The sequence below is a fragment of the Candidatus Eisenbacteria bacterium genome, assembly GCA_020847735.1.
Classification (GTDB): domain Bacteria; phylum Eisenbacteria; class RBG-16-71-46; order RBG-16-71-46; family RBG-16-71-46; genus CAIXRL01.
Genome location: JADLBL010000026.1, coordinates 56,742 through 99,082 on the forward strand (window position 1 = coordinate 56,742; position 42,341 = coordinate 99,082).

Genomic DNA, 42,341 nt, shown 5'->3' on the forward strand with positions numbered 1-42,341 from the left:
AGACCCCGCCCGTCGCCTTCGCGGCACCGCTCACGGCAGCGCCCGCATGCGCTCGATCGCCTCGTGGCACCGGGCGAGCGTCGGGACCAGCGCCCAGCGCACGAAACCCTCCCCGCCCGCGCCGAGATAGGAACCCGGTGTGACGACGATGCCGCGCGCGAGCAACGATTCGCAAAAGGCCTCGTCGTCGCCCCCCGGCACGCGCATCCACAGGTAGAAGGTGGCCTCGCTCGCTTCCGTCCGCCAGCCGCGGCGCGCGAACTCGGAGACGAACAGCTCGCGCTTGGCCGCGTACTTCGCGCGCTGCTCGCCGGTGTGCGCGTCGTCGTTCCACGCCGCGATCGCCGCGTCCTGGATGAAGTCGGGGGTGGCCGCGCCGACGTTGGGGCGGAACCGGCGCAGCGCGTCCATCGCCCGCGGATCGCCGGCGAGGAAGCCGGAGCGATAGCCGGTCATCGCGCTGCGCTTGCTGAGCGTGTACAGGGCGAGGACGTTCTCGAATCCATGCTCGAGCAGCGTGGGCGGCGGGCCGGCTTCGAAGTAGAGGTCCCCGTAGGCCTCGTCGCTCGCCACCCAGAAGCCGTGCCGGCGCGCGAGTGTGACGATCGCCGCGCCCTCTTCGCGCGTGAGCACGGAGCCGGTCGGGTTGTGCGGCGAGTTGAGCCACAGCAGGGCCGTGCGCCGCCAGACCTCGGCGGGTACGTTCGCGGGATTGAACCTCCAGCCGTCCTGCGAGCGCAGCGGCGTGAAGTGCACCTCCGCCCCCGCGAACCGCGCGCCCGCTTCGTAGACCGGATACGCCGGCGTCGGGATCACCACGGTGCGCTTCGCGGCGGCGGGGTCCACGAACGCGAACGCAAGATTGAAGACCGCCTCCTTGAGCCCGTTCGCCGGCAGCACGTGGACTTCCGGGTCCGCGCTCACGCCGTAGCGCCGCGCGAGCCACCGGGCGCAGGCGGCGCGCAGATCCGGCCGTCCGGTCGTCGCCGGATAGCTGGAGACGGCCGGCACGTGCGCGATCATCGCCTCGCGGATGAACGACGGCGTCTCCTCGCGAGGGTCGCCCATGCCGAAGTTGATGGTCGTCAGATTCGCCGGCTGAAGCTCGCGGCGCCGGCGTTCGAGCTTCACGAACGGGTACTCCCCGCCACCGGTCAGCAGCGGGTGCAGCGGGGCGGGGGTGGCGGCGGTCCTCGCGGGCGCGGCGCTCATCTAGTCCTCCCGGGCCAGGAACCGGGCGAGCGTGTCGAACGCCACGCCGAGGTTCGCGATGGGGCAATGCTCGTCGGCACGGTGGCAGAGCTCCGCCAGGCCGGGGCCGTAGTTGAAGGCGGGAATGCCCGCGGCGGAAAAGCGTGCGACGTCGGTCCAGCCCTGCTTGCCCGCGACCTTCGCGCCGGCGCGGCGCACGAACTCGCTCACGACCGGCTGGTCGAGCGCGACGCGGCCGGGCGCCGCCGCATCCACGACCTCGAAACCGAAGGTCTCGGGTACGAGCCGGCGAAGGGCCGCGGTCGCCTGCTCGATCGTCGTGTCGGGCGTGAAGCGGTGGTTCAGGTTCACGACCATCTCGTCGGGAACCACGTTGCGCGCGCGGCCCGCCCGCACGGTCGTCACCTGCAGCGTCCGGCGGTACTCGAGGCCCTGGATCTCGACCGGGGTCACCGGGTAGCGCACGATTTCGGACAGCCACGCCGCGCCCTCACCCACCGCGTTGCGGCCGAGCCAGGGTCGCGCCGAATGCGCCGAGACGCCCGGCACGCGCACCTCGACGTTCAGGATGCCGTTGCATCCCATTTCGACGTTGAGGTCGGTCGGCTCGAGGACGATCGCGGCCGCCGCGTCCTTCAGCCACGGGTTCTCGGGCAGCATCCGGCCGAGCCCGTTGCCCGTCGCCGGGCCTTCCTCGGCGTCGTAGAAGACGCACGCGAGATCGAAGCGCAGCGCCTCCGGGTCGAGCGACTCGACCAGCGCCTGCATCACCGCGACGCCCGCCTTCATGTCGCTCGTTCCGAGCCCGTACAGCCGGTCCCCCTCCCTCCGCGAGCGTTCGTTGCCCTGCGGCGGCACGGTGTCGAGGTGGCCGACCAGCGTGACGAGCGGCCGGCCGCGCGCCGGCGCGCGCCACAGAACGCCGTTGCCCGAGCGCGTGACCTCGCCGGTGCCGCGCTCGCGCAGGCGGTTTTCGACGAACGCCGCGATCGCGGCCTCGTTTCCGGTGACGCTCGGGATGTCCACGAGCGCGGCGAGCTTCTCGGCGATTGCATCGGCGGTCATCACGGGCGGCACGCGGGCAACTCCTCGTCGGGAAGGGAAAGGATCGCGGGCAAGGTAGCACCGCCCGCGCGGCGCGCGCGAGCGCGGCCGCCCGGGGCGTTTCGCCCACGTCAAGTGAGGGGCGAAACGCTTGCGCGCCGTGCGGCCGCTCGGCCACACTTGCGGGCCATGACTCCGCCCCCGGCGTTCCGGACCTCTTCCTCACCGCGCGCACGCGTGATCGCGCTGCTGGGCGCGGCGCTGCTGATCGCGTTCGCGCTCGAGCCGCCGGTGCGCGCCTCCTCCGCGACCGCTTCGGGCCCGGTCCCGTCGCCGCGCCCGTCCGCTCCCGCCGACGCGCTCGCGCGCCCGTCGGCCGCCGCCGCGCCGCTCATCGTGCTCTCCACCTCCGACGTCAAGGGCAAGAGCAGCCCGTGCGGATGCCACACGCCCAAGGGCGGGCTCGCCCGCCGCGCCGCGCTCGCCGACAGCGTGCGCGCCACGAACCCCAACCTGATCGTGGTGGATACGGGCGGCTACTTCCCCGAGGAAGCCGACTACGAAGCGGCCGCCGTGTTCATGCTGGAGTCCATGATGAGCCTGGGCACGGACGCCGCGGGCGTCGGCGAGAGCGACCTGCGCTACGGCCTCGGCTTCCTGCGCGCCGGTCTCGCGCGCACGAAGCTCCCCGTCACGTGCGCGAACCTGCTCGACGCCACGACCGGCAGGCCGGTGTTCCCGCCGTTCCTGCTGAAGACCGTCGGGCGCGCGAAGGTCGGCTTCTTCGCGCTGCTCGCCCCCTCGGCCGACCTCGGGCCCTCGCGCGATTCCCTGCGTGTCGCCGATCCGCTGGAGTCGGCGTATCGCACGGTCGCGGCGCTGCGGGAGCGGGGCGCCACGGTCGTGGTGCTGCTCTCGGATCTCGGCAAGATCGACTCCGAGGAAGTGGCCAACTCGATTCCCGGCATCACCCTCGTCATCGCGGGACACAAGATTCCGCTCTTTCCCGAGGGCCGGCGCGTGGGCGGCGCGGTCGTCGTCTACGGCGGCGAGCAGAGCCAGTACGCCGGCCTCGCGACGATCCCCCTCGATGCCGCGGGTCGCGCGACGGCGGTCGGGGCCGAAACCGTGATGCTCGGCCCCGAGCGGCGCGAGGAGCCGGCGATGCTGTCGCGCGTGCGCACCTTCGAGACCGCCTTCAACGAGGAGCTGAAGCAGCGCGAGCGCCAGGAGGCGTTGCGCGCGGTCGCGGGCGAGGGCGGCGACGACGACGAACCGCGCGACCGCTACCTCGGCGCCGAAGTCTGCGGGCGCTGTCACGGCGCCGAACTGGCGCAATGGAAGACGACCGCGCATGCGCGCGCGTGGGCCACGCTGGTCGAACAGCACGCCGAAGCCCGCACGGACTGCGTGCGTTGCCACGTGCTCGGCTTCCGCCAGCCGGGCGGGTTCCAGACCGACGACGACGCGCCCCGCCTGGCGAACGTGCAGTGCGAGAGCTGCCACGGCATGGGCACGCAGCACGACGCCACGCGTCCGGCCGCGAAACTCACCGAGGCGACCTGCCGGCGCTGCCACGACGACACGAGCAGTCCGGCGTTCACGTTCGACGTCTACCAGCCGCACATCCTCCATCGGGCTCCCGCGAACCTGCCGCCGCTGCCGCCGAAGCCCAAGATGGCGATGCACTGAGGCCGTGACGCGCACCATGCCCGCCGTCGCCGGATCGCGCACCGCATTGCGGCTCGTGGGCCGCGACGCGCTCTCCCTGCTCCACCGCCTCTCGACGAACGCCCTGCTCGACCTGCCTCAGGGGGAGGCGCGCGCGACGCTGTTCTGCGACTTCCGGGGCCGGCTGCTGCACCGCGTGCACGTCGTGCACGCGCCCGGGGGCGCACTCTGGCTGGCGCGTGGCGACGCCGGCGGCGAGGCGCTCGCGGCGTTCCTGGACGGCTTCGTCTTCCGCGAGGACGTCGCGATCGAGGACCGCGAAGCGGATTTCGACTGGCGGCTCGCGGGCGTCGAGTGGGGCGGGCCGCTGGAGGAACACCGGCGCATCGCGCTCGGCCTGCCGCGGCACGGCGCGGAGATCACCGCGGACTTCAATCCCTACGAGGTGAACCTCGCGCACGAAGTGCACCTCGCGAAAGGCTGCTACACCGGCCAGGAGGCGCTGCAGCGGCTGGTCACCTACGGCAGCGTCCGCCGCCGCCTGGTCCGCTTCGCCGGCGAGGGCGCCGCTCCCGCGGCTCCGCAGGGATTGCGGGCGGAAGGCGGTGGAAACGGCGGCCCTGCGGGCGTGCTCACCAGTGCCGCGCCATTGCCGGAGGGCGGATGGACGGCGCTCGCGGTGGTGCGCCACGAGGCCGCCGGCCCGCTGCGTCTCGCGGACGGCCGGCTCCTCGAAACGCCGGTCGAGTTCGGGTCACGGCGCCCGATCGGGCGACCGTAGGCGCTTCGAATCCGTGTGAGGTCATGTCCACAAGCTGTTGTTCCTGCGTCCTCTGACGCCGGCGCTCAGGCCGCGTCATCGCCCGCGTCGTCGCCTGGATCCCCGCCGCCGCCTTCGCCGCCGGCGTCGCCCGCGGGAGCGCCGTCGTCCACCACCAGCGCCTCCGTGGTGAGCATGAGCCCCGCGACGCTCACCGCCGACTGCAGCGCGCAGCGCGTGACCTTGGCGGGGTCCACGATGCCCTGCTCGATCAGGTCCCCCCACCGACCCGAGCGCGCGTTGTAACCGTAGGCGCCCTCGCCGGCGCGCAGGCGCTCGAGGAACTCGGCGCCGTTCTCGCCCGCGTTCTCGCCGATCTGCCGCGCCGGCGCTTCGAGCCCGGCGAGCAGCACGTCGCGCCCGGAGTTGCGCGCCGCTCCCAGGTCCAGGCGGCGCACCGCGCGCGCGGCGTGCAGCAGCGCCACGCCGCCTCCCGGCACCACGCCCTCCTCGACCGCCGAGCGCGTGGCCGCCAGCGCGTCCTCGAGTTGCGCGCGACGCGTGGCGCGCTCGACGTCGGTCACCGCGCCGGCGCGGATCACGGCGACACCGCCGCCGAGGCGGACCAGGCGCGCGCGCAGGCGAGCACGCTCGCCCTCGTGCCGGCAGGCCGCCAGTTCGCGGTCCAGCGCCAGAACGCGCCCGGCGAGATCCGCGCTGCGGCCTCCGCCCTGCAGGAGCGTGAGCTGCTCGAGCGACGCGGTCGCGTGCCGCGCCCGTCCGAACCAGCCCGGCTCGAAGTGCGCGGCGGCGCGTCCCATTTCCGGGCCCACGACCGTTCCGCCGGTGAGGAGCGCGACGTCCTCCAGCGCCTCCCGCCGGTGCGCCGCGATGCCCGGCAGCTTGACGCCCACGGTCGGCACGCGGCCCCGCAGCCGGTTGACCACCATCACCGCCAGCGCCTCGTCCGACAGCTCGCCGCACAGCAGCAGCAACGGCCGCGACAGGCGGGCGGCGTGCTCGAGCGCGGGAACGACGTCGCCCGCCTGCTCGAGCGCCCCGTCGAACAGCGCGACCAGCGGATGTTCGAGCGAGGCCTCCATCGTTTCGGTGTCGGTGATGAAGTAGGGCGACGCCAGGCCGCCCTCGAGGCGCGCCCCCTCGACCACGTCGAGCGTCGTGTCGGTGCCGCGGCCGTCCTCGACGGTCACGACGCCGGCGCGGCCGACCCGCTCGAGCGCGTGCGCGATCAGCTCGCCGAGCACGCGGTCGCCGGCGGCGATGCGCGCGACGCGCTCGAGGTCGTGGTGCCCGCCGACCGGCCGCGCGATCGCCCGCAGCGCCCGCAGCGCTTCCTGGGCGGCGAGGTCGAGCCCGCGGTTCAGCGCCACCGGATTGCAGCCGGCGTGGACGGCACGCATGCCCGCTCCGATCATCGCGTGCGCGAGCACGGTCGCGGTCGAGGTGCCGTCGCCCGCCGCCTGCCCCGCCTGCTGCGCCGCTTCACGCAGCATCTGGACGCCGATGTTCTCGAACGGATCGGGCAGCTCGACTTCCTGCGCCACCGCCAGACCGTCGCGGGTGATCGTCGGGCCGGCATGCCGGTGCGTGAGCACGACGCTGCGGCCGCGCGGACCGAGCGTGATGCGCACGGCGCTCGCGAGCTGGTCCACGCCGCGCCACAGCGCGTCGCGAGCGGCGTCGTCGAACCGGACGCGCTTGGGCATGGGCGTCCCTCCCGTCCGGCGGCCTCCATGGCCGCACGGCTGCCTCCCGGGTATCGGCCGCCTCGAACCCGCGCGCGAGGCCGCTCTCGCGCCTACCAGTAGGTGAGCCCCGCCTCGCGAGCGGCGGCTCGCAGCCGTTCGCTCACCACCGGCCGGCGCCGGGCCTCCGCCAGCCAGCGCGCCATTGCGAGCGAATCGCCCAGGCTGGCGCGACTCACGGCCGCGTTGTAGGCGGGCTCGGCGTCCCGCGGGAGGGCCGTGGCGACCTTCTCGAACTCCCGCGCCGCCTCCTTCCACGCCCCCGCGTCGGCGAACGTGCGCGCGAGCGCCATGTGGTCGGCGCCCCAGAGCGGGTTCGCGGCCATCGCGGCGGCGGCGTTCTCGGGACCGGGCACCAGTTCGGTCCAGCCCGCTCCCTCCCGCCACTTGAAGAAGCGATCCTTCCCGGGGGCGCCCTCGGGCGCGGGCCGCCAGGCGCTGAAGAATCCGGCGCGCAGCGTCGGATCGCCGTACCAGGTCCGCAGCGCCGGTCCGTCCCCCTGCAGGAAACCGATGTTGTTCGGCAGCGACACGAACCAGAAGCGCGTGTGCGGCTCCGGGTGCGGCGCGATCGCGAGCAACCGGCCTCGCAGCGTGCCGAGCAGCGCGCCGGCCCGACGCTGGTAGGACGCGTCCCCCCAGTCGGCCGAGGGCGTCGCGTCGCGCGCCGAGGCGGCGAAGCTGAAGACGGCGATCGCGGCCACCGCGAGCGCGTCCGGCCGCACCAGCGTCGCGATCGCGAGCCACGCTCCGAGGGCGCCGAACAGTCCGTAGTAGGCATGCCAGCCGAGGCCGGGCAGCAGCAACGGCAGCCAGCCGCACGCGCACCACGCGAGGCCGAACGGCAGCGCCCCGCGGCGTGCGGCTTCGCGGCGGTCGGCGAACACGGCGGCCGCGAGAACCAGGCCGGAAAGCAGCAGCGCCGCGGGCAGCGCGCCCAGCAGCGCCGCGCCCCAGCCGCCCTCGGGCGCGAGCCGCGCATCCGCGCTCGTCAGCGCGAGCGCGCTGCGGCCGAGCGCCAGCGGTCCCGAGAGCTGGAGCGACGCGGGCACCGGCCCGATCTCGACATGCCGCAGCCAGCGGCCGCCCAGGTGCGGGTGGGCGAGCGCCCACGGCACGGCGATGAGCGCCGCCGGCAGGGCGCGCGCGAACGCCACCACCGGGTCGCGGCGCGCGATCCACGCGTCCCAGGCGACGAACAGCAGCGGCAGCGGAGCCGCCGTCTCCTTGCTGGCGAGCGCCAGCGCGTAGGCCGCGAACGCCGGCGCGCGGCGTCCCCGGCGCCACGCGGCGAGTGCCGCGAGCGACCAGACGATCATCCACAGGTCCTGCGAGCCGGCCGACCACAGCAGCGGCAGCGCCCACGCCGACATGGCGGCCGCCGCCGCGAGCGCGAACGCGGCGCGGGCACGGCCGAGCAGCGAACGCGCGAGATCGTGGAAGAGCGCGAGCGCGAGGAACGCCAACAGCAGGTTCGCGAGGTGAAACAGTGGCTCGCTCGGACCGCCCAGGCGCTGCAGGAGCCAGTAGTGCCACTCCCGCGACCACGGCCGCCACCAATGGAAGAACAGCCGGTCGAACCCCCACAACGACGCGAACGGGCGGTGCGCGGTCGCGTCGAGGAACACGTAGTCGTCGTTGAGGAACGGCAAGCGGAACGCGTCGCGGTATCGCCACGCGAGCGCGAGCGCGGCCACCAGCGCCGCGAGCGGGGTCTCGAGCGCCGGACCGCCCGCCGCGGGCGGAGCCGGACGGGAGCCGGGCGCGCCGCGCGATCGCCTCGCGGAGCGCCCGCCGCGAATCACCGCTTCCACTCCGCGAGATAGAGGTTGGTCTCGCCCGGCACGCTGCCGCCGCGGTTCGAACAGAAGACGAGCCAGCGGCCGTCGGGGCTGAACATCGGGAAGCCGTCGAAGTCCGGGTCGCGCGTGACCGGCACGGGCTCGCCGCCCTTCGCGGCGTCCACCAGGTAGAGGTCGAAGTTGCGGCCCCGCGGGTTTTCCCAGTTCGAGGAGTAGAGGATCTGGCGGTCGTCGGGTGTGAAGTAGGGAGCGAACGAGGCGCCCGGCTTGTCGGTGAGCTGGCGCTGCCCGCTGCCGTCGGCGTTCATCACCCAGATGTCCATCTGGCTCGGCTTGACGAGGTCGATCTCGAGCAGGCGGCGGAACTGGTTCACCGACGCCGTGTCCGTCGCGCGGTCCGTGCGCCAGACGATGCGCCGGCCGTCGTGCGAGAAGAACGCGCCGCCGTCGTAGCCGACGCGGTCGGTGAGCCGCTGCAGTCCGCCGCCGTCCAGCCGCATCTTGTAGAGGTCCACGTCGCCGTCGCGCTTGGACGTGAACACCAGCCAGCGGCCGTCCGTGGACACGGTGCCTTCGGCGTCGTAGCCGGGGTGCTGCACGAGCGGCTTCAGGTCGCTGCCGTCGGGCTTCACCGACCAGATGTCGTAGCTCGGATAGATCGCCCAGATGTAGCCGTGGCTCATGTCCGGGTTCGGCGGGCAGTCGTCGCCCGAAGCGTGCGTGCTCGCGAACAGGATGCGCCGGTCGTGATCGTAGAAGTAGCCGCAGGTCGTGCGGCCCTTGCCGTTGCTGATCCGGCTCACCGTTCCGCTGGCGAGGTCGTACACGAATTGCTGGTCGCAGCGCGCGTCGCCGACCATGGCCTGGAACGTCAGCTTCGTGCCGTCGGCGCTCCAGTAGGCCTCGGCGTTCTGGCCTCCGAAGGTGAGCTGCCACAGGTGCGCGAAGCGCGTCTCGCCGGGGCGGATCAGCGAGTCCCGCGCGACGGCCGTCGGCGGCACGGGCCGGAACGCCGGCTTCTTCGCCGCGCCGGTCGCGCCGAACGTCGCCGCCGCGAGGACCGCGGCGGTCAGCAGGTGGAGCGGGGATCCTTTCCTCGAGTTCTTCCGTTCGTGCTTCACGCAAGCTCCTCCCACAGCAGCCTCATGCCTTTCAGGGTCAACGTCTCGTCCACCAGGTCCACCGTTTCGCACTCGGGAGCGAGCACCGTGGCGAGTCCGCCGGTGGCGACCACCTTCGGCCGCCCGCCGAGTTCGGCGCGCACGCGCCTCACCAGTGAGTCCACCAGACCCGCGTTGCCCCACAGCACGCCGATCCGCAGGCACTCCTCCGTCGTCCGGCCGAGCGCGCGTTCGGGCCGCCGCAGGTCCACGCGCGCCAGGCGCGCGGCGCGGCGGAACAACTCCTCGGAGGCCGTGACCACTCCCGGCGCGATCACCCCGCCCACGTACGCCCCCGCTTTCGAGACGCAGTCGAGCGTCGTCGCGGTGCCGAGGTCCACGACGATCGCCGGCGTCCCGTACAGCGCCCGAACCGCGTAGGCGTTGGCGATCCGGTCGGCTCCGACCGAGGCCGGATCGGGAACCTGCACGGGCAGTTTCGTCGCCTCCGCCGTCACCTCGACGGGCGGCCTGCCGGTGACCGCGCGCAGCGCCTCGCGCCACGGCACGGTCAGCGCGGGCACGACCGAGCACACGATCGAACCCCAGCCGGCCGCCGGCGTCTTGAGCAGCGCCTCGAGCACGTAGCGCAGTTCGTCGGCGGTGTGCCGGCCGCTCGTCAGGCGCCAGAAGCCCGCGAGTTCCCGGCCGACGAAGCGCCCGACCGTGGTCTCGCTGTTGCCCACGTCCACCGCGAGCAGCGACGCCCGCGCCGCTGCACGGCTCGCGGGCCTCGCCGCGCGGCCGCGACGCACCTTCATGGATGGCCTCCTTGCCCGAGATCGCCGAGCACCGCGGCCTCGGATTCCGCCTTGCGGCGGGCGACGAAGAACGACAAGCCGACGCTCACGAAATAAAGACCCGCCATCGGCAGCCCCATCACCAGCTGGGCGCTGACGATGTCCCCCGGCGTGATCGCCGCGGTGACCACGAAGATGACCACGATCGCGACGCGCCACTGCCGCAGCAGGAACATCGGCGTCACCAGGCCGATCCCGGTGAGCAGCATGGTCACCATGGGCAGCTGCGCCAGCAGTCCGCAGGCCACGACCATGTTGTAGAAGAACTCCAGGAGAAGCGAGAGCCGGATCTGCGTGACCATGCCGTCGGTGAGGAACGATCTCAGCACGTCGATCACGAGCGGCACGACGTACAGGTACGCGGCGGCGGCGCCGAGTCCGAACAGCAGGCACGAACCGGCCGCGAGCGGAACCACCCACTTACGCTCCTGCCGCAGCAGCCCCGGCACCACGAACGACCAGAGCCGCCAGGCCACGATCGGCAGGGCGAGCGCCACGCCGATCAGCGCCGACAGCTTGAGCCGCTCGTTGAAGGCCTCGAACGGCGACATCACGACCGTGCTCCCGACGGTCCGGTGGATGAGATCGGAGAGCAGGCGCGGAGCGAGCCACCAGCCCCCGAGCGCGCCGGCGAGCACCGCGGCGAGGCTCTGCTGCAGCACCTTGCGCAGCTCCTCGAGATGCGCGAGGAACGGCATGTCGCCGCTCACGCGCGGATCGTGCCACTCGTCGTCGGGCCTGAACTCGCGCTCGCGCCGCGGATCGAGATGGGGGTTGTCCGTCATCGCGGGCGCTCCGCCGCCGGGCCCGCCGGCTCGACGTCGCCCGCCACGACGACCGCCTCGACGCCGCTTTCGAGCCGCAGCACCAGCGCTCCGTCGCAGTCGAGGCGCTGCGCCACGCCGGTGATCGCGCCGCCGGGCGCGTTCACCGTGACCGTCTCGCCCCAGAACGCCGCCCGTTCGCTCCAGGCGTCGAGCACCTCCGAACGGTCGCCTTCCTGAAGCGTCGTCCACAACGGTTCGAACTCGTCCGCGACGCGCGCCGCGACGGCCTCGACGGAAGCGTCCGAGCCTTCGAGCGCGAAGGACGTGGCCGTGCCGCGCAGTTCGGGCGGGAAGTCCCCGGCGCGCTGCCGCACGTTGACGCCGACGCCCACCACGACCACCTCGCCGCCCGCGGGCGCGCGCCGCAGCTCGCACAGCACCCCGGCCAGCTTGCGTCCGCGCGCGAGCACGTCGTTCGGCCACTTGATCGCGGCCCGTACGCCCAGCGCGCCGGCCGCGCGCGCCACCGCCAGGCCGGCGGCGAGCGGGACGACGGCGGCCTGGCGTGCGTCGCAGCCCGGATGAAGCGCGAACGACATCGCCAGGCCGAGTCCCGGCGCGTGCGTCCACGCGCGGCCGGCGCGGCCGCGGCCGCGCGCCTGCGCGTCGGCCACCACCGTCACGCCGTCGGGCACCCCCGCGCACACGGCGTCGAAGGCGTCGTCGTTGGTCGAGCCCGTCTCGGCGCGCACGAGCAGCGTCCGGGCCAGCCGCCGGGTGGCGAGGGCGGCCGAGAACGCCGCCCGGTCGAAGCGGGCGTCAGCCAACTTCCTCGATCTCCAGGCTCAGGTTGAGCGCCGGCGCCGAGTGCGTGAGCGCGCCGACGCTGAGCCAGTCGGCGCCCGTCTCCGCGTACGCACGCACGGTCTCGAGCGTGAGACCGCCGCTCACCTCGACCTCGGGCCAGCGGCGCGCGCCCGGGCGTACGCGCGGGTGATCGGGCGGGTGCGCCCGGAACCAGGCGTCCACCGCCTCGACCGCACGGCGCACCGCCGCGGGCGACTGGTTGTCCACCAGGATGCGATCCACTTCGGGCCGGAGGGCCTCCTGGAGCTGCTCCATGGACTCGACCTCGACCTCGAGCAGCAGATCACGGCGCGTCCGCTGGATGAGTTCGATCGCCGCGGTCAGGCCGCGCGCGGCGCGAATGTGGTTGTCCTTGACGAGGTACATGTCCCACAGCGCCAGCCGGTGGTTCTCGCCGCCGCCACAGCGGACCGCGTACTTCTCGAGAAAGCGCAGACCGGGCGTGGTCTTGCGTGTGTCGAGGATCTTGGCGCCCGTGCCCGAGATCGCCTCCACGTAGCGGCGGGTGAGCGTGGCGACGCCGCACATGCGCATCATGAAGTTGAGCGCCGTGCGCTCGGCGGTCATGATCCCGGCGGCCGAGCCGGAGACCTGCGCGAGCGCGACCCCGGCCTGGACCGATTGCCCGTCGCGGGTGGTCGCCTTGAACTTGAGGCTCGGGTCCACCTCGCGAAACGTCATCTGCGCGATCTCGAGCCCCGAGACGACGCCCGGCTCCTTCGCGACGATGGCGGCCCGCGCGCCGACGTTGGGCGGGACCGAGTTGAGGGTCGTGACGTCCCCGGTGCCGACGTCCTCGGACAGGGCGAACTTGACGAGCGGCAGGAACGATTCGAGCACGGTCGGGCGCACTCCGGACGGGGACGGTCCGCCCCGGGAGCGGGACGGGCGTTTCGGCCGGCAGCATAGCCGCAGGCCCCGGGACGCGCATCCCGGCGGGCGGCATCGAAGCGACGCGCGACCTCGCGGGCGCGCGCCCGGCGCGGGGTCAGACGCGGAGCAGTCCGCGCCATCCACGCGCGGCGTAGTAGGACTCCGCGCCGTTGTGGTACGTGAAGACCCGGCCGAAGCGCCGGTCGCAGAACAGCGCCCCGCCGAGCGTACGCACCCCGGCCGGCGTTCGAATCCAGCTCGAGGTCTTGCGATCGAACTCGCCCAGCTCCTGCAGGCCGCGATAGTCCTCCTCGCCGAGCAGCTCGACTCCGATCGCCGCGGCCGCCTCCACCGCGCTTCCCTTCGGCTTGTGCTCCTTGCGGGCGTCGAGCGCGTCGCGGTCGTAGCACAGGCTGCGGCGTCCCGCCGGGCTCTCGGGCGAACAGTCGCAGAACAGGAGCCGGCCCGCGGCCGTGCCGATGACGTCCGGCTCTCCCCCGCTCGACTCCATGGCGGCCAGCGCGTCCAGCGCCGCGGCGTTCGCCTCGAGCGCCGCCAGCACCTTGTTCCAGGCGACCTCCGGGTGCCGGCCAGCGTTGCGCCCGAAGCGCTCCGCGAGCGTCGCCAGCAACGGCTGCCGATTCGGCTTCGACATCGTGTCCCTCCCGGGTGATGCGGGCGCCGCGGTCCAGGCGCTCGCGTGTCGGGTTCGTGCGACTCTCTCGCGGACCGCTCGGGGGTGGAAGGGCGCCCCTACTGCTCGGGTCCGCCGAAGCGATGTGCGCGGCGCCGCGGCTGCCGCACCGGACGGGCCGCGCGCTCGGGGCGCGGCGCGCCCGAGGCGACCGCCAGCGTGTCGCGAATCTCGTCCATGCGGTCCCGCAGGCTCGCGGCACGCTCGAACTCGAGCGCCTTCGCCGCGTCGAGCATCTCGCCCTCGAGTCTCGCGAGAAGCTGCTCGGGTCCTTCGGCGAGAGCGTCCGCGACGGTCGCCTTCTCGCGCGAGTCGCCCCTGCCGATCTGGTCCGCCACCGAGGTCGCCTGCAGGATCTCCTCCACGCTCTTGAGGATCGTGCGCGGCGTGATGCCGTGCTCGCGGTTGTAGGCGAGCTGCTTCTCGCGCCGCCGGTTCATCTCGGCGATCGCGCGTCCCATCGAATCGGTGACGTGGTCGGCGTAGAAGATCACCCGGCCGCCTGCGTTGCGCGCCGCGCGGCCGGCCGTCTGGATCAGCGATCGCTCGCTGCGCAGGAAACCCTCCTTGTCGGCGTCGAGGATCGCGACGAGCGAGACCTCGGGCAGGTCGAGTCCCTCGCGCAGCAGGTTGATGCCGACGAGCACGTCGAAATCCGCGAGCCGCAGGCCGCGCAGGATCTCGACCCGCTCGAGCGCGTCGATGTCGCTGTGCAGGTAGCGAACCCGCACGTCCATCTCGCCGAGGTAGTCGGTGAGATCCTCGGCCATGCGCTTGGTGAGCGTCGTCACGAGCACCCGCTCCCGCCGGGCGACGCGTTCGCGCACCTCGGCGAGCAGGTCGTCCACCTGCCCTTCCACCGGCTTGATCACCAGCTCCGGGTCCACGAGCCCCGTCGGGCGGATGATCTGTTCGACGAACACGCCTTCGCTCTTCGTCAGTTCGTAGTCGCCGGGCGTCGCCGAGACGTAGATCGCGGGCCCGACCTGCTCCTCGAACTCGGAAAAACGCAGCGGCCGGTTGTCGAGCGCGCTCGGCAGGCGGAAACCGAAGTTCACGAGCGTGGTCTTGCGCGAGCGGTCGCCCTCGTACATCGCCCCGATCTGCGGAATCGTGACGTGGGACTCGTCCACGACGAGCAGGAAGTCCGGCTCGCCCCGGGCGTTGCGGGGAAAGAAATCGAGCAGGCAGCCGGGCCGCTCCCCCGGCGCGCGTCCCGCGAGGTGACGGGAGTAGTTCTCGACGCCCGGGCAGGTGCCGACGCTGGCCAGCAGCTCGAGGTCGTACTCGGTGCGCTGCTGCAGGCGCTGCGCCTCGAGCAGCCTGCCCTCGGCGCGCAGCCGCGCGAGCTGTTCGCGCAACTCGGAGCGGATGGAGCCGAGCGCCGCGCGCAGGCGATCCTCGGGGGTCACGAAGTGCTTGGCCGGGTAGAGCGCCAGCCGGTCCATCGAGCGGACGCTCCTCCCGGTCAGCGGGTCCACGGCGCGGATGCGGGTGACGAGGTCGTCCTCGAGCTCGATGCGGATCGCGTGGTCCTCGTACGCCGGGTGCACCTCGACGACGTCGCCGCGAACGCGGAACGTGCCGCGCCGCGGTTCGACGTCGTTGCGCGTGTACTGGATGGCGACCAGCTGTTCGAGCAGCTCGCGCCGCCGCAGCGGTTCGCCCGCGGCCAGGTTCACGCGCATGCCCTTCCAGTCGTCGGGCGTGCCGAGACCGTAGATGCTCGAGACGCTGGCGACGATCACCACGTCGTCCCGCTCGAGCAGCATCGAGGTCGCCTGCAGCCGCAGGCGGTCGATGTCGTCGTTGATGCTCGCGTCCTTGGCGATGTACGTGTTCGTCGCCGGGACGTAGGCCTCGGGCTGGTAGTAGTCGTAGTACGAGATGAAGTAGCCGACGGCGTTCGCGGGAAAGAACTGCTTGAACTCGCCGTAGAGCTGGGCCGCGAGCGTCTTGTTGTGCGAGAGGACGAGCGCCGGCCGGCCGTAGCGCGCGATGACATTGGCGATCGTGAAGGTCTTGCCCGAGCCGGTCACCCCCAGCAGGGTCTGGTGGCGGTGCCCGGCCCGCAGGCCGGCGACGAGCTCCTCGATGGCCTGGGGCTGGTCGCCGCCCGGCGGGTAGGGCGCGGTGAGCTGGAAGGGCATGGCCCCCGGACTCTACGCGCGACGCGGAGCCGGGTCGAGGCGACCCGGCTCCGCGTCGGGACGTGGACGACTGCGGCCGCGCCCCCGACTACCAGCGCTGGCGCGCCGTGTAGGTGAGCACGACCTCCCTGCCGGGGGCGACGTCGAGCTGCCAGCGCAGCGTGTTCGCGTCCTTGCGCTCCGAGGGCGCCGATTGCGCGGTCACCGTCACGTCACCGCCCGCCGACTCCTCGACCGCGATGCGCACCGGCGTCGTCTTGCGATTGCGCAACCGGATCTCGACCGAGTACTCGCGCTCGCGGTCGCTCAGCCGCCGGTCCGCCGTGGTCCTGCGCTCGGCGGCCAGATCGAACGCGTAGCCCACCGGCAGCGTTACCTTTTCGTCCACGGCCTCGTGGCCGATGGACGCCTCGCCGGTGAACTGCAGGTCGCCGGCGTCGTCCGCCTGGAAGCAGCGCACGCGCCCGGCGGGCAGGGGCGCCCCGACCCCCTCCTTCGCGGAGTTCCGCAGCTCGAGCTGGATCGCCACGCCGCGCGCGTCACCGCCGCGGTAGAGGTAGACGGGCGTCAGTCTCACCGCCCGCGGCTCGATCATCACCAGGCTCTGCGATTCGCGGTCGCGCAGCGTCGTCGTTCCCGGCAGCGTGTACAGGTGGTAGTCCGCGAACGCGGCTTCGCTCAGCACCGCCTCGCCGCCCGCGTCCGCGGACAGCGCCATCGCGCGCATCATCTTCGGTTGCGGAGCGATGGGCGGGGCACTCGCGCGGGCGGGCTCGCCGGCGATCAGCTTGAGTTTCGCGTCCTCGAACGACCGGCCCGTCGTGTTCTCGACCAGGACGCGCGCCGACCAGATGCCGCTCGTCTCGCCGGTGCGCACGAGCTGGTGCTCGCAGGACCACGAGAGCCCCCCGGTCAGGTAGCTGAGCTCCGAAGCGACCGGGCCCCGGGCGCCTTCGAGCACGGCCTCGATCGCCGGACGCAGCGACAGCGATGCCGGCGGCTTCGTCAGCCGCACCTCCTCGACCGCGGAGCGGGCGAGCGTCGAGACGGCGCCGTCGTCGCCCCGCAGGACCAGCCAGTTTCCGTCCGCGGCGACGAGCACGCCTTCGGACATGCGGTCACCGCGCGAGACGACGCGCACCCGCTGGCCGACCGCCTTCTCGACGAACGCGTCGCCGCTCGCCGTGTCCCAGCGGTACGCGAGCCGGGTCACGCGGCCCGACTCCGGCGCGAGCCGCAGCGAGGAGAAGTCGAGACGGCTGGAGATGTCCGCGAGTCGGACGGTGTCGCGCCCGGTGCGGCCCTGCAGCAACCGCGCCTCGCGCACGAAGCCGAGGTCGTTCGAGTAGACGGTGACCGAAGGGCCCGCCGCGCGTGCGGCGGGTGGAAGCGCCACGAGCAGAAGGAGCGGAAAGAGTCGGCGAAGCATGGATTCCTCCGGGCGGGTTGGGGGGCGTCGCGTCGGGATCGCGCGGGAACATACGCGAAAGCGTCCGTCGCATTCCGCGGGCCACGGGTCGGGCGGGACGCGGACTTCGGCCGTCACACGAGCTGCGAGGCGTAAGTCCTTACCTCGAAACGGGCCGCGATCGCGGCGATCGTCCGATCGAGCAGCGCGAGCTTGTACTCGAGTGGACGCTCCATGCCCGGATGACGGCCCAGTCGCGGGTCCACCCGGTCCTCGCTGAGCCCGAGCGCGTCCACCGCGTGCAGGACGTACGAGAGCGGCTCGCCGCGGCGGGCGAAACCCTCGATCGCCGACTCGAAGCTCCGCTCCGAAGCCAGCCAGCGCATGGTGTGATAGACGGGCAGCCGCAGCGTGGGCGTCATCGCGACCGGGAACTCGCGGATCGCCGCGCCGCCGGCGCGCCAGTCGTAGGGCCGGCGCCTCCAGGTGAACGGCCACGGCCGCATCGCCAGGACGCGCAGCGGGTCCGCGCTCTTCAGCGCCAGCACGGCGCGCGCCGGCAGCAGCAGCAGGCTCGGGTAGGCCGAGGCGTCGTAGCGGTATCCCGCCGCCGCCAGGCGCGGCACGACGCGCGCGTGCATGTCGAAATTGGGCGCGCGGAAACCCACGACCCCGACGCCCGACGCCTCCGACAGCGCGCGCCGCGAGTCCTCGAGCTCGGCCCGCTGCCGCGCGGGCGCCAGCCCCGCGAATCCGATCGGGTGCGACCAGGTGTGGCTCGCGATCTCGTGTCCGGCCCGGGCCAGGGCGTGCAGCTCGCCGGCATGCGCTTCGGCATCGCGACCGACGCAGAAGAACGTGGCCTGCAACCCGTGGCGGGCGAAAGCCTGCGCGAGCCGCGGCAACGCCGCCAGGTAGACGAGCGGATCGGGAGGCAGGCCGGGGTACCCGTAACCGATCAGGTGCAGGTCCACCGGGTCCACGTCGATGCTGAGGGTCGCGACCGGGCGCGTCACTTCGCGGGCGCCCCTCCCGCCGGCCCGACCGGCAGGTAGAGGTACGTCAGCGAGTGCTGGTTGCCGGTGAGCGGGACGAGGGCCTTCGAGATGTCCCCCAGCGAGTCCACGAGCGCGTACCCGGGCGCGATCCTCCGCCACAGCGGGCCCGAATGTTCGAGCGGCACGTCGGTGACGATCGCCGGCCGGCCGGGGCCGGCGGCGAGCGGAGCGAACATGCGCTCCAGGTACGTCGGGTCGCGCTTGAGCAGCGAGTTGCCGTGCGAACGCAGGATGTCGTCGAGCGCGATGAACTGAAGCGAGCCGCGCCCTCCCGCCTCGAGGTCGTACCAGCCGTGGTACGGCAGGATCGCGCCGTTCGGCAGCGAGCGCAGCCTGCGGATGAGCTGGTCGTGCGCCTGCCGGGCGTGCGGACGCGGAATGTGCAGGCGGATCGGGTAGACGAGCGGCACGAACTGCCCCGCCAGAACCGCGAGCACCGCGGCGGCCGCGACGCCGCGCGCGGCCGTGGCGGACTCGAACGCCCGAAGCAGGCGATCGAGCGCGAGCGGCCCGAGGATCGCGAGCGCGACCACCGTGGGCGTGAAGACGTGCAGGTAGGCGTTCCGGTCCAGCGTCGCGAGCAGCCCCGTGCCGACGGCGGCGAAACCCGTCCAGTACCAGAGCGCCCGGCGCGGGTCCGTGTTCTCGTCGCGCACCGCGAGCGACAGGAGCGCGGGCGCGCTCGAGCATGCGAGCGCGCCGAACAGCCCGCCTCCCAGGTAGCGCTCGATGCGGGCCGGATTCACCTCCGACCAGCCGCTCGGCACGGACCAGGTGAAGTAGCGGAACCATTCGCCGAGCCAGGCGGCGAGCAGCAGGTAGCCGCCCAGGCAGCCGGTGACGATCGCGGCCGCGAACGGCAGGAAGCGCCTCCGCTCGTGGAAGAACAGGTAGGCCAGAGCGCCGAACGAGAACAGGACGCTGTGCTGCTTGGTGAAGAAGCCGAGCGTCAGCAGCCCGGCCGCGCCGACCGCCCCGGCCGCGCCCCGCGAGTAACGCAGCACCGCCAGCCCGCCGAAGCTCAGCAGCAGCATCATCGAGTCGGGCCGCCCGACGTCGTAGCACGCCCCCGTGAGCCCGAACGCCATCGCGTACACCCCGGCGGCCGCCAGCGCGAAAACCGGCCGGCGGGTTTCGCGCAGGACGACGATCGCGATCAGGGCGGCGAGCAGCAGCGAGGAGCTGAAGGAGACGATCCGCATCGCGAAGAACCCGGGGCCGGTCAGCCGCATGACCAGGCCGCTCACCGTCGTGAACAGGGGCATGTAGGCGAGCGGGATGAACTGCAGCGACGGCGCGACGTAGATCGGCTGCCCGTGGGCGATGCGCGCCACGTGGTCGAGCATCACGCCCTCGATGAAGTCCACCTCGACGGGGTAGCCGACGCGGTGCGCACCCAGCCACACGTAGGCGCCGATCGCGAACAGCGCGAGCGCGCAGACGACCAATTCGAGCAGCCGGCGCAGGGACATGGGCGGTATTCCTCCGGGGCGAACACGACGCGGCGGGTCGCGCGCGGCGACCGGCCGACGGCGCAGCATACGCGAACCGCCTTGCGCGGACGGAACCCCGGTCACTAGATTGGCGAGGAAGGTGGCCGATCCGGCCCCGGGGCCCGGAGTCCTGCCTGAAGCCGTCGTCGCGCGATGCCGATACCGCGGGTGTCGGCAGGGCTCCGCGGCGTTCTTGATGCGTTTCCTGCTCCGGGAAGCGAACTCCTTTCACGTCTCACCCTGGCACGGAAGCCCTCATGGCCCTGCATGCGGCAGTCATCGGCGGCGGTATCACGGGACTGGCGACGGCCCTCGGTCTCACGGCGCGCGGCCTGAAGGTCACGTTGTTCGAAGGCGACCCCGACCTGGGGGGCCTGGGCGTTTCGTTCCCCTGGCGCGACACGCACCTCGAGCGCTTCTACCACTGCCTCCTTCCCGACGACGATTTTCTGCTCCCCGTCGTCACCGAGGCGGGTCTGGGCGGCGATCTGCTCTGGCGCGAGACGCTCATGGGCTTCATGTACCAGAAGCGGGTCTGGCCGCTGAACACGCCGCGCGACCTGCTCTCCTTCGGTCCGCTGACCGTGGTCGAGCGGCTTCGGATGGGGCTGATGAGTCTGCGCGCACGTTTCGGCGGACCGGGTCACCATCTCGACGGCATCACCGCCGAGGACTGGGTGCGCGAGATGGTCGGGGACCGCTGCTTCGAGGTGCTGTGGAAGCCGCTGCTCGCCGCCAAGATCGGCGACCACTACGCGGCGCTGCCGGCGCTCTGGCTGTCCAGCCGCATGAACCGCGAGAAGACCAGGGGGCCGGAGCGCAAGGGCTGCCTGCGGCACGGCTACCGCTCGCTCGTGGACGCGATCGCGCGCACGCTCGAGGGCCGCGGCGCCTCGATCCGCACCAGCACCCGGGTCGCGGCGATCGCCGAGGACGGGCCGCGCATGGCGGTTCAGATCGAGGGCTCCGGCCGCGAGACGTTCGACTTCGTGGTCTGCACCTCGCCGCTCGGACAGTTCCAGCGGATGACGCGCGGCCTGCCGGTGCCCGATTCGGTCGCCGGGCTCCAGCTGGACTACCAGGGCGTGGTGAGCGCGATCTTCCTGACCGGGAAGCCGCTCACCGACTACTACTGGATGCCGTGGGTGGACAGCGGCGCGACGGCCCAGGGCGTGATCGAGATGTCCAACCTGGTGCCGCTCGAGCGCACGCACGGGCTGCACGTGAACTACCTCGTCAACTACACGCATCGCGACAGCGATCTGTTCCGCCTGCCCGACGAGGATCTCCTCGCCCGCTACCGCTCGGATCTCGCCACGCTCTTTCCGGAGGCCGCGGCGAGCGTCCGGGAGACGCACGTCTTCCGGGCGCCGTTCGTCGAGCCGATCTGGACGACCGGCTACGCGCGCCGGGTGCCGCCGACGAGCGTCCTCCCCGGGCGGCTCTACCTCGCGTGCACCGCGCAGGTCTATCCGCTGGTCAACTCCTGGAACTCCTGCTGCGGAGTCGTGAACGGGATGCTGCCGAGGTTGTTCGAGGAAGTCGGCGCGCACGCGGCGGCGAGGGCGAACGCATGATCTGGGTCGTCTTCCCGGCATGGAACGAGGAAAAGGTGATCCGCCCGACGCTGCTGGCGCTCTGGCAGGCGTACCGCGGTCGCGATGACGCGTACACCGCCGTCCTGGTGGACGACGGCTCCACCGACGCGACGGTGGCCGAGGCCCGCGCGGCGGTCGAGCAGAGCGGCGGCGAACTCGCGCTGCAGGTGCTCTCGCACGAGCGCAATCGCGGGCTCGGAGCCGGGCTGCGCACGGGCATCTACTGGGTGCTCGACCGGGCGGCGGACGACGACCTGCTGGTCACGCTCGATGCCGACAACACGCACCCGCCGGCGCTCATTCCCGAACTCGTGCAAAGGGTGAGAAACGGGGCGGATCTTGCGATCGCTTCACGTTATCGGTCCGGCGCCGAGGTCCATGGCGTCCCCGGCTATCGGCGCGCCCTGAGCGACGTGGCGAGCGTGCTGTTCCAGAGCCTCTACCCGATTCCCGGTGTTCGCGACTACACCTGCTGCTTTCGCGCCTACCGTATTCCGCTGCTGCGCCGCGCCCGCGCCGTCTACGGCGACCAGCTCTGCACCGCTCGCGGCTTCGAAGCGGTCATGGACCTGCTGTTGCGCCTCGGCCCCCTGGGCATGAAGGTCAGCGAGATGGGGTTCGTGCTCGATTACGGCGAGCGGGTCGGCCAGAGCAAGATGAAGGTGCTGCGCACCATCCGCTCGACGCTCGTGCTGCTCCTGCGCCGGCGCTGGGAGCTCATGACCCGGTACACGCCGCGCCGGCTCGCCGAGCTCGAGGCGTCCGCCGCGGTGAAGGCGCCGCGTTGAAGGTCGCGATCGTCGTCGGGACGCGTCCGGAGATCATCAAGATGGCGCCGCTCGTGCGTGCCTGCTCGGAGCGCGGCGTACCCTACAGGCTGCTGCACACCGGGCAGCACTACTCCTACGAGATGGACGGCGTATTCTTCGAGGAACTGGGCCTGCCCGCGCCGCACGCGAACCTCGAGGTGGGCTCGGGGACGCCGGCCTATCAGATCGGCGCCATCCTCGGCGGCATGGCGACCGCGATCGAGCGCGAACGGCCCGACTGGGTGCTCGTCGAAGGCGACACGAACTCGGTGCTGGCGGCCGCGCTCGCCGGACAGAAGCTGGGCGTGCGTGTCGGTCACGTCGAGGCCGGGCTGAGATCCTACGATCGGGGCATGCCGGAGGAGATCAACCGCATCCTCACCGACCACCTCTCGGACCACCTGTACGCGCCGACCGCACACGCGCGACGGACGCTTCTCGGCGAGGGCATCGGCGAGGCGCGCATCCGCGTGACCGGGAACACGGTGGTGGACGAACTGCTGCTGCAGCGGCCGCGCGCCGAGGCCAGGGGCGCCGCCGCGCGCTTCGGCGTCACGCCGAAGCGCTACGCGGTCGCGACCGTCCATCGCGCCGAGAACACCGATCAGGAGGCGCGGCTGCGAGGCATCGTCCGCGGACTGTCGGAGGCGGCCCGGTCCACCGGCCTCGAAATCCTGTGCGCGGTCCACCCGCGGACCACCCCGCGCCTCGCGGCGCTCGGCCTCGACTGGGGTCCGGGCGTGCGGGCGCTGCCGCCGCTTCCCTATCTCGATTTTCTCGGGCTGCACGCGCAGGCCGCGTTGACGCTGACCGATTCCGGAGGCCTGCAGGAGGAGGCCTGCTGCCTGGGCGTCCCGTGCGTGACGCTGCGCGACAACACGGAACGGCCCGAGTCGGTGGAAGCCGGCGCCAACGTGCTGGTCGGCGCGGACGCGGAGGCGATCGTCTCCGGTGCGCGCCGGATGCTGGCCAGCCCCGGCGGATGGGCCAACCCGTTCGGCGATGGCCGCGCGGCGCATCACATCCTGGACGCGCTGCTGGGGGCCGGGTGAGCGGCGCACGCGACCGGACCCGGTCCGGCGGGCGGCTCGCGCAACTCGGGCCGATCGCGGCGCTCGCGGTCGCGGCCGTGCTGAGACTGCACCGCCTCGGCGCCCGTCCGGTCTGGACCGACGAGGGCTCCACGTGGACGGCGGCGACGCTGCCGATCACCGAGTTGCTGCACCGCTGCGTGACGCGCGACGCCAGCCCGCCGCTCTTCTACCTCGTGACCTCGCTGGCCCTGCGGGGCGCGGACGACGAGTGGCACCTGCGGATCTTCCCCGCGCTCGCCTCGCTGGTCCTCGTCTGGCTCACCTATCGCCTCGCCCGGCTGGGGCTCGGTCGGGGATGGTCCACGCTCGCCGCGTTGCTGACCGCGCTCTCGCCGCATCAGCTCCAGTACGCGCAGGAATCCCGCACCTACGTGCCGGTCGCGGCCTGCATGGTCGGGGCGATGTACGTCTACGCGCGCCTGCAGCAGCGCCCGGGACCGCAGCGCTGGCTGCCGCTCGTCCTGCTGACCGCCGCCGGACTGTGGATGCAGACCATCGCGGCGCTGGGCGTCGCCGCGCAGGGACTGATCGCCGTCCTCACCCCCACCGGCCGCCGGCGTTTCTGGCCGTGGGCCGGGGCGATGGCCGTCGCCGGCGTGCTCTACCTGCCGTGGCTGATCTACAGCCGCACGATGGCGGAACACCTCGGACAGTCGCACTGGTACATCCCCGAGGCTTCGCCGCACGCCGTCTTCAACGTGCTGCGTTCGGTCCTCGTCTCGCCCTTTCCGCTCGTCACCGCGCCGCGCGGCTCGTTGTACCCGGGCCTTGGCGAGTACCTGCCGCACGTGCTCGCCTACGTTCTGCTCGCGGTGCCCTCGGTGCTCGCGCTGGTGCTGACGCTGCCGCTGGTGCGCGAGCGGAGCGCGCCGGGTTTCGTTTCGCGGTTCTGCTGGCTGGCCTGGGCGGCGCCGGTCGCGATCGTGGTCGCCGTTTCGGTCCGACAGTCGCTCCTGCTGCCACGATACTTCGTCTTCCTCGGGCCCTTCCTGTCGGTGCTGCTCGCGCTGGGAGTCTCCCGGGTGCGGCCCGCGGCGGGCCGGGTGGTGCTCGCCGCCTGGCTGATCGCCCTCACGTTCCTCGGGTTGTTCCGATACGACCGCGATTTCACCAAGGAGCCGTGGCGTCAGGTCGCCGAGCACATCCGCGGCACGTCGCCTCCCGGCCGAACGGCCGTGCTGGTCCCCTTCGACGCCGACCCGCTCCTTTACTACCTGCGGGACGGACGCTCGGGAATCCTGCCGATCGAGGTGCACCATCCGCAGCGCCCGTTCTCGGCCGGATTCACGCCGAAGCAGCTGGTGGAGGCGGCCGGGGCCGCACGGCTTCGCAGCCGCGATTACGACGACGTGTGGGTGATCGTCCGCAGCGCCGGCAACGCCGACCGGCGGGAGCTCGCCGACCGCACGCTCGCCATCGCGGCCGAGGGCCGCGCCCGGGTGGAGGATCGCGCGTGGACCTCGTACAACGCTCCGCTGTACGTCGAACGCTTCGTCCGGCGGGCGCGGAACGACTCGACACCCTGAAGCGTCCGTCCGCGGCGCCGTGCGGGCGGCGGGCCGGGACGGCGGGCACAGCGTGTATGCTCGGCCGGCGATGCGGCAGCGGGCACGACGGGACCAGGCCGGGAACCGGGGACGAAATGCTGCGAGGACTGGGAAGGTGGCTGAACAGCCTGGGCGCGGGTGGTGAATCCGCGGGAGAGGTTCCGGTCGAGGTGGCGGCGGCCGCGCTGCTGCTGGAATCCGCGGCGGCGGACGACGAGCTGCACGCCTTCGAGCAGGCGGCGATCGCGCAGGTCCTCGCCGGCCACTTCTCGCTCGATGCCGCCGGCGTCGAGGCGGTGATCGCCCGCGCCGAACAGGCGCGCCGAGAAGCCATCGATCTGCACGGCTTCACCACCGTGCTCGTGCGGAATCACGACGAACGCCGCCGTCTGGCGCTGGTCGAGGCGCTGTGGCGCGTCGTCCTCGCCGACGGACAGCTCACCGCCCACGAAGGCATCCTCGCGCGCAAGCTCGGCAACCTGCTCGACCTGCGGCCCGAGGACGTTTCGATCGCCATCCGCCGCGCCCGCGGCGAGCGCCTGCCCTGGCCGGGAGCCTGAACGAAACGAGGCGCAGGTGCGGGATCGCTCAGCGCCCGCGAGGTGCGCCCCCGGGCAGACGGCCGAAATCCACGTCACCGCTCGCCGCGAGCACGAGCAGCGCGGCGTAGCCGGCGATGTTTTCGCGCAGCAGCGCCGGGTCCACCTTGTCGAAGGTGTCGTTGGCCGAATGATGCAGGTCGAAGTAGGGCCGCGCGTCGGTGCTCAACTCGAATGCGGGCACCCCGCGCGAGCTGAGCGGCCCGGTGTCGGCGCCGCCACGCGTGCCGTTGCCCACGTACTCGGTGCAGATCGGCGCGAGCACCGACAGGATCGGCTCGACCAACGCTTCGCGGCCCGGGCCGAAACCGGTCGCGAGCCCCCAGACGTCGAACGCGCCCAGGTCCGACTCCATCGCCGCCACGTGCCGGTCCATCTCCGCGGCGTGGCGCTCGGCGTAGCCGCGTCCGCCCGAGAGGCCGAACTCCTCGTTCGCGAACAGCACGACCCGAATCGTGTGCCGGAGCGCTCCCTGCGCGGCGGCGAGCTTCGCGGCCGCGATCATCGTCGCGACGCCCGCACCGTCGTCGTGGGCGCCCTGCGCGAGGTCCCACGAGTCGAGGTGCCCGCCCGCCACGACGATGCCGGGCGCCGGACCTCGTCCCGGGATTTCGCCGATCACGTTCGCGGAGCGCTCCTCGGGGAGCGAGCGCGAGGTGTTGCTCATGCGCATCCGCACCGGACGGCCGCTCGCCAGCTGGCGGTCGAGAAGGTCGGCGTCGGGCGCCGAGAGCGCGAGCGCGGCGATGCGCGTCCCGGTCGAGTCGTAGCGCATCGCGCCGGCATGGGGTTCGCGGTTCGAATCGGTGCCCACCGAACGGATCACGACGCCGACCGCGCCCAGCTTCGCCGCCTCGGCGGCGCCGCGCCCGCGCACCGCCACGGCGACGCCGTAGCCCGCGCCGGTGCGCACGCGCTCCATGCGCCCGCGGAAGAACACGATCTTGCCGCGCACCCGGGCCTCGCCGAGCGATTTGAGGTCGTCGAGCGACTGGGCGGCGACGACCTCGGCCTCGACGCCGCTCGCCGGCGTCGCGACGCTGCCGCCCAGCGCGACGGCGACCATCGGTTGCGGCCACGGCGCGGTGATCTCGACGCGGCACTCGCCGCGCTCCCAGTGCGGGACGGTGACCGACTCGGCGCGGACGTTCGCGAAGCCGAGGCGCTCGAGCGTCGCCAGCGCCCACGCGACCGCCCGGCGGTCACCCGCCGAGCCCGCGGGCCGCGGGCCGACCTCGGTGCACAGCGCACGCAGCACGTCGTAGCCCACGTCGTCGCGCAGCCCCGCATCGCGTGCGGCCCGCGCGCGGGCAAGCGTCGCGGGCGAGAAGGTTTCGGCCGCGAACGCCGCGCAGGCGCAGGCGGAGAGCACGAGCATTCCAGCCGCGGCAGCGAGTCCGAGTCGCACGGTAACTCCCGGGTCTGGGGTGGCGCCGGCGCGGGTTCAACCGCCGCGGCCGGCGGAGCGGCGCAAACGCGACGTCGCATCCTGGGTTTCGACCGAGAACGCCCCGCGGCCGCGCGGCGTTCTCAGACGGAACCTAGCAGCTTCCCGGGTCCGCTGCCCCCTCTAGCGAAACTCGACCGGAACCGGCTCCGACATGCCGAGGATCCGGCCGCCGTTGAGTGCGTCAATCTCGACCAGCAGCGGAATGCCCGGCGCGACGCCGGGGGGCAGCGCGTCCCGCGCGATCAACAGCTCGTTCGCGCGCACGTCGCGCACGCGCCCGACTTCGCGCAGATCGGCCGAGAGGAACACGACGTCGTACGACTCGGCGCCCGCGACCGCCGGCCACGACAGCCGCCAGCCGGCCGGGGTCACGCTCACCGAGGCCGCGCTCGTCGGCGCCGATGCGCCGCGCTCCAGCCGATCGGCGGGCCCGCGCGTCGTCAGCCACAGCGAGGCCGCCACGATCGCCAGCGCCGCGAAGGCTCCGGCGAATCGGACCGCGGGGGGCGCGAACAGCCGCGCAAGCCAGCCGGCGCCATCCCGTCCCGCCGTCGCCCGCGTGGGCAGGATCCGCTGCGGGGTATCCCCGGTCAGGGACTCGATCACCGCGTCGAGCCGCACCCGCGCGGGCCCGGCCCCCGCCTCGGCCGGCAGCGCGTCACCCTCGCGCTCGAACTCCGCGATCGCCAGCAGCGCCGCGCGGCATCTCGGGCAGGTCTCGGCGTGCGCCCGCTCGGGCGAGCCCTCGGGCAGGTCGCGGACGCGCGCCAGCTCCTCGATGGGGACGCAGCGTGGATCCATCACGGCTCCTCCTCACCGCGGCCGCCCTGCTCGAGCGCCGCCTTCAGCTTCCGGCGCGCGGTCTGCAGCAGCGTACGCGCGCCGGATTGCTCCTTCAGTTCGAGCACCCGGGTGATGTCCTCGACCGGCATGCCCTCCCAGGCCTTCAACCACAGCGCCGTCTGCTCGAGGGGCGACAACGTCTCGCGCATGGCCGACAGGACCCGGTCCTCCCACTCTCGTCGCTCGAACGCCTCCTCCGGCCCGACCGAAGGCTCCGCGAGCAGAAACAGCTCCACTTCATCCGCCTGCTTCGGTCGCGACCGCCTCAGAGCGGCCAGGCAGCGGTTGCGAACGATCGCGTAGATCCACGACGTGACCGCAGCCCGGGGCTCGAATCGGGGCAGCGCCCGGTGCACCAGCACGAGACACTCCTGAGCGAGATCCTCGGCCAGTTCGCGTTCGCCCACCATCCGCCAGCACCAGGCGTGGACCCGGGAGCGCCAGCGCGTCAGCAGCTCCCGCTCCGCCTGGCGTGCCTCCGGGGTTCCCGGACGCGCCTGGAAGAGTTGGACGAGCTCGAGGTCCGTCCGCGGCTCGTTCATGACATGGAACGCGGGGGGGCGGCGGATGTCACAGGGCGTCGCGGGCGCGTGGATGGCGGAGGCATGGGTGCGGATGCTACCGAAAAAGCCGTGTCGGCTCCCAGGTCCGCGCCGGGCGCGGAAAGAGCGGCCCGGAAAAGCGGTCCCGAAGCGCTCAGCGCCGGCGGGCGGGCACCACGCGAGTCTCGGGATCGCCGGAGAGCACGAAACCGGCCCAGAAGTGGGGAGCGGACGTCGCGGGCGTGCTCCGCACGGCCAATTGCGCCTCGCGCAGCGCTTCGGCGGCGTTCCGGCCCTGCTCGAGCCCGAGGTAGAAGCGGCGCGTGAACGCGACCGTGGCCCGGTCGTCCACCGGCCACATCGTCGCGATCACGGTCGGAACGCCGGCGGAGTGGAACGCGCGCGCGAGCCCGGTGACGCTTTCGTTCATGAAGCCTCCGTCCAGCGTCGTGCGGCAGGACGCCAGCACGGCCAGGCGGGCGCTCGCACGATGCGCCGCGATGGCGCGCGCGGTCAGCCAGGCCCGCGCGTCGTCGCCGCGGCCGAGCAGGAACGCGCTGCCCCATGGATCGCTGGAACTGGAGCGGGCGTGCGACGCGACGTGGAGGATGTCGCCGCGCGAGAGCCACGGCACAACGGCCGCGAGCGGCCGGTCGCCGTCGTGCACGATTCCACCGCCGCCATAGCGGGCCCGCAGCCAGCGCGTCTCCTCACGCACGCCGTCGAGCCTGCGATCGTGGTCATCGGTCGTCCGCGCGAGGGTGACGAGGCTGGCCCTGCGGACCGTGGCATGCCCCGCTCGCCGGCTGCGCGCCAGCCAGCTCGCGGAAGGCACGGCCACGACCGTCCGGGTGGTCAGCATCGGTTCGCCGTCCGAGGTGTCCGCGGGCAGCGCCGCCAGCGGGATCGCGTTCAGCATGCCGCTCAGGGAGCAGAACACGCGCCGCGCCGGCCGGATCCGCTCGAGTGCCGGACCCAGCGCGTCGGCCGCGAGCCGCCGCGCCGCGGGCCCGCGGTAGGGAGCCGCCGACTCCTCCTTCGAGCACAGCAGCCCGATCGAGCGCCGAAGCCCGGACCCATGCGCCTCGTCCATCGGCAGCCAGTGGGCGCGGACCGAGCCGCGGTCCACGGTGAAGACGATCGTCGAGTCGAACGACGAGGAGTACGAATCGAGCAGCACCTCGCCCGGTCCCAGGATGCGCAGCCGGAGATCCGCGGCGGTGGCGAGCCTCGCGGGGGCGCCGGGACGCCGGCCGCCGCGCCACTCGAGCGCGCGTGACTTGAACCGCTGCAGCGCGTCGAACGCCTGCGCCGCACGGCTCTCCCCGGTGAGGCCGCGGCGCGGATCGAGCAGTACACGCGCCGTCTGGATCGCGATCCGGGCCGCCCGATTGCCGATCGGCTCATACCATTCGGCATCGCTCAAACCCGCGGCCGTCCGCTCCCAGGCTTCGCCCGCCCGGCGCGCCGCCGCGATCGCGCTGTCGGACTGGCCGGCGGCAAAGCAGCCGCGCGACAGGAGCAGGTCGTATTCGATCGCCAGGCCCCAGCCACCCGAGGCCGCGAACACCGGCGAAGCCCGCAGGCGGCGCAGGCGCGCGAGCGACTCGGCGACGCGGCCGGTGCGCAACTCCAGCTCGCAGAGCCCCAGGACCCGCGGGACTTCGGTCGTCGGAGAGACGCGCCCCGCCGACAGGCGATCCATCTCGAGGGCCAGCGCGTACGCGTCCGCGAGGCGGTCCGAGTTCGCCAGCAGCTCCGCCAGCTGCCCGCCGGCCCTGATCGCGGGATCCAGCGCCACCGAATCGCGGCGGGCCCATTGCTCGCGCAGGATGCGCTCGCTCTCGGTCCGCAGCCCGAGGAGGCGTTTGACGATCGCGAGCTGTGTGCGCAACGGATAGGTCTCGCGCTCCGCCGAGCGCGGCCAGCGCGCCAGTTCGTGTTCGAGCGTGTCGGCCGCCGCCTCCACGCGGCCGGCCTCGACGAGCATGATCGCGAGGTTTCGCACCTCGTTCGGATTCGGTCGTCCGAGTTCGCGGGAGATCTGCGCCGCGCGGGCGAAGTTCTCCGCCGCGCGCCCCGGCTCGCCCTGCGCGACCTCGAGCTCGCCGAGATTGTTCCAGGCGTCCGCTTCGCTCATGCGGTCGCCGCTCGCACGGCTGCGATCGAGGATCGCTTCGTACGCGCGGCGCGCCTCGTCCAGCCGTCCCCGCTCGCGGAGGACCCGGGCCAGCCCGACACGGGCCGCCATCTCGGAGCGCACGTCGCGCGCGCGCACGAGCAGGGCCACCGCGCGGCGGTAGCCGGCCTCCGCGCGAGCCGGACGATGGGCCGACAGATCGAGGTAGGCGAGGCCGAGCCGCGCATTGCCCTCGAGCATCGCATCGCCCGCCGCGCGCGCGAGCGGCAGGAGCTCGCGATAGGGCGGCGCCGCCTCGGCGAGCCGCTCGCGGAAGAGCTGCGCCCTTCCGGCCGCGAGGAGCGCCCGTCCCCACGAGAGCGTGTCGCGCACCGAGCGCGCGATCGCGGCGACCCGCTCGGCTTCACGTGCGCCTTCGTCGAAGCGACCGGTGCCGATCCAATTGAGCACCCGGCGCGAGGCGACGACGGCCTCGAGCGCGCGGTCCCCGCGCGCCCGTGCGAGGTCGAGGAGCGAGTCGGCGTAGGCCACCGCGCGATCCGGGCGGCCGGCGAGCGCCAGCGAATCCGCGGGCGCGAGCACGTTTTCCCAGCGGCTCGGCCGCGCCCGCGCGGACGGGGCGGCGGCGAGCGCGAGGACCATCAGCGCGAGCAGCGCCCGCGCGACGCTCCCGCGCCGCGCCCCGGCGCCCGCCCGACGCGGGCGCGAACGCGATGCGCCGATGCCCGTCCGCGTCATCTCACTCTCGAACCGCCGACAGGCTCTGCTGGGCCTTCTTGAGCTTCTCGAGGGTCTCCTCGAGCTGCGTCAGCCGAGCGTGCTCCCTGTCCACGACCTCGGGCTTCGCCTTGGCGAGGAAATCCTGGTTGCGGAGCTTGCGCTTGACGCCATCGAGGTCCCCGAGCAGACGCTCGGCCTCGCGCGCGAGCCGCGCCCGCTCCTCGTCCAGGTCGATCAGACCCGCCAGCGGCAGGAACACTTCCGCGCCGCGCACCACCGCGGAAGCCGCGACCTTCGGGCGCGAGCCGTCGCGCGCCAGCGTGAGCGACTCGATGCGGGCGAGTGGCCGGAGCTGATTTCCGAGCCGTTCGAGCACCTCGAGCTGGGCGGTCTCGCCGCGGATCACGACCGGCACGGCGCGCCCCGGAGCGATCTTCGACTCCGCCCGCAGGTTGCGGATCGCGACCACCACCTCCTGGAGGAACTCGATCTCGTGCTCGGCGCCGGGGTCGAACCACGCCTTCTTCGCCCTGGGCCACGCCCGCAGCGCCAGCACGTCACCGTCGTGCGGGATCGCCTGCCACAGCTCCTCGGTCACGAACGGCATGAACGGGTGGAGCAGGCGCAGGATTCCGTCCAGAACCTTCCAGGCCACCCAGCGGGTGGTGCGCAGGTCCGCGCGTTCCGCGGGCGACATCGCCTCGCCACGTTCGGCAACCGCCCAGCGCGGCTTCGCCATCTCGAGGTACCAGTCGCAGTATTCGGTCCAGGCGAACTGGTAGATCGCCTGCGCCGCCTCGGCGAAGCGATAGGTCTTGAGGTTCCGGGTGACGTCCTTGGTGGCGTTCGCGAGGCGCGAGAGGATCCAGCGGTCGGCGAGCGTCAGCTCGAGCTGCGACTCCTTCACCGTCGCAAGATCCTCGTCGCCGAGCCGCATGAGCACCAGCTTCGTCGCGTTCCACAGCTTGTTCGCGAAGAACTTGCCGGTCTCGAGCCGCTTCTCGTCGAACAGCAGGTCCTGGCCCGTCGGCACCTGCGCCATCGTGAAGCGCACGGCGTCGGCACCGTACTTCTGCATCATCGCGAGCGGGTCGGGCGAGTTGCCGAGCGACTTGCTCATCTTCCTGCCCTGGGAATCGCGGACGATGGAGGTGAAATAGACGTGCGGGAACGGCGCCTCCCCCATGAAGTGGTATCCGGCCATGATCATGCGCGCGACCCAGAAGAAGATGATGTCGCTGCCGGTCACCATGAGGCTGTTCGGGTAGTAGCGCGCCAGATCCGGGGTCTTCTCGGGCCAGCCGAGGGTCGCGAACGGCCACAGCCACGAGCTGAACCAGGTGTCCAGGACGTCCTCGTCCTGCCGCCAGCCCTCGCCCTCGGGAGGCGTGAGCGAAACGACCATCTCCTCGCCGCGGTACCAGACGGGGATGCGATGCCCCCACCAGAGCTGACGCGAGATGCACCAGTCGCGGATGTTCTCGAGCCAGTGCAGGTACACCTTCTTCCAGCGCGACGGGAAGAACTTGACCCGGCCCTTCTTCGCGGCCTCGATCGCCGGCGCGGCGAGCGGGGCCATCTTCACGAACCACTGCCACGACAGGTACGGCTCGATCACCGTGTTGCAGCGTGAGCAGTGCCCGACGCTGTTCACGTGGGGCTCGACCTTCTCGAGGTAGCCGGCGTCCTGCAGCGCGGCGACGATGCGCCGGCGCGCCTCGAAGCGGTCGAGGCCGCGGAAGTCGCCCGCGTTCTCGTTCATCGTTCCCGCCTCGTCCATCACCACGAGTTCGGCGAGGCCGTGACGCTTGCCGGTCTGGAAGTCGTTCGGGTCGTGCGCGGGCGTCACCTTGACCGCGCCGGTGCCGAACTTCGGATCCACCATCTCGTCGGCCACGACCGGGATCTCGCGGCGGACGAGCGGCAGGACCGCGGAACGGCCGACGAACTTCGCGTAGCGCTGATCCTTCGGGCTGACCGCGACGCCGGTGTCGCCCAGCATCGTCTCCGGCCGCGTGGTCGCGACCGTGACGGCTCCGTTGCCGTCGGCCATCGGGTAGCGGAGGTACCAGAGGCTGCCCTCCGACTCGACGTGGTCCACCTCCTCGTCGGAAAGCGCCGTCCGGCAGCGCGGGCACCAGTTGACGATGTAGCGGCCGCGATAGACCAGACCCTCGTCGTACAGTTGCTTGAACACGTGCAGCACGGCGTGCGAGTAACGCTCGTCGAGCGTGAAGCGCTCGCGGGTCCAGTCGGGCGTGATGCCCAGACGACGCTCCTGCTCGAAGATCAGGCCGCCGTACCGCTCCTTCCACGCCCAGACTTCGCGCAGGAAGCCTTCGCGCCCGAGGTCGTGACGGCCGCGCTTTTCGGACCGCAGCTTCTTCTCGACCACGTTCTGCGTCGCGATCCCCGCGTGGTCCATGCCCGGGATGTAGAGCGTTTCGCGGCCGTCCATGCGCTGCCAGCGGATGACGCAGTCCCGGATGGACTCGCCGAGCACGTGACCCATCGTCAGCGAGCCGGTCACGTTCGGCGGCGGGATGGCGATGACGAACGGGGCCTTGCCCGTCTCGCGAGGCTGGAAGACGCCGTGCTCCTCCCAGAACCGGTATCGGGCCGGCTCGATGCGAACGGGGTCGTAGGGTTGGGAGAGCGCCTCGGAACTGCCGGGACGCATGGAACCTCCAACGATGGGTGCGGCGCGGCCATCCGCGCCGCGCCCTCGAACTGCGGACAGCGCGTGTCGGTCGGTGCCGGAACGAGGCCGCGGACGGTAGCGGAGCGCGTGAAGCGGGGTCAAACCGTGGTCGACGCGAGCGAACAAGCGCACGCGACCCCAAAGTTGTCGTGACACTCGTATCGCACGGGTGGATACTTCGCCCACTCGACTCCGGGCCCGCACGACTCGACGGACCCCGACCTCGCGACGCGAGGACCCGCGAGCCGGTATGTGCCCCCCCGGTTCACGCCCGGGGGCTCGATCCTGCCGGACGGGAGGGAACACGCTTCCTCCGCCGGCGCAGTTCGATCGCAGGCTTCGCGCGGCCACCCGCCATCCCCCGGCGCGTTCATCGAGGCGGCCTCGGACCGTCTCGCAGGAGGATTCGTGCAGGCGCCGGGCCGCCCCCACGCGCGCCCGGCGAAAGCCCGCACGCGACGCACCGGCCGTGATCGGTGCGCGCGCCCCCCGGTGCTCGTTTCGCATTCCCCTCAGACGCCGCCTGGCGTCACAAGGACCGCCCGCGCACGTGGCCATCATCCGCTCGCGCGTGGGGATCGAACGAGAGGACACCTCGAGATGAAAAACCGCTTCTTCACCGCGCTGTTCGCGCTGGTGTTCGGCGCCGCCTTCGCGACCACCTCGGCCACGGCGGCGACCATCAACGTTCCCGCCGACATGACCCTGCCCGCCGCGGTCGCCGCCGCCTCACCCGGGGACCTCATCCTGGTCGCCGCGGGCACCTACGTCATCGGTTCCACCATCACCGTTTCGACCGCCAACCTGACGATCCAGGGCGCCGGCATCGGCAGCTCGGTGCTGCAGGTGTCGAGCGCGGTCGGCGACATGTTCGACGTCCTCGCCGACGGCACGACCCTGCGCGACTTCTCGATCGAGAAGACCGACGTGGCCGGCCTGCACAACCTGATCTGGATCAACGCGGACAACGTCACCGTCCGCGACAACGAGATCTACGGCCCCGATCCCGGCTCTCCCTGGAGCGTGAACGGCATCGTGAGCCGCGGCCTGGTGGTCTCGCCCGGCCGGACGGGTCTGCTCATCCAGGGCAACAACATTCACCACCTGCGCCAGCCCGCCTACATCGACGGTCCGGCGGGGGTGAATCGCGGCAGCATCCTCAACAACCACGTTTCCGGCACGCGCGGCTGGGTGCTCGCCGGCGCGCTGCTGACGATGTCGGGCAACACCTGGGGGCCGCCCGAGAACCAGGGCGCCGAGATCGCCCTGCTCTCGACCTGCACCGTGGCGGACTACCCGAACCTGCTGGCGCTGAGCGCCGCGAACGGCAACGCCTACATTTCGGACCAGTTCTCGGGCGGGCCCAGCGGCCGGGCCACGGCGTATGTGGACGACTCCGCCGCCCCCGGCGGCTTCGGCGACGCGTCGGCGCCCTACCAGACGGTGACCGACGGCGTGAACAACACGCTGGCGGGCGGCGTGGTGGACATCGCGGCGGGCAGCTACACGGAGCAGGTCGTGGTCTCCGGCAAGGACCTGACGCTCGACGGCGCCGGTCGAGCGGCGACCTTCATCAAGAGCCCGGCGGCGCTCACCGCCTTCTTCACGACTTCCGCGAACAACTATCCGGTCGTGCTGCTGCAGAACGCCTCGGACATCCGCGTTCGCGACCTGACGGTGGACGGCGACGGCCAGGGCAACGCGAACTACCGCTTCATGGGCATCGCATACTGGAACGCCGGCGGCAAGGTGCTCGACTGCGACGTCGTGCGCGTGCGCAACACGCCGTGGGACGGCATGCAGCACGGAAACGCGGTGTACGCCTATCACAGCGCCGCCGGGCCGTATGCGATCGAAGTCGGTGGCTGCAACGTCTCCGACTTCCAGAAGAACGGCATCACGATGAACGGCGCGGCCGTGACCGCGAACGTGCACGACTGCGTGGTGACCGGCAACGGTCCGACGCCGATCACCGCCCAGAACGGCATCCAGATCGGCTTCGGCGCCGGAGCGACGCTCGCCAACAACGCGGTTTCGGACATCGGATATACGGGCGCGGATTGGACGGCGGCCGGCGTGCTGCTCTATCAGAACGCGGCCGTGACGGCGACGGGCGGCAGCGTCACCAACTGCCAGATCGGCTACGCCTCGCAGGACGGCGACGCGAGCATCACCAACGCGTCCATCTCCACGAACTTCGTGGCCGGGACGGGCGCCGTTCTGCCCTCGATCAATTACCCCGCGTACGGAATCACCCACTACAACTCGTCCACCAGCTCGCCCAACGCGAGGTCCGCGCCCGTGGCCGACGGAGCCGGCCGGCACCCGGGCCTGTCGCCGGCCGAAGAGGACGCCGGCGCCTTCTCGCGCACGGGTCCGATGGCCACGAACGCCGCTTACACGGTCAGCGTGACCGGCGGCTGCCTCACGGGCACCGACCAGCCGGGCTCCGAGGGCATTGACATCTACTCGAGCGGCGGACCCGTCTCGGCGCTGGTGACAGGCGTCGAGATTTCCGACTGGGACCTGGGCATCGTGAACTTCGGGCCGGGCGCGTCCGTCAACGCGCACCACAACGCGCTGTTCTCCAACGTGACGGCCGGCTTCTCGGGCGACCCTGCGGCGGCCTCCAACGGCGCCACGCCGAACTGGTGGGGCGCGGCGAGCGGGCCCTCGGGCGCCGGCCCTGGCACCGGCGACGCGGTCTCCGGCGCGACGGTCGCCTTCGCGCCGTGGCTGATCAGCGGCGCGGACGCGAACCCCGGCTGCGGCTTCGCCGCCGCGAGCGACAACGTGATCTCGGCCGGGCCGGCGCCGTCGTGCATCTCGACCGGCAACCCGTGCATCACGATCCCGGTCGCCATCGCGCACACGACCTCCGAGAACATCCGCGGCTTCAGCGTCACGCTGCAGCTGTCCAGCAACCTGCTGCTGTGCAGCGGACCGTCGAGCATCACGCAGGGCACCTACCTCTCGCTCATCGGCGGAACGACCTTCCAGGTCGTGAGCAACGGTGGCGGCAGCTACACGGTGGACTGCGCGATCCTCGGCCTGCCGTGCGGCCAGACCGCCGCGACGGGCACCCTCTTCAACCTGCAGGTCATGAAGGCGCCCGGGCCCGACGGCACGGGCACGATCACGCTCGGACCGGTGCTGGCGCGCGACTGCGACAACGCCGCCATCGTCGCCAACGCGGGCGCGCCGCTGTCCATCACGATCGACACCGGCGGTCCGGCGGCGGTCGCGAACCTGGCGGCGGCCCAGCAGAAGACGCTCAACGACGCCGACGGGACGACGAAGGTCCAGCTGACGTTCACGGCGCCGGGCGACGCCGCCACGGTCGAGGTCTACCGCGCCCCGTGGGGCACGACGCTGCTGAACACCTACCCCGAGTACGACGACGTCGCGGGCGGCCCGCCGGCGGCGCCGGCGTACCCGCCGGCGGCGCCGTGGGCGCTGACGGGCGTGACGGCCTCGGGCCAGTCCGACGAGACCACCGCGCGCGGCTTCTGGTACTACGTGATGTTCTCCAAGGACGCGTGCGGCAACGTCTCGGCCGCCTCGAACCTGACCGGAGGGACCCTCAACTACCACCTCGGCGACGTGACGAACGGCACGCCGGGCAACGGCGACAACCTGGTGGGAACCATTGACATCACGCTGCTCGGCGCCCACTACGGAATCACGCTGGCTCCCGCCGACCCGTTCAACTACCTCGATGTCGGCCCGACCACGGACTTCTCCGTGAACGCGCGCCCGACGACCGACAACAAGGTCGGGTTCGAGGACCTGATGATGTTCGCGATCAACTACGGCACGGTCTCGATGCCGCAGGACGGCCCCGCGCTCGCGAGCGCCGCCGCGAACGCGCTCGGCGTGGGCGACGTGCCCGCGTCGGCGATCGGCGAGACGTTCACCGTGCCGGTGCGCATGAGCGGCGCGGGCAACGTGCTGGGCGCGAGCCTCGCTTTCGGCTTCGACCCGAAGGTGGCCGAGTTCGTGTCGGCTGAAGCCGGCGGGCTGCTGAACTCCCAGGGTCGCGAGGGCGTGGTGCTGTCGCCGTCGGCGGGCGTCGTGGACTTCGCGCTGCTCGGCGAGGGCGCCGGCGTCCTCGGCGAGGGCACGCTGCTCAACGTCACGTTCCGTCGTGTCGGAGCCGGGGATCCGGCGATCGCGCTCCGGGGCGTCACCGCCCGCGACGGCGCGAACCGGCCGGTGGCGCTCGCCGGCACGAAGCCGGCGGCGCCGCTCGTGACGCAGATGAGCTCGCCGTTCCCGAATCCGTTCCGCGGCAACACGAACCTGCGGCTGGCGCTGGCCCGCGACGGCCGGGCCAGGGTCGCCATCTACGATCTCGTCGGCCGGCGTGTCCGCACGCTGGTGGACGGGCTGCAGCCGGCCGGCGAGCGGATGATCGTGTGGGACGGCCGCGACGACGGCGGCCAGTCGGTGCCGGCGGGCCTGTACCTCGTCCGGTTCACCGGCGACGGCGTGGAGCAGTCGCGCCGCGTGATCCTCACCCAGTAGCGGCGGCGTCCGCGGCCGGAGGGGGCCCGAAGTCGGGTCCCCTCCGCGGTCGCGGCCGCGCTATCCTTTCACCCACATGAACCCACGCATTCGCACCGCAAGCCTCGCGCTCTCGCTGGCCCTCGCCCCCGTCGGCACGCCGGCCGCCGGCGTGCTGCTCGCCGTTTCACCCGACACGCTGACGGTGGCGCCGGGCGCGACGTTCACGATGGAACTGCGGGTGCCGGTCGCGGGCTCGCTCTTCAACGGTTACGACGCGGTCGTCGAGTACGATCCGGCGGTCCTCACGTTCCTGCCGCGCAGTCCGCTCGCGCTGCAGGAAGGGCCGGACATGAAGCTGGCCTGCGGGAACACGTTCCATTACTTCCGTGCCGCCGGGGACAGTCTGTCGGTTTCACACTCGCTGCTGTGCGCGAACCTGTTCCTCTCGGGCCCCGCACATGTCTACTCGCTCGACTTCCGCGCCCCGCTCACTCCGGGCTCGACGCACGTTCGCCTGCGCCGCGCGCAGTTCTACAACGCCGGAACCTACGTCAACCCGACGCTGACCGCGGACGCGGTCGTGAGTTGGGGCGGTACGCTCGGCGTCGAACCGGCGCTGCCGGCGGCCCCGACGCTCGCGGTTCGCTCGAATCCATCGCGGGGGACGCAGTGGCTGGACCTCGCGAGCCCGCGCGCGGGCGTGCAGCAGCTCGTGCTGTACGACGTCTCGGGGCGTCTCGTGCGCCGCCTGTGCGACGGCGCCTGGCCGGCCGGCGCGCGCGCGGTCGCCTGGGACGGTCTCGACGAAGCAGGACGACCGGCCCCCCCCGGCGTCTACCTGGCCCGATTCCACGCCGCGGACCGGACGGTCCGCGCCACGCTCGTTCGACTGCGGTGACCCCGCGACCCGGAGACTTCATGGTTCGAACCGCTCTGTTCACCGCCTGCCTTGCCGCGCTCACGATGGCCGTCCCGGTCGGCGCCGCCGAGTTCCGTCTCGCGCCCGACGACACCACCGTCACGGTCGGCGACACGTTCACGCTGCGCGTGATGGTGGACGCGGTGCCCGACCTCAAGGGCTACCAGGTCGCGTTCGCCTACCCGCCCGCCCGGCTGCAACTGCTGGCGATGCCGGCGGGCAACATCCTCACCGACGGGGCCGGCGCCTGGTTCGCGTACCTGCTGCCCGACGTCACCGCCCCCGCCGACACGGCGTGGATGGACGCCGCGAAGCTGGACGGCAGCGCCCAGGGCCCGGGGGTCGCCGCCTACCTCCAGTTCAAGGCGCTCACCGAGGGCGACGCGCCGCTGTCCTGCGCGTACGCGGAGATGCGCGACTCGAACAACGTCCCGCTCCTGCCCGCCTGCTTCGCCGGCGTGGTGCACATCATCGGACCGACACCCGTTGCGCGCCGCACGTGGGGCCGGATCAAGGCCCTCTATCGCTGAGCGGAGCGGCGCGAGGAGTCCCGCCGCCCTCCCGTTCACGGCGGCCGTCCTCCGGAGTGGGCGACCGCGCGCGCGGGCGACGGCCCCGCTGGCCAAGCCTTCGCGCGACCCGTAGCATCGCGCCCCATGTTCCCCGCCTTCGCGCCCCGGCGCGGCGTCGCCGTGCTCGCGCTCGTCGCCGCGCTCTCGGCCGGTCGCTCCGCCGCGGCCCTCGCCGCACCGGCCGAGTACCTGCCGGTCGGCGACCCGCTCGAAGCCGAGCTGCGGGTCCTCGACCTGTACGCGCCCTCTCCCGCCGCGGGCCGGATCGAACTGCCGTCGCTGCACTCGCGCCCGCTGCGGCTGTTCGAGCTCATGGGCACCGTCCCGCCGGCGCGCGTGGCCGGCGCCCGCGGCGTCACGGTCGCGCGGATCGAACGCGCCCTGGGCCGCGACGCGACCGCCGCGTTCGCGAGCGACGACGCGCCCCGTTCGACGCCGCGCCTGCTGCAGCGATCCTGGCCGGGCGAGCAGCGGCTCGAGCTTTCGGCCGGCCTCGAGGGCATGGCGGCGTGGACGGACGACGAATCGGAGGATCGCACACGGCTCGCCGACGGTTCGGGCGTGCACCTGCGGGCGACGTTCCAGTCGGACCGCTGGCTCGGTCACGCGCACGTCTGGCTGGGCGAACTGCGCGACGTGACCGCGTTCAGCGACGCGCTGGTGGCCGACACCGACATCGCGGCGAGCACCGAGGACAGCTGGCTGTCCTACCAGGGAGGCGCGGCGTGGAGCCTGCAGCTCGGCCGCTCCCGCTGGCACTGGGGCCCGGGCGAGGAGGGTTCGCTGCTGCTGTCGAAGACCTCGGCGCCGCTCTCGGGAATGATGCTGCACGCGCGCATCGAACCGCTGCGCGCCGACGCCAGCATCTTCAGCGCCACGACCTCGCCCGGAAGGGGCGAGCAGCTGGCGGCTCACCGGCTGGAGTGGCAGCCGCTGGGCGGCGTGCGTCTCGGGATCGCCGAGGCGGCGCGCTACCGCGCGGGAGGCTGGCAGGGTCTTTATGTCTCGGGACTCGTTCCCTACTCGATCGTCCAGAGGCTGCTCGACCAGGACGACCGCGACTCGGCGGGAACGGCGCGCAACAACGTCATGATCTCCGCCGACCTTTCGGTGCGGATCGCCGACGGTTCGCGAGCCTACGGCGAGCTGCTCGTGGACGACCTGCACGCCCGTTACGCCGGCGTCCCCAACAAGCTCGCCTACCAGCTCGGCTGGGACGGAACCGGGGACGTGCACGGCACGCGGCTCACCTGGAACGCCGAGTACACGCGGTTGTCGCGGTTCGTCTACACGTCGTACTTCGGCCGCGTGTTCAGCGCCCAGGGCCGCCCGATCGGATTCCCCACCGGCCCCGACGCCGAGCGCCTTCGCCTGCGCGCGAGCTGGGACCCGGACGCCGACTGGCAGCTGACCGCGATCGCCGCCCGCACCCGGACCGGCGAGGGCGGAATCGCCGCCGCGTTCGTGCCGGGCGGCCCCGTGCCCGAGGTGTTCTCGTTCGCGGGCGTGCCCGAGACGTCGCGCTCGCTCGAGGGCGGGGTGCGCTGGTGGCCCGCGAGCGGCGTGGACTGTTCGCTGCTCGCGGGCCGCGAGTGGCGCGAGAACGCCGACCATGTCGCGGGCTCCACTCGCGCGGCCTGGCGTGCGGTCCTGTCGCTGCGCCTGGTGCGCTGAAGCCGGTTTCGTCCGACGCCGAGCCCGCGATCCGGACCGCCGCCGGGCGGGGCCCGCCGCGGACCGAGGTCGCCGGCGGGCCACCGGACGGACGCGGCGTGCGTAGGCACCAGCGCGACCCGGGCGCCTTGCCGTGCGCGGTCGGCTCGTGGACCCTCGACCGGACCCACTCCCCCCCCCGACGACGCCGCCCGAACGCACGGAGGCCCCCGAGATGAGATGGCTCGCTTTCGTCACCCTGTTGTCCGCCGCGTCCTTCGTTCCGCTCCCCGCGCCCGCGGCGCCCGCGACGGCGGCGATCTTCGATCGCGCCTCGTTCGACACGACCTGCGCGCCGTGCCGGGACTTCGACCAGTACGCCAACGGCGGCTGGAAGAAGACCGCGACCATTCCCGCGTCCTACTCGACCTACGGAGCCTTCCAGGAGCTCGCGGATCGCAATCAGCTTCGCCTGCGCGCCCTGCTCGAGTCGGCCGCGGCCGAGCGGAACGCCCGGGCGGGCTCCGACGCCGCCCGCCTCGGCGGGTACTACGCCGCGTGCATGGATTCGGCCGCCGCCGAGAAGGCGGGCCTCGAACCGGTGAAACCGCTGCTGCGGGCCATTGACGGGATGAAGGACCGGCGCGAGCTCGCCTCCCAGGTCGCCTGGCTTCACTCCCACGGCGTGCGCGGCAGCCTGTTCCTGTTCGGCGGCAGCCAGGACCTGCGAAACAGCGACCGCATCATCGCCAGTGCCGCCCAGGGCGGGCTCGGCCTGCCCGAGCGCGACTACTACTTCCGCACCGACTCGGTGAGCGCCGCCGTGCGCGCGAAATACGTCGCCCATGTCGCGGCGCTGCTGACGCTCGCCGGCCGCTCCGAGGCGGACGCGGCGGCGGCCGCCGGGCGGGTCCTGGCGATCGAGACGGCGCTGGCGAAGGCCTCGCTGTCGGCCGTGCAGCGCCGCAGCCCCGAGGCGAACTATCATTTTCTTGGCTCCTCTCGACTTTCCGTGGAGCGCAGCGCCTGAGTTGACGGCGTAGGCGCTCCGGTTCATCCGTACCCTTTTCTTTCCGACCAGGGAGAGAGGGGGCAGAGGGATGAACCAGGAGCGGGGCGA

31 protein-coding genes are annotated in these 42,341 nt (G+C 72.5%); 12 read left to right on the forward strand and 19 right to left on the reverse strand.

Going from position 1 to position 42,341, the window contains the following annotated elements; genetic code table 11:
- Positions 1-30: 30 nt before the first annotated feature.
- The gene (locus IT347_14525) at positions 31-1,212 is read right to left on the reverse strand and encodes an aminotransferase class I/II-fold pyridoxal phosphate-dependent enzyme (protein ID MCC6350799.1); all 1,182 of its coding nucleotides are present in this window, start codon (positions 1,210-1,212) and stop codon (positions 31-33) included.
- Positions 1,213-2,289 (reverse strand): succinyl-diaminopimelate desuccinylase, encoded by a 1,077-nt coding sequence (dapE, locus tag IT347_14530; GenBank protein MCC6350800.1) that lies wholly within the window; start codon positions 2,287-2,289, stop codon positions 1,213-1,215. It abuts the gene before it with no gap.
- A 204-nt stretch (positions 2,290-2,493) separates the two neighbouring features.
- Between dapE and IT347_14535 the strand changes: the two genes are divergently transcribed.
- The gene (locus IT347_14535; protein MCC6350801.1) at positions 2,494-3,948 is read left to right on the forward strand and encodes a hypothetical protein; all 1,455 of its coding nucleotides are present in this window, start codon (positions 2,494-2,496) and stop codon (positions 3,946-3,948) included.
- 4 nt (positions 3,949-3,952) lie between these two features.
- Positions 3,953-4,708 carry a hypothetical protein gene (locus IT347_14540; GenBank protein MCC6350802.1) on the forward strand — a complete coding sequence of 252 codons (756 nt, stop codon included), beginning with the start codon at positions 3,953-3,955 and terminating at the stop codon, positions 4,706-4,708.
- A gap of 65 nt (positions 4,709-4,773) precedes the next feature.
- On the opposite strand, the gene IT347_14545 is transcribed toward IT347_14540, so the two are convergent.
- The 12 genes from IT347_14545 to IT347_14600 form a co-directional block, all read right to left on the reverse strand.
- A complete protein-coding gene (locus IT347_14545; protein MCC6350803.1) occupies positions 4,774-6,414 on the reverse strand; it encodes a molecular chaperone GroEL in 1,641 nt (546 codons plus the stop codon).
- A gap of 92 nt (positions 6,415-6,506) precedes the next feature.
- Complete coding sequence (locus tag IT347_14550; protein ID MCC6350804.1) at positions 6,507-8,258, reverse strand: hypothetical protein; 1,752 nt, start codon at positions 8,256-8,258, stop codon at positions 6,507-6,509.
- A complete protein-coding gene (locus IT347_14555; GenBank protein ID MCC6350805.1) occupies positions 8,255-9,376 on the reverse strand; it encodes a PD40 domain-containing protein in 1,122 nt (373 codons plus the stop codon). Before IT347_14555 ends, IT347_14550 begins: the two co-directional genes overlap by 4 nt.
- Positions 9,373-10,176: a type III pantothenate kinase gene (locus IT347_14560; GenBank protein ID MCC6350806.1), complete on the reverse strand. Its 804-nt coding sequence runs from the start codon at positions 10,174-10,176 to the stop codon at positions 9,373-9,375. Before IT347_14560 ends, IT347_14555 begins: the two co-directional genes overlap by 4 nt.
- The gene (gene tatC, locus IT347_14565; GenBank protein ID MCC6350807.1) at positions 10,173-11,000 is read right to left on the reverse strand and encodes a twin-arginine translocase subunit TatC; all 828 of its coding nucleotides are present in this window, start codon (positions 10,998-11,000) and stop codon (positions 10,173-10,175) included. The genes IT347_14560 and tatC overlap by 4 nt, the downstream gene beginning before the upstream one ends.
- Entirely contained in the window at positions 10,997-11,809 is an 813-nt protein-coding gene (locus tag IT347_14570; GenBank protein MCC6350808.1) for a biotin--[acetyl-CoA-carboxylase] ligase, read from the reverse strand. The genes tatC and IT347_14570 overlap by 4 nt, the downstream gene beginning before the upstream one ends.
- Positions 11,802-12,689 (reverse strand): carboxylating nicotinate-nucleotide diphosphorylase, encoded by an 888-nt coding sequence (gene nadC / locus IT347_14575; GenBank protein MCC6350809.1) that lies wholly within the window; start codon positions 12,687-12,689, stop codon positions 11,802-11,804. The genes IT347_14570 and nadC overlap by 8 nt, the downstream gene beginning before the upstream one ends.
- 148 nt (positions 12,690-12,837) lie before the next feature.
- Positions 12,838-13,377, reverse strand: a complete 540-nt coding sequence (locus tag IT347_14580; GenBank protein ID MCC6350810.1) for a DUF4256 domain-containing protein — start codon at positions 13,375-13,377, stop codon at positions 12,838-12,840.
- Between the two features lie 98 nt (positions 13,378-13,475).
- Positions 13,476-15,566, reverse strand: coding sequence for an excinuclease ABC subunit UvrB (uvrB, locus tag IT347_14585; protein MCC6350811.1), 2,091 nt, complete (start codon positions 15,564-15,566; stop codon positions 13,476-13,478).
- An 88-nt stretch (positions 15,567-15,654) separates the two neighbouring features.
- Positions 15,655-16,995, reverse strand: a complete 1,341-nt coding sequence (locus tag IT347_14590; GenBank protein ID MCC6350812.1) for a DUF4139 domain-containing protein — start codon at positions 16,993-16,995, stop codon at positions 15,655-15,657.
- Positions 16,996-17,108: 113 nt separating this feature from the next.
- Entirely contained in the window at positions 17,109-17,990 is an 882-nt protein-coding gene (locus IT347_14595; GenBank protein ID MCC6350813.1) for a polysaccharide deacetylase family protein, read from the reverse strand.
- A complete protein-coding gene (locus IT347_14600; GenBank protein ID MCC6350814.1) occupies positions 17,987-19,504 on the reverse strand; it encodes a hypothetical protein in 1,518 nt (505 codons plus the stop codon). Before IT347_14600 ends, IT347_14595 begins: the two co-directional genes overlap by 4 nt.
- Before the next feature lie 278 nt (positions 19,505-19,782).
- Here IT347_14600 and IT347_14605 point away from each other — a divergent pair, with 278 nt between their 5' ends.
- From IT347_14605 to IT347_14625, 5 genes are all read left to right on the forward strand, one after another.
- Complete coding sequence (locus tag IT347_14605) at positions 19,783-21,102, forward strand: FAD-dependent oxidoreductase (GenBank protein ID MCC6350815.1); 1,320 nt, start codon at positions 19,783-19,785, stop codon at positions 21,100-21,102.
- Positions 21,099-21,911: a glycosyltransferase family 2 protein gene (locus IT347_14610; protein MCC6350816.1), complete on the forward strand. Its 813-nt coding sequence runs from the start codon at positions 21,099-21,101 to the stop codon at positions 21,909-21,911. Before IT347_14605 ends, IT347_14610 begins: the two co-directional genes overlap by 4 nt.
- Positions 21,908-22,984 carry a UDP-N-acetylglucosamine 2-epimerase (non-hydrolyzing) gene (wecB, locus tag IT347_14615; GenBank protein MCC6350817.1) on the forward strand — a complete coding sequence of 359 codons (1,077 nt, stop codon included), beginning with the start codon at positions 21,908-21,910 and terminating at the stop codon, positions 22,982-22,984. The genes IT347_14610 and wecB overlap by 4 nt, the downstream gene beginning before the upstream one ends.
- Positions 22,981-24,552: a glycosyltransferase family 39 protein gene (locus tag IT347_14620; GenBank protein ID MCC6350818.1), complete on the forward strand. Its 1,572-nt coding sequence runs from the start codon at positions 22,981-22,983 to the stop codon at positions 24,550-24,552. Before wecB ends, IT347_14620 begins: the two co-directional genes overlap by 4 nt.
- Positions 24,553-24,668: 116 nt before the next feature.
- Entirely contained in the window at positions 24,669-25,133 is a 465-nt protein-coding gene (locus IT347_14625; GenBank protein ID MCC6350819.1) for a TerB family tellurite resistance protein, read from the forward strand.
- Between the two features lie 28 nt (positions 25,134-25,161).
- On the opposite strand, the gene IT347_14630 is transcribed toward IT347_14625, so the two are convergent.
- The 5 genes from IT347_14630 to IT347_14650 all read right to left on the reverse strand — a co-directional run bounded on the left by IT347_14630 (position 25,162) and on the right by IT347_14650 (position 33,547).
- The gene (locus IT347_14630; protein MCC6350820.1) at positions 25,162-26,580 is read right to left on the reverse strand and encodes a M20/M25/M40 family metallo-hydrolase; all 1,419 of its coding nucleotides are present in this window, start codon (positions 26,578-26,580) and stop codon (positions 25,162-25,164) included.
- 162 nt (positions 26,581-26,742) lie between these two features.
- Entirely contained in the window at positions 26,743-27,423 is a 681-nt protein-coding gene (locus tag IT347_14635; GenBank protein MCC6350821.1) for a hypothetical protein, read from the reverse strand.
- Complete coding sequence (locus tag IT347_14640) at positions 27,423-28,007, reverse strand: sigma-70 family RNA polymerase sigma factor (protein MCC6350822.1); 585 nt, start codon at positions 28,005-28,007, stop codon at positions 27,423-27,425. The genes IT347_14635 and IT347_14640 overlap by 1 nt, the downstream gene beginning before the upstream one ends.
- 154 nt (positions 28,008-28,161) lie before the next feature.
- On the reverse strand, positions 28,162-30,885 hold the full coding sequence (locus tag IT347_14645) for a CHAT domain-containing protein (GenBank protein MCC6350823.1): 2,724 nt from the start codon (positions 30,883-30,885) through the stop codon (positions 28,162-28,164).
- Position 30,886: 1 nt separating this feature from the next.
- Positions 30,887-33,547 (reverse strand): valine--tRNA ligase, encoded by a 2,661-nt coding sequence (locus tag IT347_14650; protein ID MCC6350824.1) that lies wholly within the window; start codon positions 33,545-33,547, stop codon positions 30,887-30,889.
- Between the two features lie 621 nt (positions 33,548-34,168).
- Between IT347_14650 and IT347_14655 the strand changes: the two genes are divergently transcribed.
- The 5 genes from IT347_14655 (at position 34,169) to IT347_14675 (ending at position 42,251) form a co-directional block, all read left to right on the forward strand.
- Positions 34,169-38,095, forward strand: coding sequence for a T9SS type A sorting domain-containing protein (locus IT347_14655; GenBank protein MCC6350825.1), 3,927 nt, complete (start codon positions 34,169-34,171; stop codon positions 38,093-38,095).
- 76 nt (positions 38,096-38,171) lie between these two features.
- On the forward strand, positions 38,172-38,975 hold the full coding sequence (locus IT347_14660; protein MCC6350826.1) for a hypothetical protein: 804 nt from the start codon (positions 38,172-38,174) through the stop codon (positions 38,973-38,975).
- Positions 38,976-38,995: 20 nt separating this feature from the next.
- Positions 38,996-39,526, forward strand: a complete 531-nt coding sequence (locus IT347_14665) for a hypothetical protein (GenBank protein MCC6350827.1) — start codon at positions 38,996-38,998, stop codon at positions 39,524-39,526.
- 126 nt (positions 39,527-39,652) lie between these two features.
- Positions 39,653-41,242, forward strand: coding sequence for a hypothetical protein (locus tag IT347_14670; GenBank protein ID MCC6350828.1), 1,590 nt, complete (start codon positions 39,653-39,655; stop codon positions 41,240-41,242).
- Between the two features lie 214 nt (positions 41,243-41,456).
- Positions 41,457-42,251 (forward strand): hypothetical protein, encoded by a 795-nt coding sequence (locus IT347_14675; GenBank protein ID MCC6350829.1) that lies wholly within the window; start codon positions 41,457-41,459, stop codon positions 42,249-42,251.
- The last annotated feature ends 90 nt before the right edge of the window (positions 42,252-42,341 follow it).

Coding starts and splice junctions, on each gene's coding strand:
- IT347_14600 (MCC6350814.1), bottom strand. CDS start 19,504: ATGTCCCTGCGCCGGCTGCTCGAATTGGTCGTCTGCGCGCTCGCGCTG.
- IT347_14545 (MCC6350803.1), bottom strand. CDS start 6,414: ATGCCCAAGCGCGTCCGGTTCGACGACGCCGCTCGCGACGCGCTGTGG.
- IT347_14560 (MCC6350806.1), bottom strand. CDS start 10,176: ATGAAGGTGCGTCGCGGCCGCGCGGCGAGGCCCGCGAGCCGTGCAGCG.
- IT347_14655 (MCC6350825.1), top strand. CDS start 34,169: ATGAAAAACCGCTTCTTCACCGCGCTGTTCGCGCTGGTGTTCGGCGCC.
- IT347_14525 (MCC6350799.1), bottom strand. CDS start 1,212: ATGAGCGCCGCGCCCGCGAGGACCGCCGCCACCCCCGCCCCGCTGCAC.
- IT347_14605 (MCC6350815.1), top strand. CDS start 19,783: ATGGCCCTGCATGCGGCAGTCATCGGCGGCGGTATCACGGGACTGGCG.
- tatC (MCC6350807.1), bottom strand. CDS start 11,000: ATGACGGACAACCCCCATCTCGATCCGCGGCGCGAGCGCGAGTTCAGG.
- IT347_14660 (MCC6350826.1), top strand. CDS start 38,172: ATGAACCCACGCATTCGCACCGCAAGCCTCGCGCTCTCGCTGGCCCTC.
- IT347_14580 (MCC6350810.1), bottom strand. CDS start 13,377: ATGTCGAAGCCGAATCGGCAGCCGTTGCTGGCGACGCTCGCGGAGCGC.
- IT347_14610 (MCC6350816.1), top strand. CDS start 21,099: ATGATCTGGGTCGTCTTCCCGGCATGGAACGAGGAAAAGGTGATCCGC.
- IT347_14625 (MCC6350819.1), top strand. CDS start 24,669: ATGCTGCGAGGACTGGGAAGGTGGCTGAACAGCCTGGGCGCGGGTGGT.
- IT347_14650 (MCC6350824.1), bottom strand. CDS start 33,547: ATGCGTCCCGGCAGTTCCGAGGCGCTCTCCCAACCCTACGACCCCGTT.
- IT347_14645 (MCC6350823.1), bottom strand. CDS start 30,885: ATGACGCGGACGGGCATCGGCGCATCGCGTTCGCGCCCGCGTCGGGCG.
- IT347_14675 (MCC6350829.1), top strand. CDS start 41,457: ATGAGATGGCTCGCTTTCGTCACCCTGTTGTCCGCCGCGTCCTTCGTT.
- IT347_14590 (MCC6350812.1), bottom strand. CDS start 16,995: ATGCTTCGCCGACTCTTTCCGCTCCTTCTGCTCGTGGCGCTTCCACCC.
- uvrB (MCC6350811.1), bottom strand. CDS start 15,566: ATGCCCTTCCAGCTCACCGCGCCCTACCCGCCGGGCGGCGACCAGCCC.
- IT347_14670 (MCC6350828.1), top strand. CDS start 39,653: ATGTTCCCCGCCTTCGCGCCCCGGCGCGGCGTCGCCGTGCTCGCGCTC.
- IT347_14635 (MCC6350821.1), bottom strand. CDS start 27,423: ATGGATCCACGCTGCGTCCCCATCGAGGAGCTGGCGCGCGTCCGCGAC.
- IT347_14640 (MCC6350822.1), bottom strand. CDS start 28,007: ATGAACGAGCCGCGGACGGACCTCGAGCTCGTCCAACTCTTCCAGGCG.
- IT347_14665 (MCC6350827.1), top strand. CDS start 38,996: ATGGTTCGAACCGCTCTGTTCACCGCCTGCCTTGCCGCGCTCACGATG.